Origin of the sequence: Arthrobacter sp. ISL-95, assembly GCF_018613695.1 — a bacterium.
In the GTDB taxonomy this organism is placed as follows: domain Bacteria; phylum Actinomycetota; class Actinomycetes; order Actinomycetales; family Micrococcaceae; genus Arthrobacter.
In genome coordinates this window covers 114,943-170,922 of record NZ_JAGGPR010000005.1, presented here as the reverse complement: position 1 = coordinate 170,922, position 55,980 = coordinate 114,943, and the positions used below count along the sequence as shown (strand labels likewise).

The following is a 55,980-nucleotide window of genomic DNA, read 5'->3' as shown; positions in this document are numbered from 1 at the left end:
CGACCGAGGGTGCGAGGAGTGAAAAAAGCCGTAGGCAAGGATGATTCCTCTGGGCGCTGCATCCATCTCGAGGGCCTTTAGTGCTGTTGCAGACGCAAGACATGCCCCGGCGCTTGCACCACCCAGAATCACTCCTCCTGCAGCCTGACTATTGACACTTCGAAAGACTGCCAAAAGGTCTTCCATCGGGCGTGGAAACCTCCCCCGGGCCCTCACCCCTCTTCGTCCGACCCATGGCAGCCCTGGAATTGGGGCAAGGCTGTACTCGACCGTGACGACATGCAGTCCTCGCTGAGCAAGCGCCGATGCGACATCGTGCGCTTCAGGCTGATCAAGACCACCCGAAAAGAAACCTCCGCCATGCGTCCAGACGATTGTCGGGACTCGCGTCGCCGCCGGACCATCCACCGCCGGGCGGTACCAGCGGATCGGGACTTGACCGTGTTGCCTGGTCTCCGAATGGCGAACCGTAGGTTCATTGACATCTCTGGAAGACACAGTCATGTATTCGACCATAGCGTCGACGGCTAGGCGTTCCCGCTCTCTCGTGGGCAATCCGCCCTCGTGTGGGCACGAGGGCTACTGTTTCCGCCTTCGCCCAGTGGAAGCCGCCCCCTCAGTCACACTGTTCGTTGTAAGGTGCCCGGGGAGGGGCAGGCAATTCGTCAATAAGCTCATTTGCCGCGTGCGCCAGTAGATCCCTCTGTAGTGCAGGCAGGGAGTGGGATGACTCAAGGTAGGCATCCACTTCGTATTCGCCCACCATTCCACCGATGGAAAAGTAGCGCAGCCACAAATCCTCATCAGGAATCCCGGCGCTTTTCAGGGCTTTGCGCAGACCCTTGAGCTGAAGTTGTTCTTGAAGAGTTAGCCCCTCGCAACTTTCCTGCTCAGGTTCCGTCATGGGCTTTCACCTTTCTGTCACCGCCAAGGATCTCAACACTCACGGACGCAAGCGACTTTTTTGATTCCTGGGACAGATCCAGAAGCTTGCTGACCGCTTCCTCCTCTGTCATTCCGAGTTGCCCCATGAGATATCCCTGGGCGCGGCTAATAGCGTCGCGACTGGTCAATGCCTCAACAAGCCCTTCGCTGAAGCGCTTTGGCGTCTCCGTGCTTTGAATATTGTCCAAAAGGATGGCTGCCGAGGCAGCAAGCTTCTCCAGGGAACCCGCCGTCGATTGGTCGTAGGCATCAGTGGCAGCGGCGTAAAGCTTCATGGCACCAAAACATCTGGGTCCACGGATCAGAGGGGCACTGATGACGGAGGCGATTTTCAGTTCCCGCGCGGATTCGGCCCACGCGGGCCATCGGTCATCAACCCCGGCATTGCTGACGATGACGGTCTGCTCGGTTGCCCAGGCGCTCAAGCACGGGCCCTCGCCCAAGCGGTACTGGGACTGATCGCCCTGGATCACCAAGGGATCCGTTGCCCCGGCGCTGGTTCTGTTGCCCTGCTCATCAATGAGGGACACTCCAGCACCTGCGCTGCCGGGAAAGGCATCGCGGATCCCTTCCGCAAGCAGCTGGACGGCCCGGTCAACTTTTTCCTCTGTCAGGAGCAAGCCCCTGATCCGGGCCAAAGTAAGGGTGAGTTCGTCGAGGGGAAGTTGCTGGGACATGACGACAATGACCTTCCGCGGGATGGCACCCGCCCATGACTCCAGGCCGCTTTCTGAACCTGATCCATTCTCAGGATAGGCATATCCTGATTCGCTTCGTCAACAAACGTGCCACGAATGAGCATCCAGAGGCAGCCCCCCACACACAAAGAAGACAATAAAATTGGACCTAGAGGGTACGCGATGTCTCTGGCCTTGATTATTGCCCTACTCCTCATGGGCATGGTTTGCTTGGCAGCTGCGATCGGCGGGGTGGTCTTGGTGATCCGTGACGGCCGCGGCGAGATTCCGCTGGAACAGTCCGTCCGTCCGTGGGTTGCAGGGAACCTTGCCAGCCGCCCTTACTCCACGCTCCCCCGTATTTAACGTAGGCTCGGCAGCAGTCACGCTGTTGGGTCACGGTCTTGGGGGGAACATGGGAAACTTTCGGTCTTTTGCGTTGAAGTCTGCGGCACTTGGTGCCTTGTTGGTGGGCTCGACGGCAGTGGGGGTGGCTCCCGCTGCAGCGGACGCCCAAGACTGGGTTCCTCCAATGCTCGGCATGCCTCATGTGGGCTCGGAACTGACCATAGGCAAGGCCGACTACGGCGTGCAGGACTGCCAACCGACGGCGGAGGCCCCGCATGGCTTCGTCATGGAATGGTTGAGCAACGGCGACCCCTTGCCGGCAGAGCGTCAGGGCGAATTCCTGAAGCTCCTTCCCGAGGACCAAGGCAACCGCATATCTTTCAACGTTCACGGGGTGTGCTCTGAATCAGAAGTGTTCCACAGCGCCGAGACCGCGCCCATCGCAGCGTCCAACCGCTCCATGGGGTGGACCGGCCGAGGTAACTTCGAACTGTTGGGCCGCACCGATGACGGTAACTTGGTCCTCTACCCGCACGTCTACACTCCCGAGTACTCCATCTGCCCGTCCGGTGCCGGATGTGTGAATTACAGCCACACCTCGGAAGCACCACGGGTGGTAGGCCGGGGCTTCAACATCTTCGACGCCGTCTTCTCCACGGGCGATTTCGATGGCGACGGCAACAACGATCTCCTGGGCCGCGATAGTGCCGGTACGCTGCACATCTACCCCGGAGATGGCAGCGGCGGGTGGCTTCCGCCGTCGCAAATTGGCTGGGGCTGGAACATCTTTGACACAGTGGTGGGGCCCGGAGACTTTGACGGGGACGGCAACAACGACGTCCTCGCCCGGGACACCGCAGGAGACCTGTACCTCTATCCGGGTGACGGCGACGGCGGGTGGATGGAGCCTTCACGTGTAGGCACAGGGTGGAGTGTCATGAACAAGCTGGTCACCCCTGGTGACACTGACGGCGATGGCGCCGTGGACATCTATGCCCGGGACCAGTCCGGCATCCTGCACCAGTATCCGGCGGACGGTAACGGCGGGTGGAAGGCACCATCCATCGCGGGCCATGGTTGGGAACTTATGACTGAAATCAGCGGCGCCGGTGTCTACGAACGGATCTTCGCGTTCCGCTACTCCGCCCTTAAACCCCTCAACGACATCGTGGGCATCGACGAAACGGGCGACCTCCGACTCTTCAACAACTCGGAGTACGGAGCCGGCCTCTTCGGCAATACCCACATTGGGACGGGCTGGCAAATCTTCAACACCCTGATCTAGCCATCGGTCAACGCAGTGAAATTCGACGACGGCGGTCCGTGCCGCCGCCGACGTCTGAGCAACGAGGAACTGACCAAAACGCTTGCCGGGCAAGCGGCAAAGTAGGAGTAACACAGCATGCGGAAGTACGTGACAGCGGTGGCATCGCTTGCAGCGGCCACGCTGATTCTGAGCGGATGCGCCGAAGGGCACGATGACGCCAAAGCAAGTGACCTCGGAATCACTTTCGCCTACTCATTGGCAGGCCACAACGGCAAATTTTGCGACAGCCTGGACAGTTCCAGTGAACAAGGCGTGGATGAGTGCAAGAAAAGCGAAGCGGAAATGGCCGCCAAGCAGGAAGCGGACCCGCAGCCAATAATGTGGGTTCCCAAGATCTACCAGCTGATCCCCGGGAAAGAAGAAGTGCTCGGAATAGTGGTGGAGTTTAACCGGGCAGGAAACCAGGAGTTTGTTGTCATTGAAGCGATATGGCGCGGAGACGAGTACAAGATCCTTAGGTGGGCCTATCCGGATGAGGCCGACTACAAGACCGACCGCGCCATAACAAACACCTTCGGTTGGTGAATCCACACCTGCTTAGTGCATGAAGCCGCTGCCGTCCCAGTCCCGATCGTATTTGCCGCAGCGTGTGCAGCGCCTGTACCGGCCACTGCCATCCTCTGCTGATTCCACGTGCCAGTGGTGGTGGAGGTTCAGTTTGCACATGATCACCTGGAGCATGGCGCTCTCCGTTCAAAGCACGCTGACCCGCGAGGCGCGTGCCATTACGTGTGGCTAAGTTTAGGTCGTGCCATGACGGGACGGTAGCTGGTGCTGAACATCGTCAGTTGGTTGCTCTTGTTGGCCCCGCTCCCAGTACTACGGCGAGTGAAACGAACAAAAGCGGGTTCGGTGGGGCCGAGCTGCGTTCTCTATCTGAGCCACGTGTTGATAGCCTTTCTGGTTTGGAACTACGCCCTGCAGGTGCCGAACCATTGACGTTCCTGGGGGAACCATGATTAAGTCCCGGTCCTCGCGGGTCCTTGCCCCCATCAAGTCAGTGGGATCCAGAGTCGCCGCCGTGGGCGCCGCGATGGTGTTTTGTCCGCGTGCACCATGATTCCCCCGGTACAAGCTCCTCAGGGACTTCGTCTAGGTCAGCGCCTCACGATTCCCGCCCTTGTCCGCTCCACTCAACGCACTGCTGCAGGTGGGGCGAACAAGGGCGGGATTCGGCGCGAAAGTGCGGGTTATCCCTTGAAAACGGGCGCCCGCTTCTCCTGGAAGGCACGGAAACCCTCGGCATAGTCGTCGGTTTTGCACAGCCGCGCTTGTTCCGAGTTTTCCTCCGCCATGGATGCCCACAGGCCCAGGCGCTGATCGCGGATGTGGGCCACGAGGTCCTTCGAAGCGTTGAAAGCACTGGTTGCGCCGGTGGCAACCCGCCCCACGATCTCCCGGGTCACCGGCAGCAGGGAATCCGCCGGCATCGCCCTGCTGAACATCCCTTGCTCCACAGCTTCCGCCCCGGAAATGAGGTCAGCGGTGTAGATCAGGTCCAAGGTGCGGTGCATGCCCAGACGTTCCGTGAAGTACCAGTGCCCGCCGGAGTCCAGCGTGGCCCCAAGCTTGGCGAAGGGTGAACCGAACTTGGCGTTGTCCGCCACGTACACAACATCCGTGGCCAGCAGCAATCCGAGCCCGACCCCCAGGCAAGCACCGTGAGCGGCGGCGAACGTGGGCGCCGGGAATGCAGCCATCTTCCTCAGCAGTGGCTCCACGAGTCCGCCGAGGTAGGCCTGGGCATCATCAGTTTCCGGTGTCACCCCTGAAATGTCGCGGCCGGCACAGAAGGCGCGGCCTTCTCCGCGAAGCAGCAGCGCCCGTACCTCACCGCGGGAGGCGGCGGCAGCAGCGTCGTCGTACGCTTTGTCCAGTTGGGCAAGCGCGTCCTCGTTGAGCGAGTTCAGCTTGTCCGGGTAGTTGAGGACGATTTCGGCAATGCCGTTGGCAATGGAGAGCTCGATCATGGGGGCTCCTTTAGACGTCGAAGTCGACGGTAACTTCTTCGCTGGTGGGGTGGGACTGGCAGGTGAGAACATAGCCCTTATCCAGCTCGTCCTGCTCAAGGGCGTAGTTCTCATCCATGGTCACCGTACCGGTGATCAGCTTGGCGCGGCAGGTGCCGCAGACGCCGCCGGCGCATGCGAACGGCACGTCCGGGCGGACGCGCAGGGCAGCGTTGAGGATGGACTCGCGGGCGTGGGTGGGGCTGGCAACATCGCCGGTCAACCCGTCCAGGGTGAAGGTGATTTTGTACGTATCCTGCGACTCGTCCTCCACAACCGGACGTCCGGCGTTGCCTTCGGGACGGTCCGGACGGCCAGTGGTGAACAACTCGAAGCGCACGTGCTCGGGCTCCACGCCGCGGGCAGCGAGCGTGTCGCGGCACAACTGCACCAACTCGAACGGCCCGCACAGGAACCACTCGTCCACATCCTCGGCACGGATGGCACTGCTGAGCAGCGCCTGCAGCTTCTCGGAATCAATACGTCCGGTCATCAGCGGCGCAATTCGCTGCTCCCGCGACAGGACGTGGTGCAACGCCAAGCGCGACGGGTATTTGTCCTTCAGATCCGCCAGCTCTTCAAGGAACATGACGTCCATGGCAGCTTTGTTGGCATATACGAGGTCGAACGTGGTCTCCGGATTGGCCGCCAGCAGCGTGCGCGCGATCGCGATCACCGGGGTGATGCCCGAGCCTGCTGCGATGGCAACAAAACTGCCGGGCTCCCCTGCCAGCTCTTCCGGGTGATTCATGGAGTTCATGACGTTGTGCTGGACCGAGGCGCCGTCCTTGCCGTGCCGGGAGATGAACGCACCCTGCGGGCTCATGACGTCCAAGACGTCACCGGCTTTGAGTTCGGCGTTTGCCCACGTGGAGAAGAGGCCTCCGAGGTCCTTTTTGATGGCCACGCGGATCTCGCTGCTGCCGTCCTCGAAGCTGCGCGGCTCTGCGCAAATGGAGTAACTGCGGCGGACCTCGTGCGGCTCACCCTGCTCATCCGGCAACGTGGTGCGAAGAGCCACGTACTGGCCGGGCAGGTAGTCGTACTGCCCGGCAAGCTCGGCCGGAACACCAAACGTGACCTCAATGGCGTCGTCCGTCAGGCGCCGGACTTCCGAGACGGTCAGGTTGTGGAAAGACGCACGACGGCGGCTGGCCGTCTGGGTTTCGGTGGTCATGGAATTCCTTAGAGGACTTTGAAGTAGTCGAACGGTTCCTTGCAGTCCTGGCAGACGAACAACGCCTTGCAGGATGTGGAACCAAAGCGGGTGAGTTCCTTGGTGTTCAACGAGTTGCACTGGGGACACTTGACGGCGAGGCTGAGGCGCACAGGACCCGAATGGCCACCTGCGGCAGCCATGCCACTGGGCGGAGCGATCCCGTATTCCTCCAACTTGGCCTTGCCGGACGCGGTCATCCAGTCAGTGGTCCATGCCGGGGACAGCACCAGGTTGATGTACACGCTCGCGTAGCCCTCCTTCTCGAAGGCCTTCCGCAGATCGTCACCAATGGCATCCATCGCCGGGCAGCCCGAGTACGTGGGCGTGATGGTGACCTCGACGTCGGTACTTGAGGCGCCGCCGTCGTGCCGGCCTGTTGCCGGGGTTAAGGCTGGTGATTCGGCAGAGGTGACGCGTACGCCGCGGAGGATGCCCAGGTCCTCAATGCTGAGGACGGGGATCTCCGGATCGCAGACCGTGGCCGCGATGTCCCAGGCCCGCTGCTCAGCGGTACGTTCCTGCGTCCGTGACTGCGTCGACATGCTGATCACCAGCTCGCGCCGGGGTGCTCGCGGGCCAAGACCTGCATTTCAGCAAGGATGTACCCCAGGAACTCAGAATGCTTGCCACGCCGGCCGCCGCCCAGTGCCTGCGGGACACCGGGAATTTCCAGCTCGGCCTCGGCCATGATGTTGCCGGTGAGGCGGTCAAATTCCGCGCGGAGGCTCGAAGGCTGAACAGTAACTCCAGCCTCGGCCAAGCGGGTGGTGAGGTCATCGTCCTCGAAAAGTTCGTCCACATACGGCCACACGAGCTTGAAGCCCTGGATGATGCGTGCCCGGGACTCGTCAGTGCCCCCGGCAAGTCGAAGCACCCACTGCGCACTGTGGTCGCGGTGGTAATCCACTTCTTTCACGGCCTTCGCGGAGATGGCTGCGATGGTGGCATCCGTGGACTCCATGAGCTTGGTGTAGAGCTCGTACTGGTAGAAGCTCACAATGAACTGCCGGGCGATGGTTACCGCGAAATCGCCGTTGGGCTGCTCAAACAAATGCGCCGAGCGGAACTCGTGCTCCCGGCGGAAGTACGCGAGGTCATCCTCGGACTTGCCCCAAGCTGCACCGGCGTAGGTCAGAAAGGAACGCGCGTGGCCCAACTGGTCCAGGGCGATATTGCCCAAGGCGATGTCTTCCTCGAGCTCAGGAGCACGGGAAATCCAGTGGCCCAGGCGCTGGGCGAGAATCAGTCCGTCATCGCCGACGCGCAGGGCGAACTCTGCAACATCCTCGGTGGGCTTGACCTGCCCGCGGCTGATTTCCAGGGCGATGTCCTCCGGACGCAGCGCATTGCCCGGGGTGATGCGGGTGGCGCTGGCGGAGCCGTCGCCGGACGCGCCGGCGCCGTGGACGCCCACCGAAATGTCGCCGTGGCCTTCGATGACGAAGTCAGTATCTTGTGTGCTCACATCATTGGTACTCACAGGTGCTTCACGCCTTCGCTCTTGGTGTAGTACGTTGCGTGGCGGTAATCCTTGCCCTGCGGGGACTCGAAAAAGGAACCCTTGGAGTCCGGATCGCTGGAAGAAATCGCCTCGGCCGGGACAACCCAGATGGAAACGCCTTCGTTGCGGCGCGTGTACAGATCGCGGGCGTTCCGGAGGGCCATGGCCGCATCCGGAGCGTGCAAGGAACCCGCGTGCACGTGGGACAGGCCGCGGCTGGAGCGCACGAAGACCTCCCAGAGCGACCACGGGGACTCTTCCTTGGCGCCGCCCGAGGTGACGTCGGGGGCTGAGACGCTTCCCGCCGTCGTGCTGTCAACGTTGGTGGTGGCCGCGACCTTGGGAGCCTCGCGGTTGATTTCGCTGGCGGCGCTGGCCGGTGCTTCCGGGTTACCGTGAGGAGCCATTATGCTGCGTTCTCTTTCTGTGCTTGCTTGCGGGCGTAAGCCACAGCGGCTTCGCGAACCCAGGCACCGTTTTCGTGTGCCTCACGGCGGCGCTCAACGCGCTGCGAGTTGCAGGGACCGCGGCCTGCCAGGACTTCCTTGAACTCGTTCCAGTCCAGGGGTCCGTGCTCCCACTTTTTGGTTTCTTCGTTGAAACGGATGTCCTTATCAGGCAGGGTCAGGCCGAGGACCCGGACCTGCTCCACCATCATGCCCACGAACCGGCTGCGCAGCTCGTCGTTGCTGAAGCGCTTGATGTTCCAGGCCATGGACTGCTTGGAGTTGGGTGAATCGTCATCCGGCGGGCCGAACATCATCAGCGACGGCGCGTACCAGCGGTTCACTGCGTCCTGGGCCATCTGCTTCTGCGCAGGCGTTCCGTTGGAGAGTTCAAGCAGGATCTCAAAACCCTGGCGCTGGTGGAACGACTCTTCCTTGCAGATGCGCACCATTGCGCGACCGTAAGGACCATACGAGGCACGGCACAGGGGCACCTGGTTGCAGATGGCGGCGCCATCCACCAGCCAACCGATGGCTCCCATGTCAGCCCAGGAGATGGTGGGGTAGTTGAAAATGGACGAGTACCTGGCCTTGCCGGCGATCAGGTCTTCCATCATCTGGTCCCGGGACTGGCCCAGGGTCTCAGCGGCCGAGTAAAGGTAAAGGCCGTGACCGGCCTCGTCCTGGACCTTGGCCATGAGGATTGACTTGCGCTTCAAGCTCGGGGCCCTGGTGATCCAGTTGGCTTCGGGCTGCATACCGATGATTTCCGAGTGTGCGTGCTGCGAGATCTGGCGCAGCAAAGTCTTGCGGTAAGCCGCCGGCATCCAGTCGCGCGGTTCAATTCGCGAGTCCTCCGAAATGATGCGATCAAAATACGCCTCTCCGGCTGCCTCCCGCTCCTGCTCTTCCGGGGACAGCTCAGCGGGCACTGACTGCAGATTCTGCGATGCCATGGTTGCTCCTAATAAATTACCGACCGTTCGTTCAGAATATGCGGAGCGGGCGATTTCAGTCAAGCGTTCCTTCCCTGGCGACACCAGATGCTTAGCCCTGTTTGCGTGGTTCTGCGTTGTTGACAGGGTCCTCACTTCCGGCCGTGTTAACTTGGGGTGGGACCTCGGTTGTCCCCCTTCGCCGCTAGAAAAGAGCCTTACGTGGAATCGCCCCAGCCCTTCAGGATTCTCACCGTCTGCACAGGGAACATCTGCCGCTCCCCTGTGGCCGAAAGGTTGCTCCAGGCCGGGTTGAACCAGGTAAGCCCCGGCTCCTTCGAGGTTCGCAGCGCAGGGACGCGGGCCATGGTGGGTGACCCCATCCAGCCGCTCTCGGCACAAATCATCAGCACGTTCCGCGGCAGCCCGGACCACTTCGCAGCCAGGCAGCTGACCCCAAGGATCCTCAAGGAGACGGACCTGGTGTTGGCCATGACGTCCAAGCACCGCGGCGAGGTCCTCCAACTGGACGCATCCCTACTGAAGCGCACCTTCACCGTCCGGGAATTCGCCCGGATGCTGTCCGTATTGGAGAACCGTGGGGATGCCGCCCCGGCCGGTGACATCACCGAATTTTGGCGCGCACTTCCCACGCGCGCGGCCTCCGTCCGCCACCTCGCGTTGCCGCCCGACCCTGCAGACAACGACGTGGTAGACCCCTACCGACGAGCGGAAGAGGTCTACCACCAGATGGAGGATGAGCTGGCCCCGGCCATCCTAGGCATCCTCCGTTTCGCGCGCCTGACGGCGCCGGCCTAGGTCCGTAATACTTAGTTGAGGGCAATCACCAGCATCTGGCTGGTGCCGGGGATGCACGTCTGCAAGACCACTGCTGGGAACCCGCCGAAGACTGCCGCCACATCATTGGTGCTCCCTGGGTTGGGTACCTGGCCCCTGCCCGTGGCAGTGAAGGTTCCGTAGCCGGGAATGGAGACGGTCTCACCCACGCTGATTCCGGAGAACCGTCCCCAACCTCCGCAGAAATCATGCTCTGTGATGAACGTGGCGTAAGCGTTGGTTGGCGTGTAGTGAATAGGCCCGATGCAGGCGTCCACCAGTGATTGCCCACCGGCTCCTGCCACGTAGATGGTCCTCACGGCTGGCGCAGGAGCGGGAGCGGGTGCGGGTGCCGGTGCGGGTGCCGGAGCCACAACTGCGGGAGCGGCCGCCGCCTGCGCTTGCGCAACCGGTGCAGCTGGTGCAGCTGGAGCTGCCGGAGCCGGCGCGGGAGCTGGAGCGGCCACCGCGATGGGCGGTCCGGTGAGCTTCACAACCTGTCCCGGCACGATCACCGAGTAAGCGCTGAGGCCATTGGCAGCCAACATGGCCGTGACATCCACGCCGTAGCGCGAAGCAATCGAACCAACAGTGTCCCCGGACGCCACGGTGTAGAGATTGGGATCCCCGGCAGGCGCAGCAGGGGCAGCCTCCACAGCTGCCGGAGCTGGCACTGCAGCCTCAGGAGATGGTGCAACAGGTGCTGGATCCGGCGCGGGCACGTCAGCTGCCGGTACTTCAGCCGGGGGCGCGGCTACTGCTTCCGCATCCTGGACTGGCAAAGCTGCTGGCGCTTCAGCGCTGTCGCCCTTCGCAAAGGGTGCTTGCTCCTGGGCAACATTTTGGTCAACATCACCGGCAGGTTGGGTGGCCCAATTCACCACCCCAAAAAACAAGGGGATCAACGCAAGTATCGCGATCACTGCGCCGGCAATCAACAGCTTGGCCTTAGTGGACTGCGACTGCCAAGCATTGCCACTGCTCTTGGTTGATAGGGAAGTTTGAAGATCTACGTCGTTCATATTCATGGGAAACCCCGGACTCCATGGCTCTGGACCGCGCACCACAGGCCTTTATTGGCCGAATGAGAAAAGCGCAGCTACGTATTGGGAGAAGCACCACCCACAAGTGGCGGGGGTGCAGTCCACCGCTGAGCCGGAGGAACGGAAGTGCAAATAACCTTACGAATTTCAATAGTAGGAAGGGGCCCTTCCCGCCGCACGAGTAGGAACTACTCGACTTTCCTACCGAGGACCTGAACGGTTACTTGGGCATTACGCAGTTTCCGGGAAATGGACTACTTGCTCCATCCGTCCGGACCGCCGTCCTGAAGTTAGAAATCGCCTCTCCCGAAGCATGGATCAAACGGATCAGCGATCGGATGACCCATGCTCGGCCACAGTACGTTTGGGCCTAGCCCCCAAGTCCTCGTGGCTGCTGCCAACACCAAGGAACACATGACCCTCCCCACCCATGCCCAAAACCCCTCCGCGGAATCGAGCTCACGCCGTCGAAAGAACGGCAAGAAGACCGCCCGGAATGTGCTTCTGGGTTTCGCGGCTGCGGTACTTGTGGTTGGCCTCATTGCCGGGGCTTATGTCTTTAGCCTGGTACAGACCTTCAACTCCGGCTCTACCAAAATCGAGAACGCTTTTCCGGAAGAATCCACCCGGCCGCAGAAAGCCGACGGCAATACGGCAATGAACATTCTTGTGATGGGCAGCGATAGCCGAGGTGCCGGCATTGAAGTGGAAACCAATGCCTCGAGTGACCAGCGTGCGGACACCCTGATGTTGGTGCACATTCCCGCCGATAGGAAAAAGGTTTACGCCATATCCTTGATGCGGGATTTATGGATAGATATCCCCGGAAAGGGAGAATCAAAGATCAACGCCGCCCTAGGCTATGGCGGCGTTCCGTTGATGGTCCAGACGGTCGAGTCGCTCTTTGACCAGCGCATCGACCATGTGGCCATGATCGATTTTGAAGGCTTCAAGGACCTCACCGACGCTCTTGGCGGCGTGGACGTTGACGTCAGGATTCCGTTCGCGCCAAGCTCAGGGCCCAAGGCCGGACAGGTCTACAAGGTCGGCAAGCAGACATTTGATGGCGATGAAGCCCTCGCCTTTGTCCGCGAGCGCTGGGCCTTCAGCGACGGCGACTACCAGCGCGTTCGAAATCAGCAGGCGTACCTCAAATCCATGGTGGGCAAGATCATCGCCCGTGAGACCCTGACGAATCCGGTGACCATCAGCAACATGGTCTCGGCGGTGTCCCCGTTTGTGAGCGTGGACAAGGACTTTGATGCTGCAGCCATAGGCAATTTGTCCCTGTCCATGAAGGATGTCAGGGCACAGGACACCGTCATGTTTACCCTCCCCACCCTCGGCACGGGCACCTCAGCGGATGGGCAGTCGATCGTCCTGGCGGACACCACGGCGATCACTGACATGGCGGCCGCGCTCTCCAAGGATCAGTTAGGCACGTACGTCACGGCGCACGCCCTCGACAAAGGACAGTGAGCGTCAGCCGCTGGTGAGGCTGTGGGCACTTCCCCATTTGTTGAACGGGAAGAGGAATCCGTCAACACGGCCAATGATGTCTGCCCGGCCGGCCGTCTTGACGCAGCTGGCTGCCGATCCCACGCTCCGGCATGCAGTGACGGAATCCTCGGAGTTGGAGCGGTGATCACCCAGGAGCAGGTACTGATCCTCGCCCAGAAGGATGGGTCCGAAGCAACGCGGCGACCGCGCCGTCGTCGAACAATCCGTTGTGCCGTTGTTGAACGCGAGGTCTTGGAAAACGTACGGTTCCGCAACGGCGGCACCGTTGACTGTCATCTGCCCGCTGACGTCGCAGCATTCCACAGTGTCCCCGGGCAATCCCACCACTCGCTTCACCAGGTATTCGGTGTTGGCGGGACCAATTCCGGTCAGCTCACCAAACCAACCGATGCCTGTGCGCAGGGCCCCTCGTTCGGGCGGGGGCCCCAATCCGCCGGTTTCCCGAAGACAACAACGTCGCCGCGTTGTGGCACAGAACCCGTGTAGGCGGTGCGGTTCACCAGCACCCGGTCACCAACGTTGAGTGTCTGCTCCATGGACCCCGAAGGCACCGAATAGACCTTCACAAGGAAACCTTGAACCAGGGACACCGTCATCAATGCGAGAAGGACGTGAATCCACGGTGAGCGGAGCAACTGACGGAGTGTGCCGGCTTTCGCCGTCTCGGAACTCACGATTGCGGGAAAGGTCTGCGAAGAACGTCTAGACGATGCCCGCACCGATCGGAACGGAGATGTTGCTGTTTGCGATCATTGTGCGGCCGCCAATGACTACGGTGACGGTCACGGGGAAAGAGGCCAACAAGCTGACGGACACGCCAGTGCTGGTGCCGGCAAATCCAAAAACAATAGGGAGATTCAGTGTGCCGTTGCTCGCTACGGTGACGGGGACGCTGTTGCTCCACGTTGTGGACGGGAAGCCGTATTGTCCGATGAACGGCGCGGACTGATACGCAATAGTGCGCTGGGCGGCGGTGGTAGCTGTCCCGTTGAAGGAGTAGACACCAAAACCTCGGGCCCTGCCAACAGGGATGTTGATACCGGTAGGACGGGAAATCGAGACCGTGACAAGAGCGTTCTCCGTGACTGCACCTGGACCGTTGGTGAACGTGAGGATGGTGGGAACAGTGACCAGCGACTGGGCCGTGAGAGCACTCGTGCCGTCCAGTACCCGGAGGCTGAGCAGCGAAGTGGAGGAAGCTGTGAAAGCAAGGCCCAGGGTATCCACCGAAGCTACCGCCGCAGGGGCCGCCACTGCGGCGGCAATCACGGGCACGGACCATGCGGCGCCTTTAACCACAGCGGCCGGGAGTGCGGCTTGAAAACGGGAACTTCGTTGCTCATGGCTCTTCCTTCACTCATTTTGAGCCGACGTTACGATACTCGGGACGCAGGACATCAACGGTGTAGTCGGAAGGGCTAAGCTGCGGACGCGAGCCTCTTGGCGACCATCAGGCCCGCCAAGGCTCCCAAGGTGTTGGCGACGACGTCTGACAGAGCGGTCACCCGGCCAGGTACCAGCAGTTGAACAACTTCAATGGTCCCTGAGGATGCAGCAGCGAGAAGGGTCATCGGCCACCAATTCCACAGTGTTGGATTCAGCAGACGCACGAACACCCCAAAAGGGACAAACATGACGATGTTCGCAATGAACTCCACTGCAATGCCGGCCGCGTCCTGTGGAATGCCCGCAACCGAAAGCCAGCCGGCAATGACCCCTACAAAGCCCGTCACCGTGCTGGCTTCCCGTGCGGGCAGGAAGACGACAAAAGCGAGCGCCACCAAGTACGCGGCGAACAACGCCCTAAGCCACCTCGTGGCGTACTGCCGAGCAAACACCTCTGACCTTTCATGACGCCCCCGGCGCCGTGCAATGAACTTCACCAACTATAAGAGCTAACCGGCTGCCGCCGCGGCGGACCAACATGCATGGGCTATGGCTGATGAGTGCCCAGCGGCCACGCCTTTCAAAAGTATGTGATGTACCCCCCAGGCGGACTTTTCGGCGTATGCTCTCCTCAACGCAGCCTGGACGCGTTGTTCGCTTTTGGTGGGGCCACTTTTGAAGGCGGGGGTTCAGTGGCAGGAGTGAAGTACGGGGTTCTTCCTGTGCGCTCGTCGTTGCGGCAAGTTATGCCGTTCTTTGCTGTACCTGTTGTGGCCTGTTTGGTTTTGCTGGCTTTCGGCCTGGCAACCGGGGCAGGAACCGCGACGGCGCAACTCGCCGGCGACCTGGCAATCCTTCTCGCTGCGCTCACCGCGCTGACCACCCACACCCGTGCTGCCTGGAATCGCCGTGACAACAACCCCGGCCGCTGGTTCATCGTGGCAGGCCTGGCCACCTGGAGCGCCGGGCAAACTGTGTGGACCATCAACGGCATCACCCTGGACCACCAGTACCCGTTCCCGTCCTTCGCCGACGTCGGCTTTGTTTGGTACGCGCTGCCCACTTCCATTGGCTTGGTGCTGCTATTGAAAGGCCAGGGACGGCGCATTCCATTGCTCCGCACCGTCCTGGACGCAGGAGTAGTGGCAAGCTCCACCTTTTTTATTGCGTGGAGTTCGGTGCTTGGCCCACTGGCCGAGGCCACGGACCAGGATGCCTTTGCCCACGCAACGCAGATGGCCTACCCCATCGCAGACGTCTTCATGGTCTCCGTGGTGATCGTCCTGACCATGCGCGCAGCCCGTGGCCGCCGCCTTCCCTGGCTAAGCCTGGGAATCGGCTTCTGGATCCTCGCCATAACGGACCTTGCGTACATGAGCCTCACACTCCAGGGCATCACGGGCGTCACAGGGTCCCCGTTGGCTCTGGGATGGGTACTGGCCTTCCTGTTGGTGGGTCTGAGCCCCTTGCTTCCGGAAGCGGGCACCACGCAAAAGGACGGACGGGCTTACGCCGCGGCCCTTGAGCTTCTCCCCTACCTGCCCGTGTTCAGTGCCGTGTTCTTCTCGCGCACCCGTCCCATCGGGGAGGACCGCGTCCTGCTGGTCACCGGGCTTGTGGTAATTGTCTTTGTGATCGTGCGGCAGGTGCTGATCGTCGTCGAAAATGTGACGCTGACCCGCGACCTCGAAACGAAAGTAGCTGAACGCACCGCCGAGCTTGAGGGTCTGGGGGCAATCGTGAATTCCTCGGGTGACGCCATCATCGGCGAGACCCCCGATGGCGTGATCACCAGTTGGAACCCCGGCGCTGAGCGCATCTTCGGCTACCCTGCTGCTGAAGCCATCGGCCGAAAGGGCGATTTCTTCGTTCCGCAGGACCTGCTGGCGGGCGAACGCCTCGCGTTGGAAAGCACTGCACAAAGCGGCGAGGTGCAGAACTACGAAAGCCAGCGGTGTCGCGACGACGGCGAGGTTATTCCTGTGTCAGTCACGTTGTCTCCGGTGCGAGGCGAATCCGGCATCCGCGGCGTCGCCACCATCTCCCGGGACATCACCGAACGCAAGCCGCCGAGCAGGAACTCCTCACGGCCCGCGAAGCAGCATTGGAGGCCAGCCGCCTCAAGTCAGAGTTCCTCGCCACCATGAGCCACGAGATCCGGACGCCCCTCAATGCCGTGATCGGCCTGACCTCGCTCATGATGGACACGCGCCTCAGCGAAGGGCAAAGGCAGTACGCCCAAGGAGTCAAGGGCGCCGGCGAAGTTCTACTGACCCTGATCAACGACATCCTTGACTTCTCCAAACTGGAAGCCGGGAAAGTGGACCTGGACATCAACGTCTTCGACCCCCGGGCGATGGTGGAAGAAGTAGCGGGACTGGTGGTGGAAGCCGCGCAGGGAAAGAATCTGGAGCTGATCTCCTACTGCCACCCGGACGTTCCGGTCCGTCTGATGGGTGATGCCGGCCGCATCCGGCAGATTCTGCTGAACCTGTCATCCAATGCCGTCAAGTTCACTCCCTCCGGCGAAGTGGAAGTCCAGGTCTCCGTCCTTGCCCAGGACCAGAACAACGCTTCTCTTCGCTTCGAGGTCAGAGACACCGGCATTGGCATCACCGCCGAGAACCATCAGCGGCTCTTCGAATCCTTCGCCCAAGCAGACGCCTCCACCACCCGCCGCTACGGAGGAACCGGACTTGGCCTCGCTATCTCCCGGCGCCTCACGGAAGTAATGGGTGGCAAGATCGGCCTGGACAGTGAGCCGGGGGTAGGCAGCCGGTTCTGGTTTGACCTTGAACTGCCGCTTGGCCCGGCCGCCTCTGACACGGAACACTTGCCGACCACGCTGGCCGGACGCCGGGTGTTGGTGGTGGACGACAACGCCACCAACCGTCTGGTGTTGGAAACGCAATTGGCCAGTTGGGGCATGCTCCCCGTCTCGGTTGCCGACGCCGCCTCCGCCTTGGACGAATACCGTGCTGCGGCCCTATCCAGCCACCCGTACGACATCGCTGTGGTGGACATGTGCATGCCTGATACCGACGGGCTCCAACTTGCCCGCAACATCAAGAACGACGCCCGCGGCGCGGGTGGCCCGGGGATCATCCTGTTGACCTCCACCATGCAGGTGGAAAGGAGCGATCTCACCTCTGCCGGAATCCGCGAATACCTCACCAAACCCGTCCGCAGCTCCGAGCTGTACAACCGGCTCTTGCGGGTGCTGGCCACCAAGAACGCCGGCGCACCTTCCCCGCCGGTGCTTGCCGTTGTTGAGTCTTTGGATCCTGTGCCGCGGCTCGGGAAGCTGCTGGTGGCCGAAGACAACGAAGTGAACCAGTTGGTGGCGCGCGGAATGGCCAACCGCCTCGGCTACGAAGTGCACATTGTGGACGACGGGGAACAAGCTGTGTCCGCTGCCATGTCCGGCGCGTACGCAGCGGTGCTCATGGACTGCCACATGCCCGTCATGGACGGCTTCGACGCAACCCGGGCCATCCGTGCCCGCAACGGCCATGCCGCTCGAATCCCCATCATTGCCATGACGGCCGGGGCCCTGGACGAGGACCGCGAGCGCTGCTTCGCCGCCGGAATGGATGACTACATCAGCAAGCCCGTGGATCTGGCCAAACTCGCTGAAGTCCTCGCGCGCTGGGTACCGCAACAAGAGGAAGAGTCGACGGCGGACGGCGGGGTGGACGCTGTTGCCTCGCCGGACGGCGGGGTGGACGCCGTTGCCTCGCCGGACGCCGCGGCTGCGGTGGAGGCGTCCCAACAGCAGGCGGAAGCACCGGCGTCGAACTCTGTTGTCCTTGACCCGACACGACTAGAGATCCTGCGCGAACTCGGCCCCGCCGACGGTTTGGGTCTGCTGCCTGAAGCAGTAAAAGTCTTCCGGCAGGATTCCCAGGGAGCCTCGGAAACGTTGGGCAAGGCGCTGGAAACGGGCCAAGCGGCAATCGTCGAAGCCGCAGCGCACAAGCTCGCCGGCGCGGCCGCCAATATAGGAGCCGTGGGAGCTGCCGGCCTGTGCAAGGAACTGGAACGGCTGGGACGCGATGCGGGAGCGGACTTTGAAGACGAAGGATCGATGTTACTGGACCAATTGCGCGCCGAACTCACGCGCGTGGACGAAGCACTTGAACACACACTAACGGGGGCACACGTGCGGGAAGCACCACTACGGGGAACACCGTTGCGGGGAACATCATGAAGATCCTCATCGCCGACGACGACCAGATTTCCCGGATGATCACCAAAGCTGCCGTGGAGCAGTCCGGTCACGAGTGCATCGTTGCCGTGGATGGCGACTCGGCTTGGCAGCTCTATAAGGAACACAGCCCCGAAGCGGTGGTGACGGACCTGATGATGCCCGGCCTGAACGGGCTGGATCTTTGCCGCGCCATCCGGGCCGCGGAGGAAGACAGCTATACCTACGTGATCCTGGTGACCTCCCACGGTTCGCGCAAGGATGTTCTGGCTGGAATGGAGGCCGGAGCTGATGACTACGTCACCAAACCCCTGGATCCCTTCAGCCTGCACATCCGCCTTCTGGCCGCCCACCGCATTACTACCTTGCACGCGGATCTTGCCCGGTACCGTTCCGCGCTGACTGAGCAGGCGCGGACGGACCCCCTCACCAAACTGCACAACCGACTGAAGCTGGCCGAGGACCTGGGCACGCTGCACAGCGGGGGCACTGTGGACCCCGACTACTGCCTGGCCATGGTGGATGTGGACAACTTCAAAAGCTACAACGACATCTACGGCCATCAGGCAGGCGACGCCGCGCTGATTTCCATTGCATCAACGCTGGCCGGCGAGGTCCGGAAGTTCGATGGCGTCTACAGATTTGGGGGCGAGGAATTTCTCCTGGTCCTGCGCGATCAGCAGGCGGACGGTGCGCGGTTGGTGATGGAACGTGTTAGGTCTGCGGTGCAGGATTTGAGGATTGAACATTCCGGCGATCCCGATGGCGTCCTGACCATCAGCGCGGGCATCTCCGCCTTCACCGATAGCCACCGCGCCGGAACCGAGCAACTACTGCGTGAAGCTGATCTGGCCCTCTACGCGGCAAAGGCCTCCGGCCGGAACCGCGTGTCCTTGGCCAGTGCTCAACGCTCGGAATGACGTGGCCACGAGCAGTCATCCACGCTGCCGGGCGTGGTGTCGAAGTCATGGACTCTCCCCCAGCTTGCATGCGGTCCGGGCGGCTCTGAGCGAAATTGCTGGTTCTGTGTCAGAGCCCGTCTATAGAGTGGCCACATGAGCCACACTTCTTCCGCGCCTGCCGCTGCCAAGGAACCAACTCTCCAGCCTCCTGTCGCCAAGCAGATCCCTAGCCGCCGCGAACATCACGGCGATGTGTTCGTGGACAACTATGAGTGGCTCAGGGACAAGGAATCCTCCGAGGTTGTGAATCACCTCAAGGCGGAGAACGCCTACCAAGAGGCGGTCACGGCACACCAGGAACCGCTCCGTGAAGCCATGTTCCAGGAGATCAAGGGCCGCACCCAGGAGACGGATCTGTCAGTGCCCAGCCGCAAGGACGGCTGGTGGTATTACAGCCGCTCCGTGGAGGGCAAGGAGTACAGCATCCAGTGCCGTGTCCTGGCCAACAACACCGGCCATCCCGTGGCGGACTGGACTCCCCCGGCCGTGGAAGCGGGCGTCGAGCTTCCCGGCGAGCAGGTGCTCCTGGACGGCAATGTTGAAGCAGAGGGCCAGCCATTCTTCAGCGTGGGCGGCGCAGCCGTGACCGTTGACGGCAACCTTTACGCCTATGCAGTGGACAACTCCGGAGACGAGCGCTTCACTCTGCGGATCAAGGACCTGCGCACCGGTGAGCTCCTCCCGGATGTCATTGAGGACATCTTCTACGGGGTGGCTTTCTCCCCGGACGGCACCAGGCTTTTCTACACCGTGGTGGACGATTCGTGGCGGCCCTACCTGGTCAAGGCCCACCTTCTGGGCACTCCTGTGGCTGAGGACGAAGTCATCTACCAGGAGGACGACGTCGCCATGTGGCTCGGCTTCGACCTTTCCTCGGACCGTCGCCACCTGGTGCTCAGCATCGGCTGTTCCGAGTTCAGCGAAACGCGGCTGCTCCGCTTTGGCGACTACGACGCCGGCCTCAGCACCGTCATTTCCCGCGATCACCACGTGCTCTACGAGGCCGAGCCCTTCCTGCTTGATGGCAAGGAAACGCTGCTCCTCACCCACAACAAGGACGCCATCAACTCGATGGTGAGCCTGGTGGACCCGGCCCAACTCACCAAGCCGCTGGCCGAGCAGGACTGGCGTACCGTCGTCGAGCATTCCGAGGATGTTCGCGTCAACGGCGCGGGCGTCACGTCCACGCACTTGGTGTTGTCCGTTCGCAAGGACACCATTGAACGCGTGCAGGTGCTCCCGCTGAACGGTTTGGGCACAGCGGCTCAAGGGGCGCCAGTGGAACCTGCCTTTGATGAGGAGCTCTACACTGCAGGCGTTTCAGGCTCTGACTACGAAGCCCCGGTAATCCGCATGGGGTACACCTCGTACTTCACGCCGTCGCGCGTCTACGACTTCGTCCTGCCTACTGCAGAACAGCCCCGTGGCGAGTTGTTGCTCCGCAAGGAGAGCCCGGTGCTGGGCGGCTACACGGCAGCCGATTACGTGGCCACCCGCGAATGGGCAACGGCCGACGACGGCACACGGGTCCCGCTGTCAGTGCTGCGCCACGCGTCGGTAGGGCAGGACGCCACAGCCGCCGGGCTGGTTTACGGCTACGGCTCCTACGAAATGAGCATGGATCCGGGCTTTGGCGTGGCCCGTTTGTCCCTCCTGGACCGCGGAATCGTGATGGTCATTGCCCACATCCGGGGCGGAGGTGAACTGGGACGCACCTGGTACGAGGACGGCAAGAAGTTCACCAAGAAGAACACCTTCACGGACTTCATTGCAGCAACGGACTGGCTTGCAGGTTCCGGCTGGGTTGATCCTTCGCGCATTGCTGCCATGGGCGGATCCGCCGGCGGCCTGCTCATGGGCGCAGTGGCCAACATGGCCCCGGAAAAGTATGCTGCCGTGGTGGCGCAGGTGCCGTTCGTGGATGCTCTGACCACCATCCTGGATCCCGAGCTTCCGCTCTCCGCCCTGGAATGGGAGGAATGGGGCAACCCCATCACGGACCCGGAGGCCTACGCATACATGAAGTCCTACACTCCGTACGAGAATGTGAAGGCTGCGGCGTACCCCAAGATCGCGGCCGTGACGTCGTTCAATGACACCAGGGTGCTGTACGTTGAGCCGGCCAAGTGGGTCCAGGCGCTGCGCTCCGCGTCCACAGGTTCCGAGCCGATCGTTATGAAGATCGAAATGGACGGTGGCCACGGCGGTGCATCCGGCCGGTACGTGCAGTGGCGCGAGCGGGCATGGGACTACGCGTTCATCGCCGATTCCCTCGGAGCCAAGGAACTGCTGCCAGGCGCCGGACTGAAGTAGGAATTTTTGTACAGCTGATGCCCTCATGGAGCCCGGTGAAGGGCATCAGCTGAACAAAATTCTCAGTGTTGGCGGCGGGCCCGGAGCAGAGCGTAGTAGCCCGGAATGAGATCCGGAGACGTCGGATTGCTCAACGGGCGCGTCTCGATGCTCGCTGAGCCTTCCTCCACAAGGTTCCAATCCGCCGTCGGGAAGGTCTTGGCCCGTTGCGCGGCACCGAAACGGCCAGGCATCGGCAGTCCCCGAATGGCACCCTCAAGCGGCGTGGGAATTGACTTTCGTGTGGCACCGAGGTGGCTGACGTAGTCCACAGGGGTGCCCGGGAAGTTGGTCTCGGCCAGGAAAACGCCACCGCGGGTCCCGACGACGGGAAGGAGGTTTGCGGCCAAAGCGAACCGGCCGCTGCGGTCCAATACGTGCAGAACCCCACGTATGAAGACGTTTGCGTTGCCGGTCCAGCCCGCAGCTTCGAGCGCCGTTTCCACAGTCCGCACGGCGTCAGGTGCCGTCATGTCGCACACGGCGAACGACGCCGTCGTGATTCCCAATGCCTCCCGCCGGGCGCGGTCCACTGCGTTGGCGGAGTAATCCAGACCCAGCGCGTGAGGAAAATGTTGAGCCAAAAGCCGGGTAAAACTGCCGTTGCCGCACCCGACATCCACTATGGGGATAGTGGGATCCAACTGCTTCAAGAGGGGAAGGTAGCCGGTCAGTTCATGGGCGCTTCCCGAATCCCACAAAACATCGCCGGTAGCACCGGTTGAACGGACATTGCCCCAGTACCTGTCCCAAGCCGTGAGCGGGTCCTTGGGGGCTGCCGAGGATAGCCTGATGAGCCGGGGGATCAGCAGGTACTTTTTGAGCGCGGAGAACATCCTCCAAATATATGGGGGGTTAGCCCTCCACCAGCCACTCCAGTGCTTCTGTTTCGGAGGTGAAGAACTTGGTAGGGCACGGCGGCTTCATAATGCCCAGGAAGAAGTTGGCAATGACCCTGTCCACCGGGGACGAGCCCCAGAGGGCGATCCGGGAAGCCTGGCAAGGTTTAGCAAAGACTGATCTGGCGCCCCTGGTGACGTCATCCGTAGTTGCCATGTCAACAATCATGGGGTGCCGGTCCGTTCCGCACAGTTCATTGACCTTGTCCATGGCCCGCTGAGCGTCCGGTTCCTTGATCCTGGCGCCACGCGGCCACGTCAAGCGCAGGATTCCGGGCTCTTCGAGTTTCAACTCGAACGTCACCTCTTGGTGGTCTTGCGGTGTAACTGGGTGATCCACAATTCTCCTCGCACATTCAGGACAGCTGCAAGGAAAACCGGAATGGGTCCCCCACAGCCACTCCCCCAAGGCTGTCTAATCCCGGAGCCAAAGTAAAGATGTGTCCCACGACTCAAAAAGCCCATTTCCACTCGGGCGGCCACTGGCCCCGATGCCGCTGATAGTGTGTTGCCAAATCCTGAATTATCGCGGACGAATGGTGGATCGGAAGGGGCTCAGTGGGCGAGACCGTTGCCGGGGAACAGCATGCCTCGCGTTCAGCTGTCGTGGCGGACTCAAATCATGACCGCTTGGCGGCCACTACATCCGCGCTTGAAGCTGTGGGCTTCCGGGTTTTTCCTGCCACGGACACTGCCTCCATGGCCCTGCATCTTCAGCAGCACCGCCCCACAGCGGTGGTGGCAGAGAACTCCCTCGCCCACGGACTAGGCAGCCACGGCGTCCCGGTGCTGCTGCTTCTGGATGAGCAGGAATCCGTGGACCTGGAAGAAGTGGAGTCCTGGCATGTAGCGGACTACGTCATCAGCCCGGTGCGTCCCGGGGAACTTGTCCACCGGGTTGAAACCCTGATTGGACGTGCACGCGAACGTGCGCGCTCCCGTGCAGAAATCGAAGCACTGCGGGAAAGCCTCCGCAACGTCTCGTCGGCAATCCGGCAGACCAACGAGCCCCAGCTGATCGCAGAGCACGTGGTTCGAGGATTTGGCCGGGCATTGGGCGTGGACCACGTGTGGTTTGCCACCTTCCGCGATGAACGGGTCCCCAGTATCCGCGCGCAATGGAACCGTCCGGGCCTTCCGCTGCTGCCTGCCCGCTTGGGCGAAAGCGAGAACGTCATCGCCGAGACCGCCAACAGGTTGTGGGCCGACGCCGACGTCCTCGCCGTGGCGGACCACCGGGAAGACCCCGGTTCAAAGATCGCCAAGGCTCTGATGGAATGGTCCGGCGAACTGAAGCCTGTATCCACTGTGCTGATCCCCGTTGGTGAAGGCGCTTCCGCCATGGGAATCATCCTCTTGTCCACCGTGCAGGAACCTCACCATTGGACCCGCCCGGAGATAGCCTTGATGCAGCACGTTGCCGGGAACGTAGCCCACGGCCTCATCCAAGGCCACCTCATCAGCGCCCAACAGCGGGTCCTGCATCAGTTGAGGCAACTGGACAAGGCGAAAACGGATTTCCTGGCCACCGTGAACCATGAGCTGCGGACCCCTCTGACCTCCATCACCGCGTACCTGGATATGATCCAGGACGGTTCCGGCGGTCCGGTTCCGGACGGCATCAGAAAAATGTTGGAAGTCATTGCCCGGAACTCGGACCGCCTGCGCAGGCTCATCGAGGACATGCTCACAGTCTCTATGCAGGACGGCAGCAACCTTGACCTCAAGCCGGTTGACATAGACAAACTCCTCCAAGTGGTGGTGGCAACGCTCCGGCCACTGGCAGAATCGCGCCACGTCTCCGTATCCTTCACGGAGGCCACCGAGGACATTGAGGTCACGGCAGATGAGGCCAAGCTGGAACAGGTGTTCACCAACATCGTGGCCAACGCCATCAAGTTCACTCCGGAGGGCGGCCGCGTTGGCATCACCAGCGCCATGTCAGCGTCCGAGGATGGTGGTCCCGCAGCCCTCGTCCGGATTGCCGACAACGGCCTGGGCATCCCGGAGCACGATCTCCCCCACATCCTGACCCGGTTCTACCGCGCCTCCAATGCCACCTCAGCGGCAGTGCCCGGCAGCGGACTGGGGCTGGCAATAGCCAACGACATCATCAGCCGCCACATGGGACGCATGATCTTCGACTCCACCCTGGGATCCGGAACCACGGTGTCGGTGGAACTGCCGGTGGGCGGCCCGTAGATTCTTTGGCAGTGGCGGCAGGCGGCACCCCGACGGCCGAGCGGCCACGCGCTGCGGCTGTGACATCCGTGTCAATGCCGGGCCCTAGAAAGGCGGCAGTCACTAATGCTCGACATCCGGCGAAACAAAAATGATGCCCCGGGCAGCAGCCCGGGGCATCAATTCAGCTCAAGAGGCCTTGAGAGGCGCTCCCCCAATGTTTAGTTCGGCCACCAACCGATGCTGGTGGTGTTCGTCTTACCTGTGGTGGTGCTGTTCGGCCACCAGCCGATTGCCGTGCTGTCCTGCGTAGGCTCGGCATTGGCCGGGGCAGCAAATCCGGTTACTGCCAGAACCGCCGCCATGAGCAGGGTTGCCGCAAATTTTTTCATCCGCTATGCCCTTTCGTACTGATGCGAATTTGTTGACTGTGACTTGAATAAAGTCACGGGGCAAACTATACGAGCTTTTCTTCCGCGTTGACATGGATAATGGGCACATGCAGAGTCCCCACCTGGCCCCCCACCTTGTTGCCGGACTCAACGCACGCGCTAAATGGAAGGCGCGGGATTTTGACGAAGCTTTCAGGCTGGCTGCAGAGGCTGCCGGGCTAGCCCGCGACGCCGGCGACGACGCCGCCTGGTGGAACATGCGTTACTTGCAGGCGGAGTGCCTCCGCGATCAAGGAAACATCGAAGAATACCTGGCACTGGCCTCCGCCCTGAATGATCACAGTCTTACCGTTTCCTCCCCGGAGCTCGGTGCCAAAGCAGGAACCATGGTGGCCATTGGGCTGCAAGGCCTCGGCCGGTTGGCCGAAGCAGCAACCATGGCAGCCGACGCGGCAAAACTCGCCGCCACGGACCCTGATCTCCTCTACGTTCACGTCCTGGCCCAGCGCGCCTTGATCGCCGCCCTGGCTGAGAGCCGGCTGCTGGATGATGCATGGCGGGAATGTCTTGTTTTGGAAACTTTGATTACCGATGACGTTGATGAAGACACCGCGGGCAAGGGTTACTGGGTGATCGGCAACGTAGCGTTCCTGGCAGACCGGGTAACGGATGGGGGCCGGTATCACGATCTTGCTGCGGAAAGGCTTTCACCGTCAAAGGACGTTGATTTATGGGCACGCTTCAACCGCGCCTCCGCCGAAATGCGACTGCAGGCAAAAGTCGCTGATGCGGCCACCCTTCGCTGCATTGAGAGGGCAGAGCTCGCCACGGACATTGTGGGCGGATCCGAGCGGGATCATCTGGAAATGTCCTTGGTCCGCGCCCATTGGAATTATCTCGCCGGGGATATGCAGGAAGCCTTGGCGATCCTTGAACCGCTTTGCACCCGCTCATCCATTCTGGCCACTCAAACGTCCGCCGAAACTCATTTCCTTTTCGGCCGGACTTTGCTGGCATCCCAACGAATTGATGAAAGCGTTGTCGCTTTCGAAAAAGCAGCAAAACTCTTCGAACAAGCGGCCTTACCTGAGCGCAGTGCGGCCGTCCGCGAGCATCTTCGGCAGAGCGTCGGGCGCCGGAGCGGGCCACACGGGGAGTGAACATGCCTGACGCAGAATCGTATTCCGCGAACGACCCCCGTCTGGGGCTGCTCCTTGAGGGCATCGTCAGGTTAGCCGCGGGTGACCTGAACACCAGAATCCCTGTCTCGGATGCTCGCGATGAGATTGACGCCGTGATCATGGGCACCAACCTCTTGGCCGAAGATCTCCAGATCGTCTACGAAGAACTGGAAGAGAGAGTACAGGCCAGGACCCGACAGCTCAACGAGGCTCACCTGGCCATGCGGCACATGGCTATGACTGATCCCCTGACAGGCCTGAGCAACCGCTCCGCGTTCGCCACCGCCCTGAGCGAAGCCCAAGCGACCGGGGAGCAAGGCAACAAACGGCCGGCGATCCTCCTGCTGGATATGGACGGATTCAAAGCCATCAACGATTCCCTGGGGCACACCATCGGTGACAAAGTCCTGGAAACAGTGGCCACCCGCATCAGCGGGGCGGTGAGGGAACAGGACATGGTGGCCCGCATGGGCGGCGACGAGTTCGCCGTTCTTCTTCCGGGTGTGACACCCGCGGAGGCCAGTGCCATCGGCAGCCGGATCCTCGCCGCCGTGGTGGGTGTGATGGAGATTGAGGGCCAGCATCTCCGCTGCGGGGCCAGCATGGGCCTCCGCATGGCCGAGCCTGGCCAACGGGCCGAAGAGCTCATGATAGAAGCGGACATCGCCATGTACGAGTCGAAGGCGGACGGGCGCGGCAAGCTCAAGGTGTTCGAACCGGACATGCTGCTGGCCCGGCAAATGCGGAACCAGATGGTGGGTGAACTCAAAGAGGCGATCACCGGTTCCCAGTTGGTGCTCTACTACCAGCCCATCATCAGGCTGGACACCCGCGAGATTGAAGGCGTGGAAGCCCTGGTCCGGTGGAACCACCCCACCCGTGGGATCATCATGCCGGACGAGTTCATTCCCATCGCCGAGGAAACGGGCATGATTTCCGATCTGGGCGGGTGGGTGCTCCGCACCGCCGTCGAGCAGTTGAAGCAATGGCGAAGCGATCCGCTGACGTCGGGCCACAACTTCAGCATGCGCATCAATGTTTCCGCGGCGGACCTGCAAAGGTTGGAGTTCATTGAGGACGTACGCGAGGCCTTGGCTTCAGCCGATCTGGATCCGTCGCTCCTGGTCTTAGAGCTGACCGAAAGCGCCGTCATCCAAGGCAACGACCTTGACCGTTACACCCTTAACAGCCTGCGGCGCCTGGGAGTGGGCTTGGAAATTGACGACTTCGGCACGGGCTACTCCTCCATCAGTTACCTGCGCCAACTGCCCGTGGACACGGTCAAGGTGGACCGGACGCTGCTTTCAGCTTTGGGCAGCGACCCCGCCCAGCCGGCACTTCTGGTTGCTGTCCTGCAACTGATCCGTGCTTGTGGATTGGCCGCCGTGTGGGAGGGAATCGAAAGCGCGGAGCAAGCCGATTACCTGCTGAGCATTGGTTGCACCAGCGGCCAGGGGTACTACTTCAGCCGGCCACTACCCGAAGCGCAGCTGACCGAGCAACTGAAGCACCACAAAACCTGGCCCGTCAGTTGATGGTCCGCGTCCACGGGTGGTGTCTTGTGCGCCACTCCGAGTCCAACATCGCGTAAATGTTCTCGGTAGCCCACTGGCCTTTGTAGTGCCAGTTGTCCACCAGGGTTGCCTCAAGCCTCATGCCCAAGCGCTTGCAAATGCCTGCAGAACCGGCGTTGAGTGCATCCAGCTTGGCGTCAATCCTGTGGAAGGCCAGTTTCTCAAAGGCAAGCTTCATCACAGCCTCCGCGGCTTCGGTGGCAATGCCGTGGCCGCGCGCCTCGGGGTGAAGGATCCAGCCCAGCTCACCCTGCCCGGTCCCCTCCAACCACTTCAGCACTACCTCGCCCATCAGACCCGGGTGATCCTTGCGCTCGATCGCCAGGCAGATCCAGTCGCCCTCCTGGTTGAACTCGAAGTTGGCGTAACGGCCCAGTACTTCCATGGACTTGGTCTTGGTCAGCTCGTTGCGCAGAAGGAAACGGGCAGTTTCGGGAAGGGACTGGTATCCATGGAAACGCTCGAGGTCCTCGGCCTCGAAGCGCCGCAGGATGAGTCGATCGGTGATGATGGGAAGCTCAATTTCGGGCATGTCTCCGAGGCTACTAGGTGCGGGCGAATCATGGCCCAGTCTTGACACGTGGCGCGATCTGGGATTACCTAATGAACATTCGGTAAATAAAGCTGGAGGCAATGACGCATGGTTGAAACAACCCTCTCCGGTGCTTCGCACCACATCCTGACGAACGACTACGCGTCCGAATGGATGGGCATCGAGGTCCTCAAGCTCGACGACGGCCACGCCACCATCCGCATGCACCTCCGCCAGGAAATGCTCAACGGATTCGGTATGGCCCACGGCGGAATGATCTTCGCCTTCGGTGACACAGCCTTCGCGCTGGCCTGCAACCCCGCCAACCCCACGCCCAAGCAAGCCGCCAACATTACGGTGGCGTCCGGCGTCGACATCAACTTCATCAAGCCCGCGTTCCAAGGCCAGGTGATTACCGCCGTCGCAAACCGCCGTGCGAGCACCGGCCGAAGCGGCCTCTACGACATCCAGATCTACGCGGCCTCGCCCGACGCCAGCGATCCGACCTCCTCCGATCCGACCAGCGGAGAACTCATCGCCGAGTTCCGTGGCCGCAGCCGCACCATCTCCAAGAAGTAGGAACCCCATGACTCAGAACACCGTGGCCGCACCCACAGCTATCTCATCCAAGGCAACCGACGCCGTGCTGGACCGTGAAGAGACCATCTCCCGCGACGAATTGGAGGCCCTGCAGCTCACGCGCCTCCAACACACCGTGGCCTACGCCTACGATCGCGTGCCGCTGTACAAACGGAAGTTCGATGAAGCCGGCGTGCACCCCACAGACCTCCGCGAGTTGAGCGACCTCGGCAAATTCCCGTACACCACCAAGGAAGACCTCCGCCTGGAGTACCCGTTCGGCATGTTCGCCGTCCCGCAGGACCAGGTGGCGCGTATCCACGCGAGCTCCGGCACCACCGGCCGCCCCACCGTGGTGGGGTACACCAAGAACGACCTCGCCAACTGGGCAACCCTGGTGGCGCGGTCCTTCCGCGCCGCCGGCGTCCGCCCCGGCATGAAGGTCCACAACGCCTACGGCTACGGCCTGTTCACCGGCGGGCTGGGCGCGCACGCCGGCGCCGAAGCACTCGGCTGCACCGTCATTCCCATCTCCGGCGGCCAGACCGAACGTCAGATCCAGCTCATCCAGGACTTCAAGCCGGACGCCATCCTGGCCACGCCCACCTACCTGCTCACCATCGCCGACGCCATGCAGCACCAAGGCATCGACCCCCGGTCCACGTCGCTCAAATACGCTGTCCTGGGCGCCGAGCCGTGGACCGAAGAAATGCGCCACGAGCTCGAGACCACCATGAACATCAAGGCCTCGGACATCTACGGACTCTCCGAAGTCATGGGCCCCGGCGTGGCCGGCGAAGCTGTTGAAACGCAGGACGGCTGCCACATCTGGGAGGATCATTTCCGCCCCGAAATTATCGATCCGTTCGATCACTCCACCGTCCTGGCCGACGGCGAACCCGGCGAACTCGTTTTCACGTCCCTGACGAAGGAGGCGCTGCCGATCATCCGCTACCGCACCAAGGACCTCACCCGCCTGCTCCCAGGCACGGCACGCCCCGCCCACCGCCGCATGGGCCGCATCACCGGCCGGAGCGACGACATGATCATCCTCCGCGGCGTGAACCTGTTCCCGTCACAGATCGAGGAAATCGCCCTCCGCATCCCCGAACTCAGCCCGCACTTCCAGCTCGAAATCACCCGCCCCGAGGGCAAACGCATGGATTCGCTGACCGTCAAGATCGAGCGCCGCGAGAACGTCCCCACCGAGGCAGGCACGACGGCGGCACACACCCTGCGGGAGCAGATCAAGATTCACGTCGGGTCATCTTGCGTAGTAGACGTGGTTGAGCCCGGTTCCCTCGAGCGGTCCAACGGCAAACTTCGCCGGATCTACGACATGCGGCCCAAGGGCTGAGCGCCTTCCACCGTTGAGATCGTGAGAAAATGCCAGCATGCCTACTGAGACCACCACCAAGCGCGGACGGCCCGGTTATGACCAGCAGTCGGTGCTCCGCATCGCCGTCGACGTCTTCAACCGCCACGGGTACGACGCAACGTCCATGGGCATCCTGGCCGAGAATCTCGGGATCTCGAAGTCAGCTATTTATCACCACGTGCCGTCCAAGGGCGATCTTCTGAAGCTCGCCCTGGACCATGCGTTGGGTGGCCTTGAAGCCATTCTGGAAGAACCCGCCGCCACGTCCGGGCCTGCCGACGCGCGGCTGGAGTTCGTGCTGCGCCAGACCATCGCCGTACTGGTGGACCGGCTGCCCTTTGTGACCCTACTCCTGCGATTGCGTGGCAACACGGAGATCGAGCGCGACGCCCTGGAACGTCGTCGAGCCTTCGACCACAAGGTGGCCGAGCTGATTGCCGCTGCCCGGGAAGACGGGTCGCTGCGCCAGGACATCGATCCCCGGACCGTCACGCGCCTCCTGTTCGGCACCATCAACTCAATCGTGGAATGGTACAAGCCCGGCGGCTCGCTGTCCCCGGAGAAGCTCGCCGACGACGTCATCACCATGGCCTTCGACGGCCTCCACACGGCCGCCTGACGCTCTCTCACATCCCAAGCCCTTCCGGGCAACCATCTCTCACATCCCTAAAGGTGGCGTGCCCGGCCAACGTGAGGTGCCGCCGTCGTGCAGGCCCTCCAGGAAGCGTCCGATCAACGGTTGCGGGGGTTCGCCCGATTGCTGTCGGCGCAAATGGACGCATGCCAAACACCACCTAACGCAACCGGCGACACCAACCGCTTCACGGTCCAGGTATGTATGAGAAAAGCGCGAAACGCCTTCCCACATACTGTGAAAAAGCGTTTCGTCGTTGTGTGGAGGGACCCGCTCAAGCCCGAGGGACGTGAGAGAGGGACCCGCCCAAACCCGAGGGACGTGAGAGAGGGACCCGCCCAAACCCGAGGGACGTGAGAGAGGGCTACTTTTCCACGAGGGTGAGGACGTCGTATGTGGCCACGATTTCGTCGTTCTGGTTGGTCAGGACGGCATCCCAAGCTACCTCGCCGTACTCGTCAGTCTCACGAGGCGTGATTTTCTTGGCTGTCAGCGTTACCCGAATGGAATCGCCCGCTGCAACAGGGGTGATGAAGCGCAGGTTCTCCAAGCCATAGTTGGCCAGCACGGGGCCCGGCGCGGGCTCCACAAAGAGTCCGGCAGCCCAGCTCAGGAGCAAGTACCCGTGGGCCACAATGCCGGGGAAGAACGGGTTGGCTTCAGCGGCTTCCTGGTTGGTGTGCGCGTAGAACGTGTCGCCCGTGGAGTTGGCGAAGGAGGTGATGTCCTCAAGCTTGACCTCACGGAGATCCGAACGCACGGCGTCGCCGATTCGTAGCGTGGACAGGTGCTTCCGGAAGGGGTGCTCCCCCTCGGTCTCCACAGTGAAGTTCCTGTCCGCGCCGGCGTGCCAAAGACCTGTTACGGCAGTGAGCATGTTGGGCGAACCCTGGATGGCTGTGCGCTGCATGTGGTGCATGACCGAGCGGATGCCGCCCAGTTCCTCGCCCCCGCCGGCGCGGCCGGGACCGCCGTGAACCAAGTGCGGGACCGGGGATCCGTGGCCGGTGGATGAGCGGGCGTCTTCACGGTTGAGCATGTGAACACGTCCGTGGTGGGCAGCGATGCCGAGCACAAGCTCCTGAGCAACAGCGGGATCGTTGGTGCAGACCGATGCCACCAACGATCCGGAGCCGCGGGCCGCCAAGCGGATGGCGTCGGAAAGGTCCGAGTACCCGATCACCGAGGAAACCGGCCCGAATGCCTCCAACGAGTGCACTTCTTCGGCCTCGGCGTCAGCCCAGCTCAGGAGTACCGGGGACATGAACGCTCCGTCTTCCACCATGCCGACAGTGCCACCGACTGAGGTGACCGACGGCGAATCGAGAGATCCGTACGCAAGCTCACCACCGGCGTCGAGCATTGATTGAACTGCAGCGCGGACGTCCGCGAGCTGTTCCAGCGACGCCAACGCGCCCATGGTGACGCCTTCGGCCCGGGGATCTCCAACCACCACTCGCTCGTTGATGCGCGCACCCACCGCCGCAGCGACCTTGGAGGTCAGCGCCTGCGGAACGATGACGCGGCGGATGGCGGTGCATTTCTGGCCGGCTTTGACGGTCATCTCGGTGACTACGGCCCTGACGAAGGCGTCGAACTCTGGGGTGCCGGGGACGGCATCGGGTCCGAGAATCGCGGCGTTGAGGGAGTCTGTTTCGGACGTGAAACGGACGCCACCCTGGACCACGTTCTTGTGGCCCTTCAACGAATTGGCAGTGGATGCCGAGCCTGTGAAGGACACGAGGTCGCGGTAGTCGAGCTCATCCAGGATGGTGCGTGCGGAACCGGAAATCAGCTGAAGCGAGCCCGCGGGAAGGATGCCGGACTCAACCATTGCCTTGACGGCTGCGGCGGCAACATAACCCGTGGGCGTTGCCGGCTTAACGATGGTGGGGACACCGGCGAGGAATGCAGGAGCGAACTTCTCCAGCATGCCCCAGACCGGGAAGTTGAACGCGTTGATCTGGACGGCGACGCCGGGAATGCGGGTGTAAATGTGCTCGGCCACGAACGATCCGTCTTTGGACAGCGTCTCCATGGGACCGTCCACCACAACCTGCGAGTTGGGCAGTTCGCGGCGGCCCTTGGAGCCGAACGTGAAGAGCACGCCGATGCCGCCGTCGATGTCGATCATGTTGTCGATCTTGGTGGCACCGCTCTGCGACGAGGATTCGTACAGCTCTTCGCGGCGCCCGTTGAGGTACATGGCCAGCTCTTTGAGCTTGAGCGCGCGCTGGTGGAACGTCAGCTTCCCCAGTTCCGTTTGGCCGGTGGTGCGGCCGTAATTTACGACGGCGGCAAGGTCCAGTCCGTCGGTGCTGACGTTGGCCAGAACTTCGCCAGTGCTTGCGTCACGGACCGGGACTGTCCTGGCGTCGGGTGCCGGCGTCCACCAGGCATCCTGGACGTAGCTGGGTACGGTTGCAACGGCTGTGGTTTCCGGGGCGACTGCGGTAGTGGTCATCGTCGACGGGTCCTTCCAAGGCACGTGAAATCGGCACGGTCCCTGCTGACTGAAGCCAACATTACTGACCGGCCGTTCGGTAATATATACAGGTTACATGAATGCCCCGTGGAGTACAGCAGGAATTTCCTGGCTTAGTCTGCGCTGACCGCTCCAATCTTGGCCCGGACGGCGGCCAGCTCCGGATCCGAGACGCCGTTGGCGGTCAGAAACCCGATGACGTCCAACGACGCAAGGAAGGCTCGCAGACTGTCCCGCCGCTCGGTCAGCATCGCCTCCAGATCGTCGGCGGACAGGTAAGGATCGTGGGCGTGCGGCGCCCCATGCGTACGATGCCGCTCATTGATCCCCCGCGCTGCAAGTTCGTATCCGTGCACGATCTCCCCATCACCGGCGCCGGCCAATCGTTGCAGCATCACCGCGATCACCCCGCTGCGGTCCCTGCCCGCGGAGCAATGAACCACCACCTTGCCGGGCGAGGCCGCAATGGCCTTGAAGACCGCCGCGATCCTGTCCGCGAACAGTTCGAGGTAATCCCCATACTGGGCGGGATCCTTGAGGTACGGGCCGAAAAGTTCGCTGAAATCCTGATGGTCAGGATCTTCCGTAGGGCAATGCACGACGTCGATACGCGCCTTCGCCTCGTCCGGCACCTGAGGGTCGGTGTCGCGTTGCCGCCGCTCGCGCGAGGCGCGGAGATCGATCACGGTGCGGACGCCGTCGTCGTACATCTGCTGCCAGCCGGACTCGGTAACCCATTCGTGGCGACCCATACGGTAAACGTCCCCGGCGATTCGCCAAGCGTTGACGGCACCGTCCCACTGGACGCCTTGGTGAGCTGAATTGGTCCCGTCCATAGGAGCCAGCTAAGCACATTGGCGCCATAGGGCGGGAGGTGGAAGAGCGTCCCGGGCAAACACGAGGGAAGTGAGAGAGGGTGGCGCGAAAGCACGAGGGATGTGAGAGAGGGTGGGAGGTGGGTCTTGCGGAGGTTGAGTGACCCATGTCATACTCATACTCGATGCGCATCGACGATACGCATCGACAAGTCGCAGGAACTGTTCAGCAGAGAGCACAAGGAGGTCAGGGCATGCCCACCAGCAAAGACGTCGCCCAGGCCGCGGGAGTAGCTCAAAGCACAGTTTCCTACGTCTTGAGTGGCAAGCGGCCCATCTCCGAGAAGACGCGGAAAAAGGTGGAAGCCGCAATTGAGGAACTGACCTACCAGCCCAATGCCGGCGCCCGCGCCTTGGCCGGGCGCAGAACGCGCGTGATCGGGTTGGTCATTCCGTTCATCCCGGAACTGGAAATGGCCTCCCTCATGGAGTTCGTCTCGGTGATCGCATCGACCGCCAGACAATTCGATCACGACATCCTGCTGGTCACCGAAGACGAAGGGGCCGCCGGGCTTCGTCGTGTTGTGGGTCAGCAGATCTGCGACGGATTGATCCTCATGCAGGTGGAAGATGAAGATGAACGGCTCCCTGTCGCCCGGACGCTGAACGTACCGGTACTCCTGATCGGTATCCCCCGGGATCCGTCCGGCTTGGTCTGCATTGACGCCGACTTCGAAATGGCAGGGGACCAGTGCATCCGCGACTTGGCCTCAGCCGGCCACAGCGTGGTTTCGATTATTGAATGGCAACCGGCCGTGGTGAATCGGCACGTCAATTACGTGGACCGATTTATGCGTGGAGCGGACACGGCTGCCGAATCACTGGGAGTGGCAGTACATCACTTCCCGGGAGGTGCAGATGTTGCCATCATCTCGGAGTCCGTGGACAAAGCACTGGCCGCAACAGAAGGCGTACCGGCCTTCATTGCACCTGACCGCACCATCCAGGACATTCTCCGCCGAGCTCTAACAGCGCGAGGCCTGACTCCGGGCGTGGACGTCTCCGTTATTGGCAGCGCCTCTCCCACTCTGGCCGAACTACAGCCCGTCCCGCTCTCCACCATCGATCTGCGCCCGAAAGAAGTTTCCCGCCGCGCGGTGAAGATCATCTGCGACCTCCTCGAAACCGAGAACCAGGGACCACACGAATCCCTGGAACTGGTACCCACGGTCATTACGCACCGCGCTAGCACGCTCCGCCCACCCCACGGCAGCTAAGGCCCTTCTGTAATCTCCTGCTCTACCTCCAATTCCGAACTCATCGATACGCATCGTCGATACGCATCGATAAATCGACTCCCAGAAAAAAGGAACAGACAATGAAGTCAGCACAGAGGACATCCCGTCCGCTCGCATTGGCCGTCGCCGCCCTGGTCGGCTTGCCCTTAGCCCTCTCCGGCTGCGGTTCCTCCACGGCCGCGTCATCCTCCGAGGCTGTCACCGAAATCTCCGTGATGGACTACTACAACAACGAGCCGGACAAGTCCTTCATCGGCGATGCCCTGACCAAGTGCGGCACCCAGCTGGGCGTGACCGTCAAGCGTGAGACCGTTCCTGGAAAGTCGCTCATTTCCAAGGTTCTCCAGCAGTCCTCCTCCAAGACACTCCCGGACGTCCTCATGCTGGACAACCCGGACCTCCAGCAGATCGCAGCCACGGGTGCCCTGGCTCCCCTGGCCGATTTCAAAGTCAGCACGGAGAACTTCGCCGAAGGCGTGCTGAGTGCCGGCACCTACAAGGACAAGGTCTACGGGTTGGCACCCACAGTGAACACCATCGCCCTGTTCTACAACAAGGACATCCTGGCCGCTGCCGGCGTCACTCCCCCTACAACATGGGATGAACTCAAGGCGGCCTCGGCGAAACTCACTGCCGGAGACCAGTACGGACTCGCCTTCAACGCCAACCCCACCTACGAGGGCACGTGGCAGTTCCTTCCCGTCATGTGGTCCAACGGCGGCGATGAGAAGAAGATCGACACCAAAGAGACCGAGCAGGCGCTGCAGCTCTGGACGGATCTGGTGAAGAGCGGTTCGGTCTCGTCATCCGCCCTCAACTGGACGCAGGCTGATGTCAAAGACCAGTTCCTTGCCGGCAAGGCAGCCATGATGGTCAATGGGCCCTGGCAGATCCCGGCCCTGGACAAGCAGCCCACGCTTCAGTACGGCGTAGTGAAGATCCCTGTACGTGAAGCCGGGCAGACATCCGTTGCACCGCTCGGCGGCGAAGTTTGGACTGTCCCGCAGACAGGCAACAAGACACGTCAAGCGAAGGCGGCGGAGATGGTTGCCTGTCTGAACAGCGACGAAAACCAACTGGCCATGGCCACGGCCCGCAACACCATCCCCTCCAAGACCACGCTCTCGGACAAGTTCGCCAGTGACAACCCCAAGCTCGCCACGTTCACGGAGCTGATCAAGACTGCACGCGCACGCACCGGCCAGCTTGGAGAAGAATGGCCGGCCCAGGCCACCAAGATCTACACAGCCATCCAGACGTCGCTGACGGGCAACGCCTCACCGGCTGATGCCCTCAAGCAAGCCCAGGGACAGTAGGCAGCACTGCCATGTCATTAGCAACGGACTTACCTCACTCAGAGGGGCGAGCTACCAGCGAGGCCTCGAAGACTCACGGTACCGGCACCGAAAAGCCGGCACCCCGGCGTCGTTCCCGTCAACGCCGCGAGCGCCTCTTCCAATGGCTCTTCCTGGTTCCCGCAGTGGTTTACATGACGCTGTTCTTCGGCTATCCGGTAGTCAAGAACGTGGTGATGAGCTTCCAGGAATACACCACCTCCACGTTTTTCACCGGAGAAGCCCCTTGGGTAGGGTTCACCAACTACGTCACAGTGTTGTCGTCGTCGTTGTTCTCAACGTCCCTGATCAACACTGCCCTGTTCACCCTTGGCTCCATCATTGGCCAGTTCGTGATCGGGCTTGCGCTGGCCATCTTCTTCCAGCGCAAGTTCCCGCTCAACGGCATCCTGCGGTCGCTCCTCCTGCTTCCTTGGCTCCTTCCGTTGATTGTTTCCAGTGCCGTGTGGCGCTGGATCCTGGATAAGGACAGCGGCGCGCTGAACCGTTTCCTGGGAGACCTCGGCATCATCGATACCGGCATTCCATGGCTCACCAGCACCTCACTGGCGCTCATTGCCGTTGTGGGCGTGAACATCTGGATCGGCATCCCGTTCAACCTGACCATCCTTTACGGCGGCCTGCAGGAAATCCCGGACGAACTGTATGAGGCCGGATCCCTGGACGGTGCCACCGGTTGGAAGGCCTTCCGACACATCACCTGGCCCATGCTGCGGCCAGTGGTGAGCGTGGTGCTGGTGCTCGGCGTCGTGTACACGCTCAAGGTGCTGGACATCATCCTGGGCCTCACCAACGGCGGGCCCGCAAACTCCACCCAGACCATTGCCACGCAGTCTTACAACCTGTCCTTCCACGAATTCAAGTTCGGCGAAGGTGCAGCCCTGGGCAACGTGCTGGTGATCATCTCCCTGGTCTTCGCAGTCCTGTACCTGAGGGCCAGCCGACGCGCAGTGGACGAGTGAGGAAACCATGACAACCGCACTGAAAGCACCCCCGCTCCGGGCCATCGCTTCAAAAGCAACCGGACGCAAGAACTGGGGCTACACGGCACTGGCGATCTTCTTCCTGGCCATCATGCTGTTCCCGGTCTACTGGATGGTCAACGCCTCTCTACAACCCAACGGCACCACCCTGGAAACCTCGTGGTTCCCGGTGAAACCCGACTTCACCGGATATGCCACGGCCATCAACGAGCAAGCAGGAAACCTCGGAACCAGCCTCATCATTTCGCTGGGCAGCGTGGCGTTGAGCCTGGCCATTGCAGCCCCGGCCGCCTACGCGTTGGCGTACTTCAAGGTCCGCGGCGCCGGCGTGGTCCTGTTCGCGATCCTCATCAGCCAAATGATCCCCGGAATCGTGGTGGCCAACGCCCTGTACACCGCCTACAACGATCTCGGCCTGCTCAACTCCATCCCCGGCCTGATCCTGGCAGACTCGGCTCACGGCATCCCGTTCGCAATCCTCATCATCCGGGCCTTCATGAACGGTATGCCGGCCTCAGTGATTGAGGCAGCACGGGTGGACGGCGCCGGACACCTCCGGGCGTTCTGGTCGATCGTGCTTCCACTCAGCCGGAACTCCCTGATCACCGCGGGGCTCTTCACCTTCCTGTTCGCCTGGAGTGACTTCCTTTTCGCACTGACCCTCACCACCACCGAAGCCGTACGACCCGTCACCTTGGGCATCTTCCAGTACATCGGCGCCTACGTAAACGACTGGAGTTCGGTTATGGCGACGGCGGTACTCGCCTCCATCCCGGCAATCGTCCTGCTGGTAGCGGCCCAAAAATACATCGCCGCCGGCACCACCGGCGGTGCGGTCAAGTAGACCGCGTTCCCAAACCTTCGAAGGAGAAATCATGACTGAGAGCAATCCCATCCACGTCACCGTGTGGTCCGAAAACCGTCACGAGAAGCGCGACGAACTGGTGGCCCGCCTCTACCCGGACGGCATGCACGGCGCAATCAAGGCGGGCATCGACGAGAACCTGGGTGCCGCCGTCGAGGTCCGGACCGCAACCCTGGACGAACCTGAGCACGGCCTCAGCGAAGAAGTCCTCGCCGACACCGACGTCCTCACTTGGTGGGGCCACATGTCCCATGCAGATGTTGATGACGAGATCGTGGAGCGCGTCCACCGTCACGTCCTGGCCGGAATGGGCCTGATTGTGCTGCATTCGGGGCACTGGTCCAAAATTTTCACTAAGCTCATGGGCACCTCCTGCACGTTGCGTTGGCGCTCCGAGCAGGACCGCGAACTCGTGTGGACCGTGGATCCCACCCACCCCATCGCCAAGGGCATCCCGCACCCCATTGAGATTCCGCAGCAGGAAATGTACGGCGAATTCTTTGACATCCCCACGCCCGAGGAACTGGTGTTTATCAGCTCGTTCAGCGGCGGCGAAGTCTTCCGATCCGGCTGCACCTTCCGCCGGGGCCACGGCAAAATCTTCTTCTTCAGCCCCGGTGACCAGGACTACCCCGTCTACCACCACAAGGACGTCCGGCGCGTGATCGCCAACGCCGTGGAATGGGCCGTCACCGACCGCGCCGAACGCGCCGTACCCGAGCTGCTGCGCTACGAGACCGGCGACTTTTTCAACGGCAAGAGCTACCAGGGGGCCAACGCGTGAGCACGCCTTTCGCTACCATTCCCGACGACGGCACTCCCCTTCGCGTCGTTGTTGTAGGTGCCGGGGGCATGGGCCGCGCGTGGCTTCGAACGGTGGAGGAATCGCCGTCGGTTGAGCTCGTGGGCATCGTTGACCTGGACCTCACGGCAGCCGCTGAAGCGGCGGCATCCTTGGATCGACCCGACCTCCCGGTCGGTGCCGGTACCGCTCAGTTGGCGTCCGACGTCGGAGCCCAGGCAGTCATCAACGTCACCGTACCTGCCGCGCATCATCCGGTCACCACCGAAGCCTTGGCCGCTGGCTTGCCGGTCCTCGGTGAGAAGCCGGTGGCATCGACTGTGGCACAGGGCCTTTCCCTGGCGGCCGCGGCGGAGCTTCACGGTCAGCTGTTCATGGTCAGCCAGTCCCGGCGATACAACCGGCACCTGTTCTCGGCCAAACGCATGTCTTCGTGCCTGGGCTCCGTCGGCACCGTCTCTGCCGAATTTTTCAAGGCCCCGCACTTCGGCGGATTCCGTGACGCCATGGATCACCCGCTCCTGCTGGACATGGCCATCCACCAGTTCGACATGGCCCGCTTCCTGCTCGACGCCGACCCCGTGTCCGTATTCTGCGAAGAGTACAACCCCTCCTGGAGTTGGTACCGCGGAGATGCGGGATCCACCGCCATTTTCGAGATGACAGGCGGCGAGCGCTTCGTGTTCACGGGTAGTTGGTGCAGCCCCGGCCAGGAAACTTCGTGGAATGCGTCGTGGCGGATCAGCGGTGAGCACGGAACTGTTTTGTGGGACGGCGACAACGAGCCCGTCTCTTCTGTTCCTGCTACCAGCGATGCCGTGGGTTCTGAGGACCGGGGCCAGGAAATTGCCGGATCCTTGCGGGACTTCGTGTCCGCTGTGCGTACGGGAAGCACGCCCATGGGACGGGTTCACCGGAACATCATGAGCCTGGCCATGGTGGAGGCCGCCATTCTCAGTGCCTCCACAGGCGCCCGGGTTTCCGTGGATTCGCTGCTGGAGGACTCGTACCAACAAGCCATCCTGGCTGAGCGCGACCCCGCGGTGTTGGAGGTCCTGAAGTCGTGGACCTCGGTTCGGAGTGCATTGGCCGGCGAAAGCGTGGCGTTGTGACGTTCACGCGCTCTTAGCCTGCGCCGAGGGGTTAGATCTCGGGGGTATAGCCTGCGCTTTCAGCCGAGAGCTCACCCCTCGGCACGCGCACAAGGACTACGCGCCGTATTTGGCCAGACGGAACTCCAAACCGTTGCGCACAGCCGGCCATTCATGTTCAAGGATGGAGAACACCACGGTGTCGCGGAGGGCGCCGTCCTTGCTGCGGGAGTGACTTCGAAGCACTCCGTCCTGTTTGGCGCCGAGCCTGGCAATGGCCTCACGGGACTGCTGGTTCATCCAATGCGTGCGGAATTCCACGGCGGGGCAGCCCAGTGATTCAAAGGCATGCCGCAGGAGCAGCAGCTTGGAGTCCGGGTTGGTTCCTGTGCCGTGCGCCGACGCAGCGTTCCACGTGGATCCAATCTCCAAGCGAGGCGTTTGGGCGTCAATATTCATGTAAGTGGTCATGCCGATGAGCTTGCCGGTGACGTTGGAGCGCGTCGCAAAAGGCAGCATGGATCCTTCTGCCTGCCGGCCCAGGCGGCGATCGATTTCAGCTGCCATGCCCTCCGGGGTGGGCACGGACGTGTACCAAAGCTTCCAGAGATCGCCGTCGCGGCTTGCGTCAACCAGGCCGTCATGGTGCTTGTGGCTCAACGGTTCCAGCGTCACGAATTTTCCGGTCAGGGTGATGGGTTCAATAGAAGTCACCCGGTTAGCCTAACCGGCCCCGGGCTCTAGTCGTTCCAGTCGAAGAAGCCCTTGCCCGTCTTCCGCCCAAGCTCTCCGCGTACCACTTTGTCCCGCAGGATCTGCGGCGGAGCGAAACGGTCGCCCAGCGTGGAGTGCAAGTATTCGGCGATGCCCAGCCGAACGTCCAAGCCAACTATGTCCGTGGTCTTCAGCGGACCGGTGGGATGCCTATAGCCCAGGACCATGGCGGCATCGATGTCTTCTGCGGACGCCACACCTTCCTCCACCATGCGCATCGCCTCAAGCGCGATTGCAACGCCGAGCCTTGAAGAGGCAAAGCCGGGAGCGTCATTGACGACGACGGCGGTCTTGCCGAGTGCCTCAGTCCAGTTTTTCGCCGCTTCAGCGAGTTCGGGAGACGTTTCCTTGGCCAGCACCACCTCAATGAGGGTGGAGGCGGGCACCGGGTTAAAGAAATGCAAGCCCACGAAGTTGGCCGGACGACGGAGTTCGTTGGCCAGGCCGGTCACGGACAACGAGGACGTGTTGGAGGCAAGGAAAGCATCCGCGGAGAGGTGTTCCTCAACAGCTTTCAGCGCTTTGACCTTGAGGTCGTAGTCCTCAGGCACTGCCTCTACCACGAGGCCGCAATGAATGAACGACTCGTAGTCCGTGGAGGTGCTGAAGCGGGACATCGCTTTTTCATGAGATTCGTTCAGGGTGCCGCGGGCGGCGGACTTGGTGACGGCATCAGCAACGCGGTCTTGCGCTCCGGCGGCTGCCTCGTGATCGCGTTCCACAACGATCACATTGGCACCTTTGGTGAGGAAGGCGTGCGCGATTCCAGCACCCATCCGGCCGCCACCAAGGACTCCGACGACGTGCGGGATGGCGGGAGCTTCGGTCATTTTTGGGTCCTGTCTTGTGAGTCTGCGGTGGTTGATGCGGGTGCGGCGCTGTCTTGCGAAGCTTTGGCCGATTTCTTATCCAGGAACGCCTGCATACGGTCAAACTTGGCCTGCGACTCGAAAAGAATCCCTTGGGCGAGCGTGTCAATCAGCGGGTGCGCTTCAGCCGGGGCGTGGAACACCGACTTGGTGATCCGCACGGCCAGAGGGTCCTGGCGTGCAATCCGGTCCGCCAATTTGTGTGCTGCATCCATCAGTTCGGGGGCCTCGTGGATTTCAGTGATGAGGCTGATGCGCAGGGCTTCCTCGGCACGGAGCACGGCACCGGCCAGAAGGATCTCCTTGGCCTTCGGCTCCCCGACAAGTTCCTTCAGCCGCCAAGTCGCCCCGGCGGCGGCAAGGATTCCCAGTCCGGTCTCCGGGTTGCCGATGCGGACGCTCGGAGTACCAATGCGGAAGTCGGCAGCGTAAGCGAGCTCTGCTCCTCCGCCCAGGCAATACCCATCCAAAGCTGCAATTACGGGCATGGGCAACTTGGCGATGCGCACAAAGATCGTGGAGTTGATCCCCTGCAAGGCATCATCCCGGCGGCGTTCACGTAACTGTCCAATGTCTGCACCGGAAGCGAACACGCCTTCCGTGCCTGCAAGGATCAGCACTTTCGGGTTCCGCTCAAGCTCAGCGCAGACCATGTGAAGCTCGTCCACCATGGTCTGGTCGATCGCATTACGGACCTCGGGACGGTTCAGCAGAACCGTGAGACGGTCCTCGCGTTCCTCGAGCAGGAGGGTGGTGAAGACTTGAGGATCCAGTGTCATTTACACGCCCTCCAGCAGCATCGCGGTGCCCTGTCCCACGCCGATGCACATGGTCGCCAATCCGAGTTTTGGCCCGGAAGTGGAGGCGAGTTCCCGTTCCATGCGGCCCAGCAGCGTGATGGCAATGCGGGAGCCGCTGGAACCGAGCGGGTGCCCCAAACTGATGGCACCGCCGTCGTTGTTGACGATGTCCGGGTTCAGCCCGAGCCGCCGCATGGTGGCAAGTGACTGCGTGGCGAACGCTTCGTTGAGTTCAACGGCGCCCAGCTGATCCACTGTGAGGCCGGCCCGTGCCAGGACTTTTTGGGTGGCGGGGACGGGACCGATGCCCATGATTTCGGGTTCGCATCCTGCCGAGGCACCGTCGACGATGCGGGCACGGGGCGTCAGGCCGAACTTCGTGATGGCGGCTTCGGAGGCGACGATGATGGCCGAGGCGCCGTCGTTGAGCGAGGAAGAGTTGCCGGCGGTGACCACGGATCCGCCCGGAACCACCGGCCGCAGCCCGGCCAGGACGTCCATGGTGGTGCCTTCGCGGGGACCTTCATCCGTGTCCACCACGGTCTCTGACTTCCGGGTCTTCACCGTGACGGGAACAATTTCATCCTTGAAGCGACCGCCTGCAATGGCGGCCAGTGCGAGCTCGTGAGAGCGGACCGCGAAGGCGTCAGCGTCCTCGCGGGAGATGTTGTCCACACGGCCCACTTCCTCCGCCGTTTCGGGCATGGAGTAGGTCATTTTGCCGTCGCGGGAGAGCTCACCCTTACTGAAGAGCGGATTGGTGAAGCGCCAGCCGATGGAGGTATCGAAGATCTGGCCGGGCTTGGCAAACGCCGTGGTGGGCTTTTCCTGCACCCACGGGGCACGGCTCATGGACTCAACACCACCGGCCACCACGATGTCCGCAGCTCCGGACTTGATCATGTGGCTGGCCATGATGATCGCGCTGAGGCCCGATGCGCAAAGGCGGTTCACCGTGATGCCGGGGATGTGAAGGGGAAGTCCAGCCAGGAGGGTAGCCATTCGGGCCACGTTCCGGTTTTCTTCGCCCGCACCGTTTGCATTGCCGAGGATCACCTCATCAATGGAGTCAGGATCGATGCCGGCGCGCGCCACTGCTTCCCGGACCACCAACGCTGCGAGATCGTCCGGGCGGACGGAGGACAGTGCCCCACCGTAGCGACCTACAGGCGTACGTGCGCCGCCAACAAGAAAAGCCTCGACCATGAGAACATCCTTCGCGAAGTGAAAGGGGCCGGCCCGGAATAATATACCGACCGTTCGTTCTATAAAGAACACGGCCCGGCGGACCGGTCAACAGCTGAAGCCTCAGTTACGGATCAGCAGAGACCGGCCCCAGCCCTGGATCAGATCACTCGGATCCCTAAATGTCCGGCCAACAGCGGTGCCATGAGGCTCAACTGATAGTCATCGATCACCACTCCTGCGAGCCCCGCCAATCCGTTGATTCCCCTGAACTCCGAGGTCCTTAGATCTACGTCCTTCAGCTTGGCGCCCGTGACATCCAGCGTGCCGATAGTGCAGTTCTTCAAGGCCAACCGTGTTCCCGTGCAGCCGCCGAAGTCCAGTTCATTGATGATGCAGTCGGAGATCTGAATATCCATGAGTTTGGAGCCACGCAGGTTCACATAGTCAAGCTTGCCGCCATCGATGCGGACAGAGCGCCAGTTCCCCTCATAGAGTTCCGCCGAGCCCCAGCGGGGATTGGTGATCTCCACGTCCTGCCAGGAAGTCCGCGCAGCCATGAAGACCGGCGCATACGGCTCGGAGAAGATGCACTCACGGAACGTTGCGCCCCGCAGCTGAGCTTCGTTGAAGGAGACACCGTTCAGCTCGCACTCAATGAAATCGGCGCCGCTCAGTTCCTCTCCATCGGCAGAAACCCGGGTGAGCCTGACGCCGTCGTACCTTTCACCACGCTGGAAGTCCGGGGCGTCATCGTCACGCAGTTCGTCCAACCGCACCGGCGAAATCTTGGGCGCTGCAACCTTTGCCGCCGCCATCAGAGGGCTTCCGCCTTGGAAGGGATGTCGTGGCTGGTGCTGCGCCGGGGTTCCGTCTCATCCCGAGTGACGGCCCAATCCTTCTCCGGGCGTGCACTGACGTGTTTCGTCAAGGTGGTGGTGTATTCCATACGTCGAGCCTAGACCCGACCACTGACACGCCCAACTGACTCTCATTTGAGGTTGGCCACAACTGTTGGAAGCGCAATCAGCAGGGTGACAAGAGCCCCAAGAACGACCGCGGTGGTGATGTAGACGGTATACACGATTCGTTTGCCTCGTTCTCCTGACGCTTTAATGTCCCGGGATGCCGCCAAGGCAGTTACGAGGCCGAATGGGGCCGGTGCGAACGAAGTCAGACTTAGTAGCGCAAGCTCGTTGACCTTCGGCTTAGGTGATGCACTTTCCTTCTCAAGGCGCCTAAGCCGGCGTTCTTCCGTCCGGGCTACCGAGTGCAGCACAAGCCCACGAGCGCATGTTCTCGGCAGGGGGACACAGAATATTACGAGAATCCAGAACGGAACCAGGACTACCGCCAGGCCGACAATGACAAAATACGCCCAAACGTCCACGTCCGTTGGAGCGACTGTAATGGCCGACAATGCCAGGCTAATCAACATGAGAGTCTTAAACGCGGAGAACATTCCGATATCCGCACTCACGGATCGGTACACGGAGTGTAAGTGGTGTTGGAGGCTGAGGAAGGCAACGACCGTCATAAAAAGGGCCGAAATGAGCGTAAGCGTCGCCAACTTCGGTTTTCCCGTGGAGAGCCACACCACTGCCGATATGACGGATGGAAATGCCAGGGTAGCCACAAAGGCTTGGCCGATGGTGTTACCCAGCGTAGGTCGGTGACCTGGAAGACGCCGTAGGACGGCCCGCGTCTTTTGGATGTCGACCTCCCTGCGGGCCTCCTTACGGTGGGCGTTGGACAACTGGTCTGTAAGTATTTGGGCCTCGGCTGAAGGATACGCCAGCAGGAAAGCAAAGAACGCGGAGCCTGCGAGCCTGAGAACGTCCACGCGATGGCTTATGTAGAACATGTCCACCGCAGTCAAGATAAAGAGCCCCGTAGAGGCATGCAGGCAAAGCGCAGCGAGCCTGCTCAGAAGGAAAGTCGAGTCAGGTCTTGCTTCTTTCTCTGTTTTGGGCAGGGAGCGAGCCGCAATATATACGGCGAAAACAAGAGCACCCAGCACGCCGAATGCGGTGAGTAGCGATGCTCCGGGAAGCGACCCTATTGAAAGCTGGGGCATGGGCTGTGTCTTGGGCTGTGTTAACGGAAGCAGCCAGACGACAAAATAGAGAAGGGCCACAGAGCAAGAAACGATCAGGACTGATCTCAGGCATCGGACGCCGATCTGGTCCATGTAGCTATCTATATCAACAGTGGGCTCCAGAACGCGCCGTTGCTCGCGTGGGTAAGTTCGGGTGCGAAGTGAGACGCCACGACGGGCTCTGGACATCTTTCGGTTAGTTCTCATAGGACTCCCTTGATCACGGGCTGTGCCGTATCAACCGACGCAGCTCTCGAATGGTCACCGTTCGTTTGATCCTGTCCCGCCACGAGTTGAAGCTCGCCGGTGGACGTTTCATATCCCGATGTGCTGGTTGGGTAGCTCCACGCCGGCGCGAACGCTGCACCTTCAGTGCAGCGAAGCAGATGCCGAGGATGATGACCGAAAACAGGGTGTTGGACAGCCAGCTTCCTGTGATGCCCAGCATTGGGAGAAACGCGTCCTGAGAAATGACCATTCCGACGCACGCAATTACGGTGAGCACCGATACTCCTTTGGAGAGAAGACAGACGCGTTGACCTGCGACATCGATCAGGTCGGAGATATGGGTCCTGGAGATAAGATTGACTGTCTCCCTGAGTGAAGCGACCTCCTCGCGGGCAGATTTGAGCTGGGCAGTTGTCGCATTGGAGACGACAGGCGCGGACCGCACCAATGCGGGCGCCTGCTCTTGCTGCCTGTTCTTAGTTTGCGCCCCGTTTGCCTTCGTGCTGCTCCAGATTGCGGCGTTGAGGGCTTTCCCGGCGGCTGTCGGTGTTGTGAACGAAAAGACGGCAGCCCTGTCCACCATTGATGTGTTGGACTTGTGCCCGATGGCAGTAGCAACAGGGACGCTGCTGCGGGCAACGGCCAGGGCCATCGCGGGATGGTCGTATGCGCGGAGCGAAGCCCAATCACCCCCGCCGCGAATGATAAGGATCAGGTCGTACTTGGCCTCGTTGGCTTCCATGATCATGACTTCCAGAAGCTCGGGAGCGGCCTCGCTTGAACCCCTAAAATTCTTACGGGTTACGGTCAGGAATCGTTCTGACTTGGCAATCTCCCCGGAAAAATCAGCCAGACCTTCGCTGTCTTCCGGTGACTCTGGAGCCTGGTACGCCAGCTGTCAGCAGAATCTCCCTTGTTTGCTTGTCTTGGGCATACATGGGGCCCGAGCGGCTGAAATTCTCCGCGATTTTTTGCACTCGCAATACAAGCTGACCAGTGTCGTCAATGGCCATGCGCCCCTGAACTGTGAGTACATTCCCTATCGTTAGGGCTCCAGAGAGCGAGCGTTGATGTTTGAACAGCCAGGTTTGGACGGCCTTTGATGACTCTTTGGACAAGCTGCATCGCACCACACCCAGAGAACGTCCATTCAATGTTGCCAGGTCGAAAATCCACCCCTCGCCGAGCTGCCGCCTGTGCCTGCACTCACCTTGAACGACAAGCATTCCAGAACCGTCAAATTGACGTCTTGCCCTCGAAATTACTGTTCCAACATCTTCTGCTGCACCGCGAAACCGATGGGTTCCCGCATGCTCGAAATCTACCAATATGTCCCCAACCCGATCAGGTTCCCTTTCAAAGAGTGCGTTGAGAGGGGTTCTGCGTGAACCAGAAGACTTGCAGGGCTCGATTTAGAGTGCAAGTCAAGCTTTTGGGCGTAGAAATATTCCGCACAAACGTCACGAAAGGATCGAGAAGCCCACTTAAGTCCGTTCCGTTGGGCCCGTAACGCAAAACGGCGCGTGCCCCCCGCAAGGAAGCACGCGCCGTCGAGCGTTTGAAGCGTTTTGAATGCTTGAGGAGCAGGTCTAGCTGAACAGCTCGCTCTTGGGCTCGTTGTTCTTGACCTTCTGCCATCCGAGCCACAGCACCAGTGCGAAGAACGGGATGGTGGCAAGGGTCCACAGACCCAGCAGGAAGACCTCGCCGGTTTCCTTGTCCGTCATGGAATCGAATCCGATCAGGACGGTAATGGCCAGCAGGGCGATGAGGCCAACCCAGCTGGTCCACGGCGAACCGGGCATCGGCAGGGAGGAGACGTTGCCGCGCTTTTTGCGGAGGGCAATCTGGCTGGCGAAGATTGAACCCCAGGTGAAGATCACGCCGATGGACGCGGTGTTCAGTGCGAGGTCGAACGCGTGCGAGCCACCCAGCCAGATGTTGAGCAGGATGCCTACAAGGTAGACGCCGCCGATCGCCAGGATGGCCGCATACGGCACGTGGCGCGTGGACATCTTGGTGAGCCACTGCGGGGCATGGCCGTTGTTGGCCATGGTGCGGAAGATACGGCCGATCGAGTACAGGCCGGAGTTACAGGAGGACAACGCGGCGGTGATGACGATCATGTTCATGACGTCGCCCATCCAGCCGAGGCCCATCTGACCGAACACAGTCACGAAGGGTGAGGTGCCGGCCACGTACTGGTCGGACGGCAGCAGCATCGCGAGCAGCGTCACCGATCCGACGTAGAACACCACAATACGGATGACGACGGCGCGGATCGCCTTGGGAACTTCGCGTTCCGGGTTTTCCATCTCACCAGCGGTGATACCTACCAACTCGATGGCGTTGTAGGCGAAGATCACGGCGTTGAGGACCAGGATCATCACCAGGCCGCCCTTGGGGAACATGCCGCCGTCTTCGTGGAAGAGGTTGGCCACGGAGGCGTTGCCATCGCCCACCTTGGCGTTGGTGACAACCATGAAGGTACCAACAGCCAGGAAGATCAGGATTGCCGCGACCTTGAGGCAGGAGGCCCAGAATTCGAACTCACCGAACGCCTTGACGCTGAACAGGTTCACGGCCACCAGCAGCACCAGCGCTGCGATGGCGGACAGTTCAATGGGCACGTTGGGGAAGAAGAACTGGAAGTACAGGCCGATCGCGATCAGCTCAGCAATGCCCGTCATGGCCCAGTTGATGAAGTACATCCAACCGGAGAGGAAGGCGCCCTTCTTGCCGAACATCTCGCCGGCGTAGCTCACGAACGAGCCGGAGGTTTGGCGGTACATGATGAGTTCGCCGAGGGCGCGCATCAGCAGGTAAGCGATGACGCCGGCAATGGCGTAGGAGAAGATCAGGGCCGGGCCGGTGGAGGCCAGACGGCCACCGGCGCCCATGAAGAGGCCGACGCCGATAGCGCCACCCATGGCGATCATGGTGACGTGACGGCGGCTCAGGGTCTTCTGATATCCCTCGGCGCTGAGGTTGGAGTCCGAGGCTGCAGATGAGGCCTTGGAGCTCTGGAGATCTGTGGGAGTACTTTGCGGCACAGCTGTTCCTTGTGGGTTGGGGTGTTGCTGTAGGTGTTACGCCAGTGCCGGAACACGGGCGGCTTTGGCACACATAATTCGTGCTTTTCCTCTTTGGAGGGCCCGAAGTGTGACAAAGAACGCAGAACGCCGAAGCTTCGCGCAACCCGTCCATCTTACGGGATTAACCCGAATGCCCGTGACGCAGGCAACAAGGGGCTGTGGATAGGGCCGCTTCCGGCTACGAGGCAGTTCTGGTTCCCAGATACATGGAACTACGATCCGAGCCCGTGATGTGGTCAGCCAGCACGGCTGCCTGCTCCCACAACGGCGCCACCATCCCGTACACCTCGCCGCGGTGCTGGGCGCACTCGCCCACGCCGTAAACGTCGTCCTCGTCCATCACCTTCAGGTGGTCGTCCACCACGATTCCGCGCTCCACTGCCAAACCACTGACGACGGCGAGGTCAACGTTCGGTCTGCTACCTGCGGAAACCACCACCATGTGGCAGTCGATGTCCGGTTGGTTGCGTACGCTCACTCCGGTGATGTGGTGGTCCCCCAGGATCGCAATGGCTCGGCTGCCGGAAAGAACCTCGACATGCAGACCATGTGCTCGTAGGCCGTGGGCTGCGTCCGGGCCAAACGAGCCGCCGCCGATCACTGCTGCGCGATGGTGCCGCTTCTGCTGGGAGAACTGCATCATCCTGCGGACATCGTCCAAGGTTCGGAAGGTGAAGACTCCTTGCCGGAGGGTTCCGCTGGGCGTGTAGAGCCCGTCCATGGCCGGCAGGTACGAGTGGCTGCCCGTGGCGATGATCAGGTGGTCGTACTGGATCACGCGGCCGTCGGAGGCGAACACGTGGCGGCTGAACTTGTCCACGCGTTCCACCCGGACCCCTGCATGAAGCGCGATGTCGTTCTCCCGGTACCAGTGCAGGGAGTTGAGGAATATGTCATCCTCGCTGTCCGCCCCGGACAGGACGCGGCCGAGCCTGGTTCGGTTGTAGCTGCCGCAAGGCTCGTCGCCGAACATGGTGATGTCGAAAAGGTCCGCACCACCTCTGCCAAGGATCTCTTCCACGGTCCGGGCACCTGCCATTCCATTGCCAATCACCACCAGCCGATTCTTCACCAGCGCGACCTGTTCATCAGCACATTCATCAGTGCTCCACCATCCCCAGATCCACCACCACGTATCCCCTGATTCCGATCGGCGCGACGATGAAAAGCTCGATCACCGATCCGCCTTCGGTGTCCTCCACTACCCTGAGCGGGATGTGCACATCATTCTTGGCGCCAATGGGGAAATAACGTATGGGAGTGCGGTCCCGCATCAGCACCACCGTGATGAGTTCCGGGCTCGAATTGCCTCCGCGGAAGTAGAGGGTTTGATTAATCACGCCGTCGGGCACGAAGTGGGCGAGCTCGGCATGGAGGGGAACCGGCTTGTCCAGCCCTGCTCCCTCAAAGTGGTAGATGCCCTGCAGGAAGAGGTTCTGAATGATCATGGGAAAGTCCTTTCGGCAGGCTCCCTTCCCATGGTGCGCTGCCGTTGTTTCAGGACGCTCGATGCCTTGTTTCCGCTTGCCCGCCAAAGGGTAACGATCACTTTGCTAACAGCTCACCGGCGTTAGGCCACAGCAAGCACTAGAGCAATTCGCCGCCCTGCATCCCGTAGCGCACCCACGCACCCGAGGCGGTGTGCGCTTGGTCGGAAGCACTGTGATCGAACCATTCCCCCAGCGCACGGTCGTGGCTCACGATCACCACCGTCCCCTCAAAGGAGGCAAGCGCCGCCTCCAACTGCTCCACCAGCACCGGTGCCAGATGGTTGGTGGGTTCGTCCACGATCATGGTGTCGTAGCCACCCAGGAGGAGCCGGGCGAGGGCCAGCCTACGCTGTTGGCCCGCGGACAAGCCACCCACGGGAACGTGGAACTCGGCCGGGCGGAACAGGCCCAACCGCAGTAGCCCCTCCGCGTGTGCATCGATGTTGCCGCCCAGTCCGACGGCAAACGCGGGGAGCAGGCGCAGCCCTGGCCGGGCGGGTGCCTCAAGTTCCTGCTGCAGATATCCCACTTTGCCGTTGACGGTCACCGTCCCGGTGGCTGGCTCCAGCGTCCCGGCAAGGACGGACAGCAGCGTGGATTTGCCGGCGCCGTTGGGTCCGGTGATGAGCACCTTTTGTCCGGTTTCCACCCTAAGATCGGTGGGCTGGAGCCGCCCGGGGATGCTCACACCAGAGGCTTCCAGGGCGGGAACCGACGCAACCTCCGCCACAGCCGCCGCCCGGGACGGTGCTGCCAGCTTCAGCGGCACGGGCGGCCGATCCACCGGGTTGTCCTCCAGCCTCCGCAGCCGCTCCTGGGCGTTGCGGACTTTGCTTGCAGCCGCGCGCTGCCACGTTCCAGTCTTGAAGTCGAAACCCATTTTGTCGTTGTCGCGTTTGCGGCCATAGCCCATGCCATCCGCCACCGTGGCAGCTTGGAGACGTTCGGCAGCCATGGCGTCGAGCCATTGATCGTATTCCTGGATCCAGCGGGCACGCTCGGCGGCTTTCTCGCGGAGGTAGCCCTCGTAGCCATTCCCATACCGATTCACGGACCGCCGGTCAGCATCCACTTCAATGATGGTGGTGGCCACCTTCCGCAGCAGCACACGGTCGTGGGAAACCACCACAACAGTCCCGCGATGCGCCGCCAACCTCGACTCAAGCCATGCCGTGCCGTTGGCATCCAGATGGTTGGTTGGCTCGTCCAGCAGCAAGGCCTCGGCCGGGTCCGCCAGCAGGCAGGCCAGCGCTACCCGCTCCTGCTCGCCGCCGGACAAAGATCCGAGCGTTCGACGCCGGTCCAAGCCTCCCAGCCCCAGCTTGTCCAGCGCTGATTCCACCCGGGATTCGGCAGCGTAGCCTTCACGGAGTTGATACTCCGTTTGCAGGCTTCCGTAGAGCTCCAAATCCTCTGATTCGGCGTCAGCCAAGCCGGACTCAAGCTCCGCGATGCGTGCCTCCAGGGAACGCAGCGAAGCCAAGGAAGTATCAATGGCGTCTCCTACGGTCAATGACTCGGAGAACCCGTGGGTTTGCGCGAGGTAACCCACGCGGTATCCGGGATTACCGGACAAACCCGCCGTGCCGTCGTCGGGCGTCTCCACACCGGCCAGCAGGCGCAGCATGGTGGATTTGCCGGCGCCGTTTTCGCCGACGATAGCCACATGCTCGCCATGGTGGATGGCGAGGTCAACAGCGTTCAGGAGTTCGCGGTCCCCGTAGCCATGGGAAACGCCGGAAAGGTGCAGGTGGTCAGTCAAGAGGAATCCTAACAAGTCCGCAGTGGGTGGCAGAAAGCCATATGGGTACTGGGGATGCAGCCGCAGAAAGGGCCGCGCTCAAGACTTCATTGCTCCAGCCTGACGGCGAAAAGCGGATGGGTCAAGTTCCAGGCCGGGATAGCAAGACGTCACACAACAACTGGACTCCCTAAATAAAACTTTTCGGCATGCCTAAATTTCGGTATCCTCATACCAAGTACCCCCAACGACGAGGAACCCTGATGGCTACACCCACCCTGGAAACACGTACCGGAACCGGCAGAGTATGGTCACGGCTGCTGCTGCTGGGGCCGGCCTTCGTTGCCGCGATCGCCTACGTGGACCCGGGAAATGTGGCCGCGAACCTCACTGCAGGGGCTAACTACGGCTACTTGCTGGTCTGGGTGCTGGTAGTGGCAAACGCCATGGCAGTCCTGGTGCAGTACCAATCGGCCAAACTCGGCCTCGCCACCGGAATGAGCCTCCCGGAGATTCTTGGCAAGCGGCTGGGTACAAAGCGGCGGCGGCTGTACTGGGTGCAAGCCGAAGTTGTTGCCGGCGCTACGGATATGGCAGAGGTCATTGGTGGAGCCGTCGCCCTGAATCTGCTGTTCGGGCTTCCGCTGTTGGCCGGCGGCGTCATAGTTGGCATCGCGTCCATGATGCTGCTGACGCTTCAATCCCGGCGCGGACAGAGATCGTTCGAATACGCCATCCTGGTATTGCTCGGGGTGATCGCGGTGGGCTTTGTCTCCGGTTTGTTCGTCAATCCACCGGATGCCGCCAGCGCCCTCGGAGGGTTGGTTCCGCGCTTTGAAGGTACTGACACCGTCTTGTTGGCAGCCAGCATGCTCGGAGCCACAGTGATGCCCCATGCCATCTATTTGCACTCCGCCCTGGCCCGCGACAGACACGGCTTCTCCCCCGACCCCATGGTTCGGTCCCGGTTGATACGGGCCACACGAGTGGACGTTGCGGGTGCCCTCCTGTTGGCCGGGGTGGTCAACATATCCATGCTCCTTCTTGCAGCGTCAAGCCTCCGTGGCATTGAAGGCACTGACACGATCGCCGGCGCACACGCAGCGGTGACGTCCGCCCTTGGCCCTGCCATCGGAGTGATTTTTGCCATCGGACTGCTGGCCTCCGGACTGGCATCCACGTCCGTGGGTTGCTACGCCGGCGCCACCATCATGGGTGGCCTGCTCAAAGTCCGGATTCCCCTGCTTACACGCCGAGTCATCACCTTGATCCCCGCCCTGATAGTCCTGGGTGCAGGCATCGAGCCAACGCTGGCCCTGGTACTCAGCCAGGTCCTGCTCAGCTTCGGCATCCCGTTCGCCTTGATTCCGTTGATCCGCTTGACCGGGAAAAAGGATGTGATGGGCATTCACACGGACTCCATGCCGCTGCGCATCGCTGGCTGGACCAGTGCTGTGCTGATCGTGGGTCTGAACTGCGTCCTTATCACTTTGACCCTGACCGGCCAGTCCTGACGGCGGCCTGCTCCTGACAGACCGTTGCTGACAGACCGTTCCTGATCCTGGGGCTCCTGATCCCGATGCCGACAAAGCTAGGCTGGTCACATGGGCACTCTTTCCACCAAGGCACCTCTGTACAGATTCACTGCCGTGGACGGCATTGCCATTGCCGTATATGTGGGTTTCACCGCCTACTTCCTGCTGGCCGGCGAGACGCTGAACCAACTGATGCTGCAGCTCTTCGCCAACCCAGCCACAGCGTCCTACGCCGTTAATGCGATCTTCTATGCCGGCATAGGAATATTTGCCATAGCGTCTACCTGGCGTGTGGCCGGCCGCGACCTCAAAATCCTTGGGACCAGGCCGTGGTTCACGCTGGGCATGGTTCCACTTGCCATTGTGGTGATGCTGATTCTTACGGCCCTGCTGGTGGCAGCTTTCGGTAGCGCCCAAAGCTCTGAGAACCAGCTGGGCATCCAGGGCATGCTGCAACAGGTTCCGGCGTGGTTGATGGTGCCGCTGCTGGTGATCCTTGGTCCGTTCGTGGAGGAGTACCTCTTCCGGCATCTCTTGATCGGCAAGTTGTCGCGGCACCTGAACATCTGGATGTGCTGCGTGATCTCCGTGGTGGTGTTCGCATCAATCCATGTGGTGGGCCGCGAGGGACTCGCCTTACCTGCGCTGGCTCCGTACCTGGGAATGGCCATGGTGCTGGTGGCGGTATACGTGTGGACTGGCAAGAACCTGATGTTCTCCTACTTCGTGCACGCCGCCAAGAACCTCATGGCCGTCGTCCTCATCTACGCCGTTCCGCCCGAACTTCTACCCAGCTAGATCATCCGGACGGAAGCTGACCGCAATCCCCTACCCAGCCGTTCGCCGTCGGGAATAGTTTGAGGGCATGACGCTGAACATACAGGTAGTAGTGGATTGCAGTAAGCCGCACGAACTCGCCGATTGGTGGGCAGAAACCCTCGAATGGACGGTAGAGCCCCAGGACGAAGCGTTCATCCGGTCCATGATCGAGCAGGGTTATGCCACCGAGGACCAGACCATCACCCACAACGGCAAGCTCGTATGGGCAGAGGGCTGCGCTATTGTTCCCGCCGAGGACAAAGACCCCAAGACCGGCCGGCGGATCCTGTTCCAAACCGATCCCAACGAAAAGTCCGTCAAGAACCGGGTGCACTGGGACGTCCGGCTGAACGGCCGGGATAAGGATGACGTGCGGAAACAGCTGGAAGCACGAGGCGCCAAGCACCTGTGGACCGCCAATCAGGGACCCCACGAATGGCACACCATGGCCGACCCCGAGGGCAACGAGTTCTGCATCAGCTAAGGCCATTACTAGACTCAGGGTGTGAACAACCAACTCCCTGCCAAGGTTTCCGACGTCTTTGACCCCTCACGCTGGCGCACAGTTTCCGGCTTCGACGACTTCA

At 61.6% G+C, this 55,980-nt stretch carries 57 protein-coding genes (2 of these 57 cut by a window edge); 25 read left to right on the top strand and 32 right to left on the bottom strand.

The window, feature by feature from the left end; translation table 11 throughout:
* From J7I86_RS06950 to J7I86_RS06940, 3 genes are all read right to left on the bottom strand, one after another.
* Positions 1–504 carry the 5' portion of an alpha/beta hydrolase gene (locus J7I86_RS06950; protein ID WP_214818076.1) on the bottom strand. Its footprint begins 375 nt before the window's first position, so the window shows 504 of its 879 coding nt (coding positions 1–504); the start codon lies at positions 502–504; its stop codon lies off the left edge, out of view.
* A gap of 112 nt (positions 505–616) precedes the next feature.
* Positions 617–904, bottom strand: a complete 288-nt coding sequence (locus J7I86_RS06945; protein ID WP_286179456.1) for a hypothetical protein — start codon at positions 902–904, stop codon at positions 617–619.
* Complete coding sequence (locus J7I86_RS06940; protein WP_214818074.1) at positions 891–1,622, bottom strand: GAF and ANTAR domain-containing protein; 732 nt, start codon at positions 1,620–1,622, stop codon at positions 891–893. Before J7I86_RS06940 ends, J7I86_RS06945 begins: the two co-directional genes overlap by 14 nt.
* Positions 1,623–1,805: 183 nt before the next feature.
* On the opposite strand from J7I86_RS06940, the gene J7I86_RS06935 reads away from it, so the two are divergent.
* The 3 genes from J7I86_RS06935 (at position 1,806) to J7I86_RS06925 (ending at position 3,822) form a co-directional block, all read left to right on the top strand.
* A complete protein-coding gene (locus tag J7I86_RS06935) occupies positions 1,806–1,988 on the top strand; it encodes a hypothetical protein (RefSeq protein ID WP_214818072.1) in 183 nt (60 codons plus the stop codon).
* A 49-nt stretch (positions 1,989–2,037) separates the two neighbouring features.
* Positions 2,038–3,255: a VCBS repeat-containing protein gene (locus J7I86_RS06930; protein ID WP_214818070.1), complete on the top strand. Its 1,218-nt coding sequence runs from the start codon at positions 2,038–2,040 to the stop codon at positions 3,253–3,255.
* 117 nt (positions 3,256–3,372) lie between these two features.
* Positions 3,373–3,822, top strand: coding sequence for a hypothetical protein (locus J7I86_RS06925; protein ID WP_214818067.1), 450 nt, complete (start codon positions 3,373–3,375; stop codon positions 3,820–3,822).
* Positions 3,823–4,487: 665 nt separating this feature from the next.
* Here the strand turns inward: J7I86_RS06925 and J7I86_RS06920 are convergent.
* From J7I86_RS06920 to paaA, 6 genes are read right to left on the bottom strand one after another with little or no spacing between them, the layout of a single operon-like run.
* The gene (locus J7I86_RS06920; RefSeq protein WP_214818064.1) at positions 4,488–5,267 is read right to left on the bottom strand and encodes an enoyl-CoA hydratase/isomerase family protein; all 780 of its coding nucleotides are present in this window, start codon (positions 5,265–5,267) and stop codon (positions 4,488–4,490) included.
* A gap of 10 nt (positions 5,268–5,277) precedes the next feature.
* Positions 5,278–6,483 carry a 1,2-phenylacetyl-CoA epoxidase subunit PaaE gene (paaE, locus tag J7I86_RS06915; protein ID WP_214818061.1) on the bottom strand — a complete coding sequence of 402 codons (1,206 nt, stop codon included), beginning with the start codon at positions 6,481–6,483 and terminating at the stop codon, positions 5,278–5,280.
* Positions 6,484–6,491: 8 nt separating this feature from the next.
* Complete coding sequence (paaD, locus tag J7I86_RS06910; RefSeq protein ID WP_214818050.1) at positions 6,492–7,067, bottom strand: 1,2-phenylacetyl-CoA epoxidase subunit PaaD; 576 nt, start codon at positions 7,065–7,067, stop codon at positions 6,492–6,494.
* Positions 7,068–7,072: 5 nt separating this feature from the next.
* Positions 7,073–7,990 carry a 1,2-phenylacetyl-CoA epoxidase subunit PaaC gene (gene paaC, locus J7I86_RS06905; protein ID WP_214819585.1) on the bottom strand — a complete coding sequence of 306 codons (918 nt, stop codon included), beginning with the start codon at positions 7,988–7,990 and terminating at the stop codon, positions 7,073–7,075.
* An 11-nt stretch (positions 7,991–8,001) separates the two neighbouring features.
* A complete protein-coding gene (gene paaB / locus J7I86_RS06900; RefSeq protein WP_214818038.1) occupies positions 8,002–8,433 on the bottom strand; it encodes a 1,2-phenylacetyl-CoA epoxidase subunit PaaB in 432 nt (143 codons plus the stop codon).
* A complete protein-coding gene (paaA, locus tag J7I86_RS06895; RefSeq protein ID WP_214818026.1) occupies positions 8,433–9,428 on the bottom strand; it encodes a 1,2-phenylacetyl-CoA epoxidase subunit PaaA in 996 nt (331 codons plus the stop codon). Before paaA ends, paaB begins: the two co-directional genes overlap by 1 nt.
* Positions 9,429–9,629: 201 nt before the next feature.
* Here paaA and J7I86_RS06890 point away from each other — a divergent pair, with 201 nt between their 5' ends.
* Positions 9,630–10,226: a low molecular weight phosphatase family protein gene (locus J7I86_RS06890; protein WP_214818023.1), complete on the top strand. Its 597-nt coding sequence runs from the start codon at positions 9,630–9,632 to the stop codon at positions 10,224–10,226.
* A gap of 11 nt (positions 10,227–10,237) precedes the next feature.
* On the opposite strand, the gene J7I86_RS06885 is transcribed toward J7I86_RS06890, so the two are convergent.
* On the bottom strand, positions 10,238–11,272 hold the full coding sequence (locus tag J7I86_RS06885) for a LysM domain-containing protein (RefSeq protein ID WP_214818020.1): 1,035 nt from the start codon (positions 11,270–11,272) through the stop codon (positions 10,238–10,240).
* A gap of 429 nt (positions 11,273–11,701) precedes the next feature.
* Here J7I86_RS06885 and J7I86_RS06880 point away from each other — a divergent pair, with 429 nt between their 5' ends.
* Entirely contained in the window at positions 11,702–12,766 is a 1,065-nt protein-coding gene (locus J7I86_RS06880; RefSeq protein WP_286179451.1) for an LCP family protein, read from the top strand.
* A gap of 3 nt (positions 12,767–12,769) precedes the next feature.
* Here J7I86_RS06880 and lepB (J7I86_RS06875) read toward each other — a convergent pair whose 3' ends face one another.
* The 4 genes from lepB (J7I86_RS06875) to J7I86_RS06865 form a co-directional block, all read right to left on the bottom strand.
* A complete protein-coding gene (gene lepB / locus J7I86_RS06875) occupies positions 12,770–13,237 on the bottom strand; it encodes a signal peptidase I (protein WP_286179449.1) in 468 nt (155 codons plus the stop codon).
* On the bottom strand, positions 13,177–13,482 hold the full coding sequence (lepB, locus tag J7I86_RS22680; protein WP_309476681.1) for a signal peptidase I: 306 nt from the start codon (positions 13,480–13,482) through the stop codon (positions 13,177–13,179). Before lepB (J7I86_RS22680) ends, lepB (J7I86_RS06875) begins: the two co-directional genes overlap by 61 nt.
* Before the next feature lie 28 nt (positions 13,483–13,510).
* On the bottom strand, positions 13,511–14,083 hold the full coding sequence (locus J7I86_RS06870; RefSeq protein WP_286179447.1) for a hypothetical protein: 573 nt from the start codon (positions 14,081–14,083) through the stop codon (positions 13,511–13,513).
* 143 nt (positions 14,084–14,226) lie between these two features.
* The gene (locus J7I86_RS06865; protein ID WP_214818014.1) at positions 14,227–14,646 is read right to left on the bottom strand and encodes a VanZ family protein; all 420 of its coding nucleotides are present in this window, start codon (positions 14,644–14,646) and stop codon (positions 14,227–14,229) included.
* A 240-nt stretch (positions 14,647–14,886) separates the two neighbouring features.
* On the opposite strand from J7I86_RS06865, the gene J7I86_RS23080 reads away from it, so the two are divergent.
* The 4 genes from J7I86_RS23080 to J7I86_RS06850 all read left to right on the top strand — a co-directional run bounded on the left by J7I86_RS23080 (position 14,887) and on the right by J7I86_RS06850 (position 21,676).
* On the top strand, positions 14,887–16,341 hold the full coding sequence (locus J7I86_RS23080) for a PAS domain S-box protein (RefSeq protein WP_309476680.1): 1,455 nt from the start codon (positions 14,887–14,889) through the stop codon (positions 16,339–16,341).
* Positions 16,299–18,404: a response regulator gene (locus J7I86_RS22670; protein WP_286179445.1), complete on the top strand. Its 2,106-nt coding sequence runs from the start codon at positions 16,299–16,301 to the stop codon at positions 18,402–18,404. Before J7I86_RS23080 ends, J7I86_RS22670 begins: the two co-directional genes overlap by 43 nt.
* Complete coding sequence (locus J7I86_RS06855; protein ID WP_214818011.1) at positions 18,401–19,321, top strand: diguanylate cyclase; 921 nt, start codon at positions 18,401–18,403, stop codon at positions 19,319–19,321. The genes J7I86_RS22670 and J7I86_RS06855 overlap by 4 nt, the downstream gene beginning before the upstream one ends.
* Positions 19,322–19,456: 135 nt before the next feature.
* Complete coding sequence (locus tag J7I86_RS06850; protein WP_214818008.1) at positions 19,457–21,676, top strand: S9 family peptidase; 2,220 nt, start codon at positions 19,457–19,459, stop codon at positions 21,674–21,676.
* Between the two features lie 62 nt (positions 21,677–21,738).
* Here the strand turns inward: J7I86_RS06850 and J7I86_RS06845 are convergent, their stop codons facing one another.
* Both J7I86_RS06845 and J7I86_RS06840 read right to left on the bottom strand, forming a co-directional pair.
* Positions 21,739–22,551 carry a class I SAM-dependent methyltransferase gene (locus J7I86_RS06845; protein WP_214818006.1) on the bottom strand — a complete coding sequence of 271 codons (813 nt, stop codon included), beginning with the start codon at positions 22,549–22,551 and terminating at the stop codon, positions 21,739–21,741.
* 19 nt (positions 22,552–22,570) lie between these two features.
* Positions 22,571–22,954: an STAS/SEC14 domain-containing protein gene (locus tag J7I86_RS06840; RefSeq protein WP_214818003.1), complete on the bottom strand. Its 384-nt coding sequence runs from the start codon at positions 22,952–22,954 to the stop codon at positions 22,571–22,573.
* Between the two features lie 218 nt (positions 22,955–23,172).
* On the opposite strand from J7I86_RS06840, the gene J7I86_RS23075 reads away from it, so the two are divergent.
* A complete protein-coding gene (locus tag J7I86_RS23075) occupies positions 23,173–24,816 on the top strand; it encodes an ATP-binding protein (RefSeq protein WP_214817990.1) in 1,644 nt (547 codons plus the stop codon).
* Positions 24,817–25,016: 200 nt separating this feature from the next.
* Here the strand turns inward: J7I86_RS23075 and J7I86_RS06830 are convergent, their stop codons facing one another.
* Complete coding sequence (locus tag J7I86_RS06830; protein WP_017199100.1) at positions 25,017–25,187, bottom strand: hypothetical protein; 171 nt, start codon at positions 25,185–25,187, stop codon at positions 25,017–25,019.
* Positions 25,188–25,294: 107 nt separating this feature from the next.
* Here J7I86_RS06830 and J7I86_RS06825 point away from each other — a divergent pair, with 107 nt between their 5' ends.
* Both J7I86_RS06825 and J7I86_RS06820 read left to right on the top strand, forming a co-directional pair.
* Positions 25,295–26,347: a hypothetical protein gene (locus J7I86_RS06825; RefSeq protein ID WP_214817987.1), complete on the top strand. Its 1,053-nt coding sequence runs from the start codon at positions 25,295–25,297 to the stop codon at positions 26,345–26,347.
* 2 nt (positions 26,348–26,349) lie between these two features.
* A complete protein-coding gene (locus J7I86_RS06820; RefSeq protein WP_214817985.1) occupies positions 26,350–27,903 on the top strand; it encodes a bifunctional diguanylate cyclase/phosphodiesterase in 1,554 nt (517 codons plus the stop codon).
* Here the strand turns inward: J7I86_RS06820 and J7I86_RS06815 are convergent.
* Entirely contained in the window at positions 27,896–28,474 is a 579-nt protein-coding gene (locus J7I86_RS06815; RefSeq protein ID WP_214817974.1) for a GNAT family N-acetyltransferase, read from the bottom strand. The two genes, J7I86_RS06820 and J7I86_RS06815, sit on opposite strands and share 8 nt — an antisense overlap.
* A gap of 108 nt (positions 28,475–28,582) precedes the next feature.
* Here J7I86_RS06815 and J7I86_RS06810 point away from each other — a divergent pair, with 108 nt between their 5' ends.
* The 3 genes from J7I86_RS06810 to J7I86_RS06800 are packed head-to-tail and all read left to right on the top strand — an operon-like array spanning position 28,583 to position 31,050.
* Complete coding sequence (locus J7I86_RS06810) at positions 28,583–29,053, top strand: hotdog fold thioesterase (protein WP_214817971.1); 471 nt, start codon at positions 28,583–28,585, stop codon at positions 29,051–29,053.
* A gap of 7 nt (positions 29,054–29,060) precedes the next feature.
* A complete protein-coding gene (gene paaK, locus J7I86_RS06805) occupies positions 29,061–30,410 on the top strand; it encodes a phenylacetate--CoA ligase PaaK (protein WP_214817958.1) in 1,350 nt (449 codons plus the stop codon).
* Positions 30,411–30,447: 37 nt separating this feature from the next.
* On the top strand, positions 30,448–31,050 hold the full coding sequence (locus J7I86_RS06800) for a TetR/AcrR family transcriptional regulator (RefSeq protein WP_091470557.1): 603 nt from the start codon (positions 30,448–30,450) through the stop codon (positions 31,048–31,050).
* Between the two features lie 379 nt (positions 31,051–31,429).
* On the opposite strand, the gene paaZ is transcribed toward J7I86_RS06800, so the two are convergent.
* Together paaZ and J7I86_RS06790 are read right to left on the bottom strand one after the other, a co-directional pair.
* The gene (paaZ, locus tag J7I86_RS06795) at positions 31,430–33,529 is read right to left on the bottom strand and encodes a phenylacetic acid degradation bifunctional protein PaaZ (protein WP_214817955.1); all 2,100 of its coding nucleotides are present in this window, start codon (positions 33,527–33,529) and stop codon (positions 31,430–31,432) included.
* Positions 33,530–33,663: 134 nt separating this feature from the next.
* Positions 33,664–34,386 (bottom strand): tyrosine-protein phosphatase, encoded by a 723-nt coding sequence (locus J7I86_RS06790; RefSeq protein ID WP_214817947.1) that lies wholly within the window; start codon positions 34,384–34,386, stop codon positions 33,664–33,666.
* Between the two features lie 233 nt (positions 34,387–34,619).
* Here J7I86_RS06790 and J7I86_RS06785 point away from each other — a divergent pair, with 233 nt between their 5' ends.
* The 6 genes from J7I86_RS06785 (at position 34,620) to J7I86_RS06760 (ending at position 40,780) form a co-directional block, all read left to right on the top strand.
* Positions 34,620–35,642 carry a LacI family DNA-binding transcriptional regulator gene (locus J7I86_RS06785; protein WP_214817944.1) on the top strand — a complete coding sequence of 341 codons (1,023 nt, stop codon included), beginning with the start codon at positions 34,620–34,622 and terminating at the stop codon, positions 35,640–35,642.
* 101 nt (positions 35,643–35,743) lie between these two features.
* Positions 35,744–36,979 carry a sugar ABC transporter substrate-binding protein gene (locus J7I86_RS06780; RefSeq protein WP_214817941.1) on the top strand — a complete coding sequence of 412 codons (1,236 nt, stop codon included), beginning with the start codon at positions 35,744–35,746 and terminating at the stop codon, positions 36,977–36,979.
* Positions 36,980–36,990: 11 nt separating this feature from the next.
* A complete protein-coding gene (locus tag J7I86_RS06775) occupies positions 36,991–37,980 on the top strand; it encodes a carbohydrate ABC transporter permease (RefSeq protein WP_214817937.1) in 990 nt (329 codons plus the stop codon).
* Positions 37,981–37,987: 7 nt separating this feature from the next.
* Positions 37,988–38,845 (top strand): carbohydrate ABC transporter permease, encoded by an 858-nt coding sequence (locus J7I86_RS06770; protein WP_214817934.1) that lies wholly within the window; start codon positions 37,988–37,990, stop codon positions 38,843–38,845.
* 31 nt (positions 38,846–38,876) lie between these two features.
* The gene (locus J7I86_RS06765; RefSeq protein WP_214817931.1) at positions 38,877–39,650 is read left to right on the top strand and encodes a ThuA domain-containing protein; all 774 of its coding nucleotides are present in this window, start codon (positions 38,877–38,879) and stop codon (positions 39,648–39,650) included.
* On the top strand, positions 39,647–40,780 hold the full coding sequence (locus J7I86_RS06760) for a Gfo/Idh/MocA family protein (RefSeq protein ID WP_214817918.1): 1,134 nt from the start codon (positions 39,647–39,649) through the stop codon (positions 40,778–40,780). The genes J7I86_RS06765 and J7I86_RS06760 overlap by 4 nt, the downstream gene beginning before the upstream one ends.
* Before the next feature lie 96 nt (positions 40,781–40,876).
* On the opposite strand, the gene J7I86_RS06755 is transcribed toward J7I86_RS06760, so the two are convergent.
* The 12 genes from J7I86_RS06755 to J7I86_RS06705 all read right to left on the bottom strand — a co-directional run bounded on the left by J7I86_RS06755 (position 40,877) and on the right by J7I86_RS06705 (position 53,060).
* Positions 40,877–41,473 carry a GNAT family N-acetyltransferase gene (locus J7I86_RS06755; protein WP_214817916.1) on the bottom strand — a complete coding sequence of 199 codons (597 nt, stop codon included), beginning with the start codon at positions 41,471–41,473 and terminating at the stop codon, positions 40,877–40,879.
* 26 nt (positions 41,474–41,499) lie between these two features.
* Positions 41,500–42,363 carry a 3-hydroxyacyl-CoA dehydrogenase family protein gene (locus tag J7I86_RS06750; protein WP_214817914.1) on the bottom strand — a complete coding sequence of 288 codons (864 nt, stop codon included), beginning with the start codon at positions 42,361–42,363 and terminating at the stop codon, positions 41,500–41,502.
* Positions 42,360–43,181: an enoyl-CoA hydratase/isomerase family protein gene (locus J7I86_RS06745; protein WP_214817912.1), complete on the bottom strand. Its 822-nt coding sequence runs from the start codon at positions 43,179–43,181 to the stop codon at positions 42,360–42,362. The genes J7I86_RS06750 and J7I86_RS06745 overlap by 4 nt, the downstream gene beginning before the upstream one ends.
* A complete protein-coding gene (locus J7I86_RS06740) occupies positions 43,182–44,408 on the bottom strand; it encodes an acetyl-CoA C-acyltransferase (protein WP_214817910.1) in 1,227 nt (408 codons plus the stop codon).
* A 140-nt stretch (positions 44,409–44,548) separates the two neighbouring features.
* Positions 44,549–45,205, bottom strand: a complete 657-nt coding sequence (locus J7I86_RS06735) for a pentapeptide repeat-containing protein (protein WP_214817908.1) — start codon at positions 45,203–45,205, stop codon at positions 44,549–44,551.
* The gene (locus J7I86_RS22660; protein ID WP_286179444.1) at positions 45,205–45,336 is read right to left on the bottom strand and encodes a hypothetical protein; all 132 of its coding nucleotides are present in this window, start codon (positions 45,334–45,336) and stop codon (positions 45,205–45,207) included. The genes J7I86_RS06735 and J7I86_RS22660 overlap by 1 nt, the downstream gene beginning before the upstream one ends.
* A gap of 42 nt (positions 45,337–45,378) precedes the next feature.
* Positions 45,379–46,464 carry a hypothetical protein gene (locus J7I86_RS06730; protein ID WP_214817906.1) on the bottom strand — a complete coding sequence of 362 codons (1,086 nt, stop codon included), beginning with the start codon at positions 46,462–46,464 and terminating at the stop codon, positions 45,379–45,381.
* A 241-nt stretch (positions 46,465–46,705) separates the two neighbouring features.
* Positions 46,706–47,524 (bottom strand): exodeoxyribonuclease VII large subunit, encoded by an 819-nt coding sequence (locus tag J7I86_RS06725; protein ID WP_396019865.1) that lies wholly within the window; start codon positions 47,522–47,524, stop codon positions 46,706–46,708.
* Between the two features lie 778 nt (positions 47,525–48,302).
* Positions 48,303–49,766, bottom strand: a complete 1,464-nt coding sequence (locus J7I86_RS06720; RefSeq protein ID WP_214817904.1) for an amino acid permease — start codon at positions 49,764–49,766, stop codon at positions 48,303–48,305.
* 220 nt (positions 49,767–49,986) lie between these two features.
* The gene (locus J7I86_RS06715; RefSeq protein WP_309476679.1) at positions 49,987–50,865 is read right to left on the bottom strand and encodes an FAD-dependent oxidoreductase; all 879 of its coding nucleotides are present in this window, start codon (positions 50,863–50,865) and stop codon (positions 49,987–49,989) included.
* A 43-nt stretch (positions 50,866–50,908) separates the two neighbouring features.
* A complete protein-coding gene (locus tag J7I86_RS06710) occupies positions 50,909–51,256 on the bottom strand; it encodes a molybdopterin oxidoreductase (protein ID WP_214817899.1) in 348 nt (115 codons plus the stop codon).
* A 139-nt stretch (positions 51,257–51,395) separates the two neighbouring features.
* Positions 51,396–53,060 (bottom strand): ABC-F family ATP-binding cassette domain-containing protein, encoded by a 1,665-nt coding sequence (locus J7I86_RS06705; RefSeq protein WP_214817896.1) that lies wholly within the window; start codon positions 53,058–53,060, stop codon positions 51,396–51,398.
* Between the two features lie 242 nt (positions 53,061–53,302).
* On the opposite strand from J7I86_RS06705, the gene J7I86_RS06700 reads away from it, so the two are divergent.
* From J7I86_RS06700 to J7I86_RS06685, 4 genes are all read left to right on the top strand, one after another.
* On the top strand, positions 53,303–54,553 hold the full coding sequence (locus tag J7I86_RS06700) for an Nramp family divalent metal transporter (protein ID WP_214817892.1): 1,251 nt from the start codon (positions 53,303–53,305) through the stop codon (positions 54,551–54,553).
* A gap of 90 nt (positions 54,554–54,643) precedes the next feature.
* Positions 54,644–55,372: a CPBP family intramembrane glutamic endopeptidase gene (locus J7I86_RS06695; RefSeq protein ID WP_214817881.1), complete on the top strand. Its 729-nt coding sequence runs from the start codon at positions 54,644–54,646 to the stop codon at positions 55,370–55,372.
* Positions 55,373–55,439: 67 nt separating this feature from the next.
* Positions 55,440–55,877 (top strand): VOC family protein, encoded by a 438-nt coding sequence (locus J7I86_RS06690; protein ID WP_214817872.1) that lies wholly within the window; start codon positions 55,440–55,442, stop codon positions 55,875–55,877.
* A gap of 21 nt (positions 55,878–55,898) precedes the next feature.
* Positions 55,899–55,980, top strand: partial view of a 1,4-dihydroxy-2-naphthoyl-CoA synthase gene (locus J7I86_RS06685; RefSeq protein WP_214817869.1) — the 5' end (the start) only. Its footprint extends 881 nt past the window's final position; 82 of the gene's 963 nt are visible here — the first part of the coding sequence; it begins with the start codon at positions 55,899–55,901; its stop codon lies off the right edge, out of view.

What these genes read in the sequence shown, in the direction of transcription:
- J7I86_RS06945 (WP_286179456.1), bottom strand. Translation starts at nt 904, where the DNA reads ATGACGGAACCTGAGCAGGAAAGTTGCGAGGGGCTAACTCTTCAAGAA.
- J7I86_RS06940 (WP_214818074.1), bottom strand. Translation starts at nt 1,622, where the DNA reads ATGTCCCAGCAACTTCCCCTCGACGAACTCACCCTTACTTTGGCCCGG.
- J7I86_RS06935 (WP_214818072.1), top strand. Translation starts at nt 1,806, where the DNA reads ATGTCTCTGGCCTTGATTATTGCCCTACTCCTCATGGGCATGGTTTGC.
- J7I86_RS06930 (WP_214818070.1), top strand. Translation starts at nt 2,038, where the DNA reads ATGGGAAACTTTCGGTCTTTTGCGTTGAAGTCTGCGGCACTTGGTGCC.
- J7I86_RS06925 (WP_214818067.1), top strand. Translation starts at nt 3,373, where the DNA reads ATGCGGAAGTACGTGACAGCGGTGGCATCGCTTGCAGCGGCCACGCTG.
- J7I86_RS06920 (WP_214818064.1), bottom strand. Translation starts at nt 5,267, where the DNA reads ATGATCGAGCTCTCCATTGCCAACGGCATTGCCGAAATCGTCCTCAAC.
- paaE (WP_214818061.1), bottom strand. Translation starts at nt 6,483, where the DNA reads ATGACCACCGAAACCCAGACGGCCAGCCGCCGTCGTGCGTCTTTCCAC.
- paaD (WP_214818050.1), bottom strand. Translation starts at nt 7,067, where the DNA reads ATGTCGACGCAGTCACGGACGCAGGAACGTACCGCTGAGCAGCGGGCC.
- paaB (WP_214818038.1), bottom strand. Translation starts at nt 8,433, where the DNA reads ATGGCTCCTCACGGTAACCCGGAAGCACCGGCCAGCGCCGCCAGCGAA.
- paaA (WP_214818026.1), bottom strand. Translation starts at nt 9,428, where the DNA reads ATGGCATCGCAGAATCTGCAGTCAGTGCCCGCTGAGCTGTCCCCGGAA.
- J7I86_RS06885 (WP_214818020.1), bottom strand. Translation starts at nt 11,272, where the DNA reads ATGAATATGAACGACGTAGATCTTCAAACTTCCCTATCAACCAAGAGC.
- J7I86_RS06880 (WP_286179451.1), top strand. Translation starts at nt 11,702, where the DNA reads ATGACCCTCCCCACCCATGCCCAAAACCCCTCCGCGGAATCGAGCTCA.
- J7I86_RS06855 (WP_214818011.1), top strand. Translation starts at nt 18,401, where the DNA reads ATGAAGATCCTCATCGCCGACGACGACCAGATTTCCCGGATGATCACC.
- J7I86_RS06850 (WP_214818008.1), top strand. Translation starts at nt 19,457, where the DNA reads ATGAGCCACACTTCTTCCGCGCCTGCCGCTGCCAAGGAACCAACTCTC.
- J7I86_RS06845 (WP_214818006.1), bottom strand. Translation starts at nt 22,551, where the DNA reads ATGTTCTCCGCGCTCAAAAAGTACCTGCTGATCCCCCGGCTCATCAGG.
- J7I86_RS06830 (WP_017199100.1), bottom strand. Translation starts at nt 25,187, where the DNA reads ATGAAAAAATTTGCGGCAACCCTGCTCATGGCGGCGGTTCTGGCAGTA.
- J7I86_RS06825 (WP_214817987.1), top strand. Translation starts at nt 25,295, where the DNA reads ATGCAGAGTCCCCACCTGGCCCCCCACCTTGTTGCCGGACTCAACGCA.
- J7I86_RS06820 (WP_214817985.1), top strand. Translation starts at nt 26,350, where the DNA reads ATGCCTGACGCAGAATCGTATTCCGCGAACGACCCCCGTCTGGGGCTG.
- J7I86_RS06815 (WP_214817974.1), bottom strand. Translation starts at nt 28,474, where the DNA reads ATGCCCGAAATTGAGCTTCCCATCATCACCGATCGACTCATCCTGCGG.
- J7I86_RS06810 (WP_214817971.1), top strand. Translation starts at nt 28,583, where the DNA reads ATGGTTGAAACAACCCTCTCCGGTGCTTCGCACCACATCCTGACGAAC.
- paaK (WP_214817958.1), top strand. Translation starts at nt 29,061, where the DNA reads ATGACTCAGAACACCGTGGCCGCACCCACAGCTATCTCATCCAAGGCA.
- J7I86_RS06800 (WP_091470557.1), top strand. Translation starts at nt 30,448, where the DNA reads ATGCCTACTGAGACCACCACCAAGCGCGGACGGCCCGGTTATGACCAG.
- paaZ (WP_214817955.1), bottom strand. Translation starts at nt 33,529, where the DNA reads ATGACCACTACCGCAGTCGCCCCGGAAACCACAGCCGTTGCAACCGTA.
- J7I86_RS06790 (WP_214817947.1), bottom strand. Translation starts at nt 34,386, where the DNA reads ATGGACGGGACCAATTCAGCTCACCAAGGCGTCCAGTGGGACGGTGCC.
- J7I86_RS06785 (WP_214817944.1), top strand. Translation starts at nt 34,620, where the DNA reads ATGCCCACCAGCAAAGACGTCGCCCAGGCCGCGGGAGTAGCTCAAAGC.
- J7I86_RS06780 (WP_214817941.1), top strand. Translation starts at nt 35,744, where the DNA reads ATGAAGTCAGCACAGAGGACATCCCGTCCGCTCGCATTGGCCGTCGCC.
- J7I86_RS06775 (WP_214817937.1), top strand. Translation starts at nt 36,991, where the DNA reads ATGTCATTAGCAACGGACTTACCTCACTCAGAGGGGCGAGCTACCAGC.
- J7I86_RS06770 (WP_214817934.1), top strand. Translation starts at nt 37,988, where the DNA reads ATGACAACCGCACTGAAAGCACCCCCGCTCCGGGCCATCGCTTCAAAA.
- J7I86_RS06765 (WP_214817931.1), top strand. Translation starts at nt 38,877, where the DNA reads ATGACTGAGAGCAATCCCATCCACGTCACCGTGTGGTCCGAAAACCGT.
- J7I86_RS06750 (WP_214817914.1), bottom strand. Translation starts at nt 42,363, where the DNA reads ATGACCGAAGCTCCCGCCATCCCGCACGTCGTCGGAGTCCTTGGTGGC.
- J7I86_RS06745 (WP_214817912.1), bottom strand. Translation starts at nt 43,181, where the DNA reads ATGACACTGGATCCTCAAGTCTTCACCACCCTCCTGCTCGAGGAACGC.
- J7I86_RS06740 (WP_214817910.1), bottom strand. Translation starts at nt 44,408, where the DNA reads ATGGTCGAGGCTTTTCTTGTTGGCGGCGCACGTACGCCTGTAGGTCGC.
- J7I86_RS06735 (WP_214817908.1), bottom strand. Translation starts at nt 45,205, where the DNA reads ATGGCGGCGGCAAAGGTTGCAGCGCCCAAGATTTCGCCGGTGCGGTTG.
- J7I86_RS22660 (WP_286179444.1), bottom strand. Translation starts at nt 45,336, where the DNA reads ATGGAATACACCACCACCTTGACGAAACACGTCAGTGCACGCCCGGAG.
- J7I86_RS06730 (WP_214817906.1), bottom strand. Translation starts at nt 46,464, where the DNA reads ATGCCCCAGCTTTCAATAGGGTCGCTTCCCGGAGCATCGCTACTCACC.
- J7I86_RS06710 (WP_214817899.1), bottom strand. Translation starts at nt 51,256, where the DNA reads ATGATCATTCAGAACCTCTTCCTGCAGGGCATCTACCACTTTGAGGGA.
- J7I86_RS06700 (WP_214817892.1), top strand. Translation starts at nt 53,303, where the DNA reads ATGGCTACACCCACCCTGGAAACACGTACCGGAACCGGCAGAGTATGG.
- J7I86_RS06695 (WP_214817881.1), top strand. Translation starts at nt 54,644, where the DNA reads ATGGGCACTCTTTCCACCAAGGCACCTCTGTACAGATTCACTGCCGTG.
- J7I86_RS06690 (WP_214817872.1), top strand. Translation starts at nt 55,440, where the DNA reads ATGACGCTGAACATACAGGTAGTAGTGGATTGCAGTAAGCCGCACGAA.